This window comes from Cohnella xylanilytica (genome assembly GCF_014212175.1).
Lineage (GTDB): Bacteria > Bacillota > Bacilli > Paenibacillales > Paenibacillaceae > Cohnella > Cohnella xylanilytica.
The window spans coordinates 1-48,969 of sequence record NZ_JACJVR010000096.1; the positions used below are offsets into that span (position 1 = coordinate 1).

General features: G+C 62.9%; 47 protein-coding genes and 1 riboswitch. Of the genes, 14 read left to right on the top strand and 33 right to left on the bottom strand.

The genetic code is table 11. The features are described 5' to 3' along the window. The first annotated feature begins 429 nt into the window (after positions 1 to 429). A complete protein-coding gene (locus H7B90_RS24075) occupies positions 430 to 1,161 on the top strand; it encodes a ZIP family metal transporter (RefSeq protein ID WP_185138443.1) in 732 nt (243 codons plus the stop codon). A 180-nt stretch (positions 1,162 to 1,341) separates the two neighbouring features. Here the strand turns inward: H7B90_RS24075 and H7B90_RS24080 are convergent, their stop codons facing one another. Beyond that, complete coding sequence (locus tag H7B90_RS24080) at positions 1,342 to 2,349, bottom strand: TIGR03943 family putative permease subunit (RefSeq protein WP_185138444.1); 1,008 nt, start codon at positions 2,347 to 2,349, stop codon at positions 1,342 to 1,344. Further along, entirely contained in the window at positions 2,346 to 3,245 is a 900-nt protein-coding gene (locus tag H7B90_RS24085) for a permease (protein ID WP_185138484.1), read from the bottom strand. The genes H7B90_RS24080 and H7B90_RS24085 overlap by 4 nt, the downstream gene beginning before the upstream one ends. Before the next feature lie 270 nt (positions 3,246 to 3,515). On the opposite strand from H7B90_RS24085, the gene H7B90_RS24090 reads away from it, so the two are divergent. From H7B90_RS24090 to H7B90_RS24105, 4 genes are all read left to right on the top strand, one after another. Next, the gene (locus tag H7B90_RS24090) at positions 3,516 to 4,481 is read left to right on the top strand and encodes a metal ABC transporter solute-binding protein, Zn/Mn family (protein ID WP_185138445.1); all 966 of its coding nucleotides are present in this window, start codon (positions 3,516 to 3,518) and stop codon (positions 4,479 to 4,481) included. Between the two features lie 40 nt (positions 4,482 to 4,521). Further along, complete coding sequence (locus H7B90_RS24095; protein ID WP_185138446.1) at positions 4,522 to 5,280, top strand: metal ABC transporter ATP-binding protein; 759 nt, start codon at positions 4,522 to 4,524, stop codon at positions 5,278 to 5,280. Between the two features lie 73 nt (positions 5,281 to 5,353). Next, entirely contained in the window at positions 5,354 to 6,235 is an 882-nt protein-coding gene (locus H7B90_RS24100) for a metal ABC transporter permease (RefSeq protein WP_221482147.1), read from the top strand. Further along, positions 6,232 to 7,116, top strand: coding sequence for a metal ABC transporter permease (locus tag H7B90_RS24105; RefSeq protein WP_185138448.1), 885 nt, complete (start codon positions 6,232 to 6,234; stop codon positions 7,114 to 7,116). Before H7B90_RS24100 ends, H7B90_RS24105 begins: the two co-directional genes overlap by 4 nt. A gap of 590 nt (positions 7,117 to 7,706) precedes the next feature. Here the strand turns inward: H7B90_RS24105 and H7B90_RS24110 are convergent. Both H7B90_RS24110 and H7B90_RS24115 read right to left on the bottom strand, forming a co-directional pair. After that, positions 7,707 to 8,468 carry an SDR family NAD(P)-dependent oxidoreductase gene (locus H7B90_RS24110; protein WP_185138449.1) on the bottom strand — a complete coding sequence of 254 codons (762 nt, stop codon included), beginning with the start codon at positions 8,466 to 8,468 and terminating at the stop codon, positions 7,707 to 7,709. Between the two features lie 24 nt (positions 8,469 to 8,492). After that, the gene (locus tag H7B90_RS24115; protein ID WP_260411183.1) at positions 8,493 to 8,798 is read right to left on the bottom strand and encodes a Dabb family protein; all 306 of its coding nucleotides are present in this window, start codon (positions 8,796 to 8,798) and stop codon (positions 8,493 to 8,495) included. 182 nt (positions 8,799 to 8,980) lie between these two features. On the opposite strand from H7B90_RS24115, the gene H7B90_RS24120 reads away from it, so the two are divergent. Beyond that, on the top strand, positions 8,981 to 10,063 hold the full coding sequence (locus H7B90_RS24120) for an LCP family protein (RefSeq protein ID WP_185138450.1): 1,083 nt from the start codon (positions 8,981 to 8,983) through the stop codon (positions 10,061 to 10,063). 75 nt (positions 10,064 to 10,138) lie between these two features. Then, positions 10,139 to 10,468: a chaperone CsaA gene (csaA, locus tag H7B90_RS24125; protein WP_185138451.1), complete on the top strand. Its 330-nt coding sequence runs from the start codon at positions 10,139 to 10,141 to the stop codon at positions 10,466 to 10,468. A 171-nt stretch (positions 10,469 to 10,639) separates the two neighbouring features. Here the strand turns inward: csaA and H7B90_RS24130 are convergent, their stop codons facing one another. Then, positions 10,640 to 10,912: a DUF1294 domain-containing protein gene (locus H7B90_RS24130; protein ID WP_185138452.1), complete on the bottom strand. Its 273-nt coding sequence runs from the start codon at positions 10,910 to 10,912 to the stop codon at positions 10,640 to 10,642. Then, positions 10,909 to 12,387 carry an aminotransferase-like domain-containing protein gene (locus H7B90_RS24135; protein WP_311772800.1) on the bottom strand — a complete coding sequence of 493 codons (1,479 nt, stop codon included), beginning with the start codon at positions 12,385 to 12,387 and terminating at the stop codon, positions 10,909 to 10,911. The genes H7B90_RS24130 and H7B90_RS24135 overlap by 4 nt, the downstream gene beginning before the upstream one ends. A 116-nt stretch (positions 12,388 to 12,503) precedes the next feature. On the opposite strand from H7B90_RS24135, the gene H7B90_RS24140 reads away from it, so the two are divergent. From H7B90_RS24140 to H7B90_RS24150, 3 genes are read left to right on the top strand one after another with little or no spacing between them, the layout of a single operon-like run. Further along, positions 12,504 to 13,421: a DMT family transporter gene (locus tag H7B90_RS24140; RefSeq protein ID WP_185138454.1), complete on the top strand. Its 918-nt coding sequence runs from the start codon at positions 12,504 to 12,506 to the stop codon at positions 13,419 to 13,421. A 57-nt stretch (positions 13,422 to 13,478) separates the two neighbouring features. After that, on the top strand, positions 13,479 to 14,096 hold the full coding sequence (locus tag H7B90_RS24145; protein WP_185138455.1) for an SCO family protein: 618 nt from the start codon (positions 13,479 to 13,481) through the stop codon (positions 14,094 to 14,096). A 25-nt stretch (positions 14,097 to 14,121) separates the two neighbouring features. Next, the gene (locus H7B90_RS24150; protein WP_185138456.1) at positions 14,122 to 14,490 is read left to right on the top strand and encodes a c-type cytochrome; all 369 of its coding nucleotides are present in this window, start codon (positions 14,122 to 14,124) and stop codon (positions 14,488 to 14,490) included. 99 nt (positions 14,491 to 14,589) lie between these two features. Here the strand turns inward: H7B90_RS24150 and H7B90_RS24155 are convergent, their stop codons facing one another. From H7B90_RS24155 to H7B90_RS24240, 19 genes are all read right to left on the bottom strand, one after another. After that, positions 14,590 to 14,997, bottom strand: coding sequence for a hypothetical protein (locus tag H7B90_RS24155; RefSeq protein WP_185138457.1), 408 nt, complete (start codon positions 14,995 to 14,997; stop codon positions 14,590 to 14,592). A 32-nt stretch (positions 14,998 to 15,029) separates the two neighbouring features. After that, positions 15,030 to 15,749: an ABC transporter ATP-binding protein gene (locus H7B90_RS24160; RefSeq protein WP_185138458.1), complete on the bottom strand. Its 720-nt coding sequence runs from the start codon at positions 15,747 to 15,749 to the stop codon at positions 15,030 to 15,032. Further along, complete coding sequence (locus tag H7B90_RS24165; protein WP_185138459.1) at positions 15,742 to 16,563, bottom strand: ABC transporter permease; 822 nt, start codon at positions 16,561 to 16,563, stop codon at positions 15,742 to 15,744. Before H7B90_RS24165 ends, H7B90_RS24160 begins: the two co-directional genes overlap by 8 nt. A gap of 13 nt (positions 16,564 to 16,576) precedes the next feature. Beyond that, entirely contained in the window at positions 16,577 to 17,158 is a 582-nt protein-coding gene (locus tag H7B90_RS24170) for a nitrous oxide reductase accessory protein NosL (protein WP_185138460.1), read from the bottom strand. After that, a complete protein-coding gene (locus tag H7B90_RS24175) occupies positions 17,151 to 18,482 on the bottom strand; it encodes a right-handed parallel beta-helix repeat-containing protein (protein ID WP_185138461.1) in 1,332 nt (443 codons plus the stop codon). The genes H7B90_RS24170 and H7B90_RS24175 overlap by 8 nt, the downstream gene beginning before the upstream one ends. Before the next feature lie 165 nt (positions 18,483 to 18,647). Next, positions 18,648 to 19,292: a response regulator gene (locus H7B90_RS24180; RefSeq protein ID WP_185138462.1), complete on the bottom strand. Its 645-nt coding sequence runs from the start codon at positions 19,290 to 19,292 to the stop codon at positions 18,648 to 18,650. 309 nt (positions 19,293 to 19,601) lie between these two features. After that, positions 19,602 to 22,949, bottom strand: coding sequence for an Ig-like domain-containing protein (locus H7B90_RS24185; protein ID WP_185138463.1), 3,348 nt, complete (start codon positions 22,947 to 22,949; stop codon positions 19,602 to 19,604). Positions 22,950 to 23,218: 269 nt separating this feature from the next. Further along, positions 23,219 to 23,773: a cob(I)yrinic acid a,c-diamide adenosyltransferase gene (locus H7B90_RS24190; RefSeq protein ID WP_185138464.1), complete on the bottom strand. Its 555-nt coding sequence runs from the start codon at positions 23,771 to 23,773 to the stop codon at positions 23,219 to 23,221. Positions 23,774 to 23,778: 5 nt separating this feature from the next. Then, positions 23,779 to 25,464, bottom strand: a complete 1,686-nt coding sequence (locus H7B90_RS24195) for a cobyric acid synthase (RefSeq protein ID WP_185138465.1) — start codon at positions 25,462 to 25,464, stop codon at positions 23,779 to 23,781. After that, positions 25,457 to 26,575, bottom strand: a complete 1,119-nt coding sequence (gene cobD / locus H7B90_RS24200; protein ID WP_185138466.1) for a threonine-phosphate decarboxylase CobD — start codon at positions 26,573 to 26,575, stop codon at positions 25,457 to 25,459. The genes H7B90_RS24195 and cobD overlap by 8 nt, the downstream gene beginning before the upstream one ends. Before the next feature lie 433 nt (positions 26,576 to 27,008). Then, positions 27,009 to 27,842: an adenosylcobinamide-GDP ribazoletransferase gene (cobS, locus tag H7B90_RS24205; protein ID WP_311772801.1), complete on the bottom strand. Its 834-nt coding sequence runs from the start codon at positions 27,840 to 27,842 to the stop codon at positions 27,009 to 27,011. Next, positions 27,806 to 28,867: an adenosylcobinamide-phosphate synthase CbiB gene (cbiB, locus tag H7B90_RS24210; protein ID WP_185138467.1), complete on the bottom strand. Its 1,062-nt coding sequence runs from the start codon at positions 28,865 to 28,867 to the stop codon at positions 27,806 to 27,808. Before cbiB ends, cobS begins: the two co-directional genes overlap by 37 nt. Beyond that, positions 28,864 to 29,430, bottom strand: coding sequence for a bifunctional adenosylcobinamide kinase/adenosylcobinamide-phosphate guanylyltransferase (gene cobU, locus H7B90_RS24215; RefSeq protein WP_185138468.1), 567 nt, complete (start codon positions 29,428 to 29,430; stop codon positions 28,864 to 28,866). Before cobU ends, cbiB begins: the two co-directional genes overlap by 4 nt. A gap of 57 nt (positions 29,431 to 29,487) precedes the next feature. Continuing rightward, positions 29,488 to 30,579, bottom strand: a complete 1,092-nt coding sequence (cobT, locus tag H7B90_RS24220) for a nicotinate-nucleotide--dimethylbenzimidazole phosphoribosyltransferase (protein WP_376701757.1) — start codon at positions 30,577 to 30,579, stop codon at positions 29,488 to 29,490. 87 nt (positions 30,580 to 30,666) lie between these two features. Continuing rightward, positions 30,667 to 31,506: a heme ABC transporter ATP-binding protein gene (locus tag H7B90_RS24225; protein WP_185138469.1), complete on the bottom strand. Its 840-nt coding sequence runs from the start codon at positions 31,504 to 31,506 to the stop codon at positions 30,667 to 30,669. Continuing rightward, positions 31,503 to 31,631, bottom strand: a complete 129-nt coding sequence (locus tag H7B90_RS33145) for a hypothetical protein (protein ID WP_260411186.1) — start codon at positions 31,629 to 31,631, stop codon at positions 31,503 to 31,505. The genes H7B90_RS24225 and H7B90_RS33145 overlap by 4 nt, the downstream gene beginning before the upstream one ends. A 7-nt stretch (positions 31,632 to 31,638) precedes the next feature. Next, the gene (locus H7B90_RS24230; RefSeq protein WP_185138470.1) at positions 31,639 to 32,676 is read right to left on the bottom strand and encodes a FecCD family ABC transporter permease; all 1,038 of its coding nucleotides are present in this window, start codon (positions 32,674 to 32,676) and stop codon (positions 31,639 to 31,641) included. After that, positions 32,677 to 33,717, bottom strand: coding sequence for an ABC transporter substrate-binding protein (locus H7B90_RS24235; RefSeq protein WP_185138471.1), 1,041 nt, complete (start codon positions 33,715 to 33,717; stop codon positions 32,677 to 32,679). 239 nt (positions 33,718 to 33,956) lie between these two features. Continuing rightward, positions 33,957 to 34,159: riboswitch (cobalamin riboswitch) on the bottom strand. A gap of 85 nt (positions 34,160 to 34,244) precedes the next feature. Then, on the bottom strand, positions 34,245 to 34,742 hold the full coding sequence (locus H7B90_RS24240) for a DUF1904 family protein (RefSeq protein ID WP_185138472.1): 498 nt from the start codon (positions 34,740 to 34,742) through the stop codon (positions 34,245 to 34,247). A 191-nt stretch (positions 34,743 to 34,933) separates the two neighbouring features. Here H7B90_RS24240 and H7B90_RS24245 point away from each other — a divergent pair, with 191 nt between their 5' ends. After that, positions 34,934 to 36,208, top strand: coding sequence for a VTT domain-containing protein (locus tag H7B90_RS24245; protein ID WP_185138473.1), 1,275 nt, complete (start codon positions 34,934 to 34,936; stop codon positions 36,206 to 36,208). 50 nt (positions 36,209 to 36,258) lie between these two features. Here H7B90_RS24245 and H7B90_RS24250 read toward each other — a convergent pair whose 3' ends face one another. After that, positions 36,259 to 37,569, bottom strand: coding sequence for an AAA family ATPase (locus tag H7B90_RS24250; protein WP_185138474.1), 1,311 nt, complete (start codon positions 37,567 to 37,569; stop codon positions 36,259 to 36,261). Positions 37,570 to 37,578: 9 nt separating this feature from the next. Then, on the bottom strand, positions 37,579 to 39,015 hold the full coding sequence (locus tag H7B90_RS24255; RefSeq protein WP_185138475.1) for an RtcB family protein: 1,437 nt from the start codon (positions 39,013 to 39,015) through the stop codon (positions 37,579 to 37,581). A 390-nt stretch (positions 39,016 to 39,405) separates the two neighbouring features. Here H7B90_RS24255 and brfA point away from each other — a divergent pair, with 390 nt between their 5' ends. Then, on the top strand, positions 39,406 to 39,639 hold the full coding sequence (brfA, locus tag H7B90_RS33845) for a ribosome rescue factor BrfA (RefSeq protein ID WP_512699119.1): 234 nt from the start codon (positions 39,406 to 39,408) through the stop codon (positions 39,637 to 39,639). Here brfA and H7B90_RS24260 read toward each other — a convergent pair. The 6 genes from H7B90_RS24260 to H7B90_RS24285 all read right to left on the bottom strand — a co-directional run bounded on the left by H7B90_RS24260 (position 39,601) and on the right by H7B90_RS24285 (position 47,799). Then, positions 39,601 to 40,176, bottom strand: coding sequence for a DUF4190 domain-containing protein (locus tag H7B90_RS24260; RefSeq protein ID WP_185138476.1), 576 nt, complete (start codon positions 40,174 to 40,176; stop codon positions 39,601 to 39,603). The genes brfA and H7B90_RS24260 overlap by 39 nt on opposite strands. Positions 40,177 to 40,194: 18 nt before the next feature. Continuing rightward, a complete protein-coding gene (locus H7B90_RS24265) occupies positions 40,195 to 40,833 on the bottom strand; it encodes a DUF975 family protein (protein WP_185138477.1) in 639 nt (212 codons plus the stop codon). A gap of 293 nt (positions 40,834 to 41,126) precedes the next feature. Continuing rightward, positions 41,127 to 42,533: an NAD-dependent malic enzyme gene (locus tag H7B90_RS24270; protein WP_185138478.1), complete on the bottom strand. Its 1,407-nt coding sequence runs from the start codon at positions 42,531 to 42,533 to the stop codon at positions 41,127 to 41,129. Positions 42,534 to 43,004: 471 nt separating this feature from the next. After that, positions 43,005 to 43,640, bottom strand: a complete 636-nt coding sequence (locus H7B90_RS24275) for a response regulator transcription factor (protein WP_185138479.1) — start codon at positions 43,638 to 43,640, stop codon at positions 43,005 to 43,007. After that, positions 43,633 to 45,582 carry a sensor histidine kinase gene (locus H7B90_RS24280; protein WP_185138480.1) on the bottom strand — a complete coding sequence of 650 codons (1,950 nt, stop codon included), beginning with the start codon at positions 45,580 to 45,582 and terminating at the stop codon, positions 43,633 to 43,635. The genes H7B90_RS24275 and H7B90_RS24280 overlap by 8 nt, the downstream gene beginning before the upstream one ends. 102 nt (positions 45,583 to 45,684) lie before the next feature. Continuing rightward, positions 45,685 to 47,799: a serine hydrolase domain-containing protein gene (locus H7B90_RS24285; protein ID WP_185138481.1), complete on the bottom strand. Its 2,115-nt coding sequence runs from the start codon at positions 47,797 to 47,799 to the stop codon at positions 45,685 to 45,687. Between the two features lie 238 nt (positions 47,800 to 48,037). Between H7B90_RS24285 and H7B90_RS24290 the strand changes: the two genes are divergently transcribed. Both H7B90_RS24290 and H7B90_RS24295 read left to right on the top strand, forming a co-directional pair. Continuing rightward, positions 48,038 to 48,370, top strand: coding sequence for a PadR family transcriptional regulator (locus H7B90_RS24290; RefSeq protein ID WP_185138482.1), 333 nt, complete (start codon positions 48,038 to 48,040; stop codon positions 48,368 to 48,370). Next, the coding region (locus H7B90_RS24295; RefSeq protein ID WP_185138483.1) for an FtsW/RodA/SpoVE family cell cycle protein at positions 48,370 to 48,969 on the top strand (600 nt) is incomplete at its 3' end. The genes H7B90_RS24290 and H7B90_RS24295, both read left to right, overlap by 1 nt.

Sequence of the window (48,969 nt, forward strand, 5' to 3'; positions counted from 1 at the left end):
TCAAATACCGAAGGCCGCCCCGCTTAAAAATCGCCATTTCTACCAAGGGATAAGTCTGCCCTTTTTTAGACCTCCAGTAGGTGAGACTTCTTTTCACGCTAAAACTCATCTACACGGCTTATTTCGACGATGCTATTCGAAAAATCGCACAAGTTTAGTACGCCCGCCCACCTGCCCACCTGCCTGCCTGCCTGCCTGCCTGCCTGCCTGCCTACGACGGAACCCGCACCGACGGCGAGATTTTGCTGGCGGGCCCCGGTTATTCCCCAAGGAACTTCTTCCCGATGCGATCGCTGTCGCGATAGGAACCCAATGTGATTGGCCAATGGAAGTTTCTTGCCTATCGTGCCGCTCTTCCTTCCGGATTGCCCTTCTGCGAGGCGGGGGTTGTACATATACGTGGAATAACGAAACCGACGGAGGTTGTTCATGAACGAGATGATGTGGGGAGGGCTGCTGTCGGCGGCTTCCACCGGGGCGGGGGCGGTGCCGGTTCTGCTGTTCCGCAGGCTGTCGCATCGCCTGATGGACATCCTGCTGGCGCTGACGGCGGGAATCATGGTCGCCGCTTCGGTCTACGGGCTGATGCCCTACGCCCTCAAGCTGTCCAATCTGTTCGTCTTGTGCGCGGGAGTCCTGCTCGGGGCGCTAACCCTCAGCGTGCTGGAAGGCGTTCTTCCGCACGCCGACGTCCGGTTCCTCGAAGGAGCGGGCGGACTGGATCCCAAATCGCTCCTGCTGATCGCGGCGATGTCCCTTCACAACCTGCCGGAAGGGCTGTCCATCGGCATCGGCTACGCGAGCCGGATCGACGACCTGGGCAACGTCGTCGCGCTCTCGATCGGCCTGCAGAACGCGCCCGAGGGATTGCTCATCGCGCTGTTCCTCGCCAACCAGGGCGTGCGCCCCGGCATCGCCATCGCCGTGTCTCTGACGACCGGCGCCATCGAGTGGCTGGCCACGCTTCTCGGTTATCGCCTCACGAGCTCCATCGAGTCGGTTCTCCCCTACGGGCTCGCCTTCGCCGCCGGCGCCATGCTGTTTATCGTCTACAAGGAGCTCATTCCGGAGACGCACGGCCATGGGCATGAGAGAGCGGCCACGTTCTCCTTCATCGTCGGGCTCCTGATCATGGTCAGCTTGCTCGTCTGGTTCGGCTAATCGCCATGTTTGCCTCTAACGGACGCGCCGGATTCGCCGGATGCCATACGCCCCCTTCGCCGGAGTCGCCGGATGCCATAAGGACCCCTTCGCCGGAGCCGCCGGATGCCATACGGCCCCCCCTGACAAATTCGCCAGGCGCCGTCCAGACGCGCCGCGCGCCGTCCGGTCGGCGAGGGGTCAGAAGTTCCGGTACACGTACGGCTCCTTAGGGGCGTCGATGCGGGACCACGAGGACACCTGCAGCACCGGAATCGTCGCCTTAAGAGGCTGATAGTACTCCCAGGTTAGCTTCCCCTTGACGCTCACCCAATCGTCGTTCTTAAGCTCCGTGCCGTCCGGGAAGTCGGCGAGCATGCCGAACACGCCGGAATCCGCGACGCAGTGGATGAACCCGAAACGGAACACGAAGTAGTGGTCGCCGTCCACCTGCCGCCCTTTGTAGGCGAACCCTTCGAAGGAGATGGCCTTGCCCATGAAGGAGCTCGGATAATTGTAGAGGACTTCCATCCCCTTCATGAAGTTATCGTCGTTCAGGACGACCTCGGATTGGGCGGCGAACTCGTTTTTCTCTTTGCTTTTGACCGCGTCGTAGCCTTCCTTGCTGTAGAACACGCTCGTGTCCGGGCGGAGGAACTGGTGGAACCCCGGATTGTTCTTCACGTCCTGCTCCAGCGTGGGGAAGGAGAAGCCCTTGGCGGCGACGAAGCTGGAGTCGAGCGTCTTGACGGGAAGGAAGATGCCGGTGAATATCGGGAAAAGCAAGATGGCATAGCCCGCGTAACGCTTCCACTTGGAGGACGGCTCATGGGAGTGACCGAACGCGCCGTGGTCGTGATCGTGCGCGTGGCCGCGATGGCCGTGACCGGTAACGACATCCTCTTGATGGTCGTGTTGATGTTCGTGGACGGAATCATGGCCGCAATCGAGATGACTATCCTTTTCTCCGCCGCCCGTTAGCCCCGCCTCCCTCTCCTTCCTCATCTTCTCCTCGGCCGCCCGCTTCTCCTCCGCGAGGTCCTGCCGATATCCGCGCACGAAGTCGTAGAGGCTGAGGAACGCCAGAAGCACGATAGCGCTGATCGACAGATAGGAATATTTCATGTTGATGTACTTGTTAATGTCTCCGGTATAGTGCAGCAGGAAAAACATAAAAGCGAATCCGAGCAAAATAGCGAACCGGATCATCCGAACAACCTCCCCACGACCAAGGATCCGAGCAGCGTGAACGCGGCGACCAGCCCGATCAGAATCGCCACGAACCGGCCGCGGTACGTCCCGAGCAGCATCAGCGTATTCTTGATGTCGATCATCGGGCCGAACACGAGGAACGCCGACAGAGCCCCCGCGTTGAAGGTGCTCCGGAACGACGCCGCGATGAAGGCGTCCGCCTCCGAGCACAGCGAGATGACGAACGCCAGCGCGATCATGACGAGCGAAGCGGTGACGGGATTGCTGCCAAGCTGAAGCAGCGTCGAGGTCGGCACGTACGTCTGCAACGCGGCCGCTACGAATGCTCCAACGACCAGGTATTTGCCGACGGAGAAAAACTCGTCGATCGCGTGGACGATCGTCTCGTTGATTCTCGCCGCGACGGTCGGACGCGCGGGGGCGGGAGCCGGATCCGCGAGCCCCGGCTCGACGGCGGCCGCGACCGGGGCGTACGTCTGCCGGAACGGCGCCTTCGGGTACAAGTACGAGATGGCGATGGAGACGCAGAAGGCGACCGCGATCGCCATCCCTCCGCGTATGGCGACCATCCTCCAATCGTCCCCGAACGCGATATAGGTGGCGAACAGCACGATCGGGTTGATGATCGGGCCGGTCAGCATGAACGCGATGCCCGCATGGAGCGGCATGCCCTTCAGAATAAGCCGCCGCGTGATCGGGACGATGCCGCATTCGCACGACGGGAACAGGACGCCGATGCCGCAGCCGAACGCGGACGATAAGTAGCGGTTGGACGGCACGATCCGGGAGATCCACCGCTCCGTCACGAACGTCTGAATAAGCCCCGAGATCAGAACGCCTACCAGCACGAACGGAATGGCCTCCATGACCATGCTGATGAAGATCGTGTTCATCTGATAAAATGTGTTCACTTCATCCGCTCCCCGGCAAGAAGAGTTAAGCCTGCTAGTCTTTCGATCCTGATTATAGGCCGCGCTTATGCAAAAAGAAAGTTCGAGTTTTGCCCCAGGTAAAATAATTGTTGTACACGCAATATTTTTGGTATAGGATAATATTGTGGGTAACAGAAAAGTTTTAGCCCTTCTTTTTTTACTCCGAATGTTGCCTGCGGGAAACATAGTTTTGTCAGGGAAACAATAGATCCGTAGAAGGAGAGTGGAAGGATGTTCATTCGTGCTTCGCAAAGACGGAGGCGTGCCGTACGGGGCGCCGCCCTCGTCCTGATCGCCGGCTGCCTCGCCGCCGCATTGACGGCTTGCGGCGAACGGTCGTCCTCTTCGTCGGGCGACGCCGGGAAGCTCAAGGCGACGGCGACGATCGGGATGATCGCGGACGTCGCGGGCGAGGTCGGCGGGGAACACGTGCAAGTGACGGGCCTCATGAAGGCGGGCGTCGACCCCCATCTGTTCAAGGCTTCCGAAGGAGACATCGCCAAGCTGGACGGTGCCGATATCATTTTCTACAACGGGCTTCATCTGGAAGGCAAGATGGTCGACATCCTCGAGAACATGGGCAAGAAGAAGCGCGTCGTCGCGGTCTCCGACCCGATCGACCGAAGCAAGCTTCGTTCCGGCTCGCAGATGCAGACCGAATACGATCCCCACATCTGGTTCGACGTCCGCCATTGGATGACGGCGACCGAAGCGATCCGGGATGCGCTGTCGGAGCTCGATCCGGAGCATGCGGCCGATTACCGGGCCAACGCGGAAGCGTATCTCGGGAAGCTGCGCGATCTCCATGAAGAAGTCGCCGAGAAGATCGGGACCCTTCCGGAGGAGAGCCGCGTGCTCGTGACCGCGCACGACGCCTTCGGATACTTCGGCGACGCTTACGGCGTCAAGGTCATGGGCCTGCAAGGCATCAGCACGGCTTCGGAAGCCGGCACGAAGGACGTGACCGACCTGCGGGACTACCTCGTGGAGAACAAGATCAAGGCGGTGTTCATCGAGTCGAGCGTCCCGCGCAAGGCGATCGACGCCGTCATCCAGGGTGCCAAGGAGAAGGGCCACGACCTGAAGATCGGCGGGGAGCTGTTCTCGGACGCCATGGGAGAAGAAGGGACGCCGGAGGGCACTTATATCGGCATGGTTCGCCATAACGTGGACACGATCGTCGCGGCGCTCAAGTAGCCGCGCGGGCGCGTCCCGGCACACAAGGAGGAATGGCGTTATGAAGCCCAGCCCGTTAACGATACGCAATCTATCGGTCGCTTACCGGAAGAAGCCCGTGCTGCGGGATATCGAGTTCGAGGCTCCCGAAGGCAAGCTGATCGGCATCGTCGGCCCGAACGGGGCCGGCAAGTCTACCCTGATCAAGGCGACCCTCGGCCTCATCCCCCGTCTCTGCGGAGAAGTGTCCATCTACGGCGAGCCCTACGCCCGGCAGCGGAGAAGGGTCGGCTACGTGCCGCAGAGGGAGTCGGTGGATTGGGACTTCCCGACGAACGCCTTGGACGTCGTCATGATGGGGCGGTACGGACACCTCGGCTGGTTCCGCCGCCCCGGCCGCAAGGAGCGGGCGATCGCGATGGAATGCCTGGACAAAGTCGGCATGTCGGCTTACGCCGACCGGCAGATCAGCCAGCTGTCGGGAGGCCAGCAGCAGCGGATCTTCCTCGCCCGGGCGCTCGCCCAGGACGCCGACCTCTACTTCATGGACGAACCGTTCGTCGGCGTCGACGCCGCCACGGAGAAGGCGATCGTCGCGCTGCTCGGCGAGTTGAAGGAGCAAGGCAAGACGGTTCTGGTCGTCCATCACGATCTGGCGACGGTAGAGGAGTACTTCGATTGGCTGATGCTCCTGAACGAGACGATCGTCGCCTTCGGTCCGGTGGAGCGGACGTTCACGCCGGAGCATCTCCAGACGGCGTACGGGGGCAAGCTGACCTTGCTCGGCCGCGACGAACGCTCCGCTCTTATTCTCGGTTAGAGGAGGTTTTCCCGTGTTCGACTGGCTGCAACTGCTATCCGATCCGAACGCCCGGTGGATTCTGCTCGGCAGCATGCTGCTGGGCATCGGCGGCGGAGTCATCGGCAGCTTCGCCTATCTGCGCAAGCAGGCGCTGATGGGTGACGCCCTGTCCCACGCCGCGCTGCCCGGCGTGTGCATCGCGTTCATGCTGAGCGGGTCGAAGTCGATCGGCCTGTTCCTGATCGGCGCCGCGGTCGCGGGCGTCGCGGCGACATACGGAATCGGCTTCATGACCCGCCACAGCCGAATCAAGCCGGACGCCGCCCTCGCCATCGTGCTGTCCGTGTTCTTCGGGCTCGGCATCGTGCTCTTGACGCGAATTCAGCACAGCGGCAGCGGCAACCAGAGCGGGCTCGACAAGTTCCTGTTCGGGCAGGCCGCGTCCATGGTCCGGTCCGACGTCATTACGATGGCCGTCATCTCGGCCGTCCTGATCGGCGCTTGCGCCCTGCTGTTCAAAGAGTTCAAGCTGCTCAGCTTCGACCCCGGCTTCGCCCGGGGCGTCGGCTATCCGACCGTCCTGCTCGACCAGCTCGTCATGCTGCTTCTCGTCGTCGCGGTCGTCGCCGGCATTCAAGCCGTCGGCGTCGTGCTCATGGCCGCCCTCCTCATCACGCCGGCCGTCTCGGCCCGATATTGGACGGAGAAGCTGGGCGTCATGGTCGTCCTCTCGGGCTTGTTCGGCGCGCTGAGCGGAATCGCCGGCACCTGGATTAGCGCGAGCGGCAACAACCTGCCGACGGGACCGCTGACCGTTCTGGCTTGCACCGCCATCTTCGGAATCTCCGTCGTCGCGGCGCCGAAGCGGGGAATCGTCGCCAAGCGGGTCATCCGGGCGATGGCCCGCAGCCGGCTCGCCCGGGAGAGCGAGACGGAACGCCTGCGGACGGAACGGGGGGAGCAAGCATTATGAGCACGTTCTGGATTATTCTGACCGGGGCGCTCGTCGCCGCGAGCTGCGGCATCGTCGGCTGCTTCCTCGTGCTGAGGAAGATGGCGATGATCGGCGACGCGATCAGCCATTCGGTGCTGCCCGGCATCGTCATCGCATTCCTTCTGAGCGGCTCCCGCGATTCCCTGTTCATGCTGCTCGGAGCCGCGGCCCTCGGCCTCGTCACCGTCTTCCTCATTCAATGGCTGCATCGGAGCGGCGTGCAGTCGGACGCCTCGATCGGCGTCGTATTCACCGCCCTCTTCGCGGTCGGGGTCATTCTGGTCAGCCTGTACACGAGGGACATCGACCTGGATCTGGACTGCGTCCTGTACGGGGAGATCGCCTACGTTCCCTGGAATACGATCGAGATCGGCGGGACGGACATCGGTCCGAAGGCCGTCTGGGGCATCGGACTCGCCCTGCTGCTGATCGTCTTGATCGTTGGCGCGTTCTTCAAGCAATTCAAGCTGTGCGCCTTCGACCCGGCGCTGGCGGCCGCGGTCGGCATTCCCGTCGCGTTGTTCCATTACCTGCTCATGGGCCTCGTCTCCGTGAGCACGGTGGCCTCCTTCGAGAGCGTAGGCGCCATTCTCGTCGTCGGGATGCTCGTCGTACCGCCCGCGACGGCGTATCTGCTGACCGACTCGCTCAGCCGGATGATCGGCTACAGCGCGCTCGTCGGGTGCGGCAGCGCGGTCGCTGGCTACTACGTGGCGCGAGTCCTTGACGCTTCCATCTCGGGAAGCATGGTGTGCGTCGCGGGGGCGATGTTCCTGCTGGCGCTGCTGCTCAGCCCGAAGCACGGCGTGCTCGTCCGCCAATGGAAGCAGAGACGGTTCGCTCGCGAGCGCTCCGCTTAGAAGCAACCCCCCCGCCTCGCGAGGCGGGGGGTTCTCGGTTTTTTTGTAGAAACGGAGATGGGACAGGGACAAATGCGATTGCGATTGCGACTGCGAATACGAATGCGATCTTGCGATTGCGGTTACGGCTGCAGCCCTTCTCGAACTCTCCGAACCAATTCCCCCAGCCATACCTGGCGCCTTCGATTCCTTGGGTATTACGGACGACACGGCGCTTATTATCGGCAGACGTTATCAAAACGGGAATCGACGACTGCCCCATCCGCCATCCGCATACAAAGGCACTCCCGGTCATCGCAATCTCCTCCTGGCAAGCCGCCATCCTAACGGACGGCACGGCCGCTAATTCGCGAAATACGGCCATTTTGAAAATGGAACGGACACCACAACCCTTAATGGCTCGGCAGACGGTCAAAATAGTCGTTTTCTGAGAAATAAGCGCATCTGTGTCCGTTACAAAACGAAAAAGGCGAATTCGGCGTCTTTAACGGCCGTGGTGTCCGTTACGTTTTATTGACCTTAGTGAACGGAGCAGTCGAAAGAAAATAAAAACCCCGGCGCATAAGGCCGAGGCTTGGCTAAAAATAAAATCAGATCGACGGCATGACGTTGCCGCCGCTGACGGGAATGTACGCGCCCGTAATGAAGCTCGAGAGGCCGGACGCGAGGAACGCGACGACGTTCGCGATCTCCTGGTCGGTGCCGCGCCGCTTCAGGGGCACGGCGCTCTCGTACGCTTCGCTCCGCTCGGTCCCGTTCTCCCGGTCCCGCTCGCTGATCGTCCATCCCGGAGCGACCTGGTTGACGGTAATCTGATGCTCTCCGACTTCCTTCGCGAGCACCCGGTACACGCCGTCCATTCCCCGCTTGCCGGCCACGTAGGCGGATTGGGTCGGGAAGTTCTGCATGGAGCATTCGGTGTTGATGCCGATGAACCGGCCGTGCTTCTTCGCGATCATGTCCGGAATGAACGCCTTCGCCAGATAGACGCTCTGCATGACGCACGACTCGAATTGGCTCGCGTAGTCCTCGGGCGCCTGCTCCAGCACGGACGTCCACTGGTACTGCACGACCGCGTTGGCGACGACGATGTCGACGGCGCCGAGCCGGTCCGCGATCTCCTTCTTCATCCCAAGCACCGAGTCCTGCTTCGTGACGTCGGCTTGCACCGCGACGGCGCGGCGCCCGAGCGCTTCGACGGCCGCCGTTAGCTCCGCCGCCTTCGACTCGTTGCTCCGGTAATGCAGCGCCAGGTCGGCGCCGCAGCCCGCCAGCGTCAGAGCCATGACCCGGCCGAGCTCCCCGGTCGCGCCGGTGACGAGCGCCGTGCGCCCCGTCAGATCGATCTTCATCGCTGGTCCTCTCCCCTTCTCTCCTTATTCCTTCTCTTCGAAGTCGATCTCCAGGAACCGCTCCACTTCCGTCTTCCAGCGCTCCTCCACGAACCCGACGTGAGCCGGATGCGCGTTGTACGCGTCGTAGTCGGCCTGGCTCGCGAAGTCCATCGAGAAGCCGTAATCGTAGTCGTTCTTCGCGCTTGTCTGGTCGAACACGCCGAAATTCCTCACCGTCGGGATCGACGTCAGAATCCGCTTGCCGTCGCTGAGGAACCGCTCCGCTTCGGGAGATCCCTTCGGATGCTTCAAATTGAAAATGACCATATGACGAATCGAGCCGCTCATTGTCCTCTCTCCTTCGTTAGCCCATGTTAGGTACATAGCGCTAGTTTATCATAACAATTTCCTTCTACCTAGTTTTTGCAACCGGAATCCGAGGTTTTCCGTCTAATTCTGTGGAAATTTTTTCTTTAATCGCTTGACGGATTTGAATAAAATAGAAGAAGACTTCGGATCGGAGGATGCCCATGAACCCGTTACGCCAGAACAAGAAGCTGCGCAGAGCTCTTCTCGTCGCCTGCGCCGCCTTCAGCGCGATCGTTCTCGCCGCCGGATGCTACGCCGGCTACCTATATTTCAAAGCGGATAACGCCCTTCACAAGATCGCCGCTCCCGAACAGCCGTCGCCGTCCGTCTCGGCTTCTCCCTCGCCTTCCGCGAGCGGCAGCCCGGAGGTGAGCGCCTCCGGCGACGGCTCGAGACGGCCGCTGACGTTCCTCTTGGCCGGCATCGACAACCGGGAAGGAAGCGGAGGCACGCTGAACACCGACGTGCTCATGCTCGCCGCCCTGAATCCGGCCACGCAGTCGGCCAGCCTGCTGTCGCTGCCGCGGGACCTTCAATTGAAGCCGAAGGACATGAACTCCCACAAGGCGAACTACTTCTACGCCTACTTCTATACGAAGGACAAGGATACGGCGATCGCGAATACGAAGCAGTTCTACAGCGAGCTGTTCCAGTTCCCGATCGACCATATGGTGATCATCAACTTCGACGGCCTGCGCAAGCTGGTGGACGCGATCGGAGGGCTCACGATCGACGTCGACATAGACATGAAGTACCGCGACACCGCGGACGGCACCGACATCGATCTGAAGAAGGGATTGCAGGATCTCGACGGCAAGAAGACGCTCGACTTCGTCAGGTACCGCAAGTCCAACCAAGGCACGCAGCAGTCGTCGGACATCGAACGCAACGCCCGGCAGCAGCAGGTGCTGTCCAAGCTCGTGGACAAATTGGCCTCGTTCCAAGGAATGACCCAGTGGGGGGATGTGCTCGACATCGTCGGGGACAACGTGAGGACCGACATTCCGGAGGACGACTTGCGCTCGTGGATCCTGAACTTCCGGGAGATGAAGCCGAACCGGACGCAGATGATTCCGCTCGAGACGCGTTGGGAGAGCCCCTATATTCTCGCGAACGAGAGCGACCTGCGGCAAGCGCTGGACGCGCTGCGCTCGGAAGCCGGCCTTCCGTCGAACCCGGACCTGCAGCTGGCCGACGTCGTCGGAGTCGATCCGTCCTCCGAGTCCGACGACTCCCTGCAATAAGAAGACATCCGTCGGCGATTCGATCGACCTGGCATCTAGCACCTAGCACTTAGCAAAGGAAGGTTTATTCTCCTCATGGCAACCATAGAAGATTTCGCAAACCTCGACATTCGAATCGGCACCGTCGTTCGGGCCGAGCCGTTCCCGGAAGCCCGCAAGCCCGCCATCAAGCTCGAGATCGACTTCGGCGATCTCGGTATCAAGCGGTCTTCCGCCCAGATCACGCGGCGATACTCGCCCGAAGGCCTCATCGGCCGCCAGGTCGCGGCCGTCGTCAATCTGCCTCCGAGGCGAATCGCCGGCTACGTCTCCGAGGTGCTCGTCATCGGCGGAACGCCCAAGGAAGGGGACGTCGTGCTGCTGAGGCCGGACGAGCCGGTCCCGAACGGCACGCCGGTCGCTTAGTCCGGCCCCTTAGTCGTCGCATAGTCCTATCTCTTGTACCTATCGCATAGTCCTATCTCTTGTACCTATCGTATAGTCCTGGCTCTTATACCTGTCGCATAGCCCTATCGCTTGACCCCAACGCTTAGCCTAATCGCCTTGCCGCCGCATCGCCTGCCCTCCTCTTCCCGCTTAGTCGAACCGGTACAGGCCGAGAATGAAGCCGACGCACAGCGCGTTGAGAACCAGAAGAGCGGGGATGCCGATCGTGAACGAGGCGTGCTTCGTCTTATGGCGGAACGCCTTCATTCCGATCCACGCCCCGAGCGCGCCCCCTATCGCGGCGACAAGGAACAGGTTTTTCTCCGGAACGCGCCGGCTCTTCGCCTGGGCGCGTCTCTTGTCGTTGCCCATAAGTCCGAAGGCGACGAGGTTCACGATAATGAGATAGAGTACGAGAATCATGGCATTAGCCTCCCTAATGAACTCCCCAGTGAATTCCGCTCCGCCAATCGGCGCGCCAGCTCCGTCAGCCGGCGGGTCCCTTCCTTCAGGACCGCTTCGCCGACGAAGGAGTAGCTGATTCGAAGATGCGTATCCGTCTCCCGCAGCGGGTCGCAGATCAAGCCCGGCACGAAGGAGACGGATTGCCGCAGGCTCTCCTCCAGCAATTCGGACGAGGACAATCCATCCGGAAGCCGAACCCACAGGTTCAACCCTCCCTTGGGGCTGTCCCATGTCCAGCCTCCCCCGGCCAGCTCCTTCTCCGCCGTCTCCTTGCGAATCCGCATCGCGATCCGCAGCTTCTCCAGATGGCGGCCGAACCTCTCCGACTCGAAGTAGCGCAGGAAGAGCTTCTGGCCGACGAGCGGCGTCCCGTTGTCGGCGAGCGACTTGGCCGTGACGAGAGAGCGGATGACGCCCGGCCGCCCGGCGACGGCGCACACCCGGAGCCCCGGCGCGACGTACTTGCTGAAGCTGCGCAGATGGACGACCCATCCCGCCGTGTCGTAAGCGAACAGCGGCCTCGGGGGAGGCTCCCCGAAGTACATCTCGTGAAAGGAGTCGTCTTCGATCAGCAGGCAGCGGTATCTCTCCGCCAGCTCGACGAGCCGCTTCCGCTGCCCGGCCGGAACCGTATAGCCCGTCGGGTTGTGGTAGGTCGGATTCAGATAGAACGCCTTCGGCCTGTGCAGCTTCATGAGCGCCTCCACCCGCTCCAGGTCGTACCCCGCCGGGGTAATATCGACCGGAAGGAACCGCGCCCCCTGCTGGCGGAAAATATCGATCGCCGAGCTGTACGTCGGCCGCTCCACGAGCATCGCGTCCCCTCGGCCCACGTACAGGCGGGTAAGCAGGTCGATCGCCTGCTGGCCTCCCGTCGTAATGACGAGATCGTCCGCCGCGAGCGGAACCCTCGTATCCTTCGTCAAATAGCGCGCGACCGATTCCCGCAGCTCCTCGTCCCCTTGCGGGTTGGAATACGTCCCCATCAGCTTCGGATACAGATCGAACACGCCCTTGACGTATTCGGACAGGAACAGGTTCGGCAGCAGGCCCGGATCGACGATCCCCTGCGAGAGCTGATAGTCGACCGGAAGGCTCTGAATCTCGGACATCGGATTGCCTGGACGCGGCCCGGAGGGCGACGGCTCAACCTCATCCATCCCGGAATCCGAAGCGTTCGCGCCGGTGAGCGGAACCGGCGGGCTCGCGTAGAAGCCCGACTTCTCCCTGGCGTACACCCGGTTCTCTTCCGCCAGCATCCGATAAGCCCGCAGCGCCGTAAGCCGGTTCACGCCGAAGCGAGCGGCCAGCTGCCGAACGGAGGGGAGCTTGTCGTGAGGGCTCCATTCGCCCGACTCGAGCCGTCTCCGCAAGGAATCGTATACCCGTCTGTACAGCAACCGATCCTCTTCTTCCTCCCAAGCCCGGTTCACGCCCATCCCCTCCTTTTCCGTCTATTGTACCAGATTCGCCCCCCAACTGTTCTAGCGATTCCGATCTGGTCTACTGCTCCTCCTGTATCATACCGAATATCAAGGGAGGAATCATCATGATCATCGTCGGTTATTCGCTAATGTGCCTGATCTTCGGAACGACGTTCCTCGCGATCAAGATCGGAATGGACGCTTCCGCGCCCCCGTTCTTCTCGGCCGGGATCCGCTTCTTCGCCGCGGGGCTTATTCTGTTCGTCTGGATGGCGGGGAGAAAAAAAGCCGGTCTCTCGCTCCTGCTGCGCAAGGAGACGCTCGCGACCGGCTTCTGCTTGACGTTCGGCACCTTCGCCGCGCTGTACTGGGCCGAACAGTACGTCTCGTCCGGGATCGCCGCCGTCCTGTCCGCTTCCGGACCGCTGTTCATCCTGCTGATGCAGGCGGCTTTCCTCCGCCAGCGGACGACCGCGCTCGCGCTGGCCGGCTGCCTCGTCGGCTTCCTCGGCGTCGTCCTGCTCGTGCTGCCCAGCCTCGCGGCATCAGGCGGCGCCCGCTGGATCGCGGGCTGCCTCGCCGTTCTCGCCGGGGAGCTGGTCTACTCCGCCGGAGCGCTCTACTCCAAGACCGTCGTGCGGCGCTTCCCGGACGCCTCTCCGATCGCCCTGAACGCCGCGCAGATGATGGCCGGGGGCGTGCTGCTTCTGCTGCTGTCGCTGTGCACGGAGACGGTCCGCCCGGGCGATCTGCTGTCGGCCGGCTCCGTCGGCTCCTGGCTGTACTTGACCGTCGCCGGCTCGATGGTCGGCCACTCGCTCTTCTACTGGCTCGTAGCAAAGACGAATCCGGTCTTCCCTTCGACGTGGCTGTACGTCTCGCCGCTCATCGCCCTCGCGATCGGCGTCGCCTTCTACCGGGAGCCGCTCGAGTGGTACATGGCGCTCGGCGGAGCCGCGATCGTCGCCGGCATCGCGCTCGCGAACGCGCCGGTTCTGAAGACGCTGCTCCGCCGCGGCGAAAATGACTCGGTCGAGGCATAGGCTCCTCGCCTCCGGAATGATAGAATCAGAACGATTTTACCGGCAGGAGGCGAAGCTATGTCCGTTAAAAAGAGGCGAAGTCTTTTTCCTTATCTATTGCTAGCTCTGGTTCTTGCGCTCGCCGCCTATTTGGTTTACGACCAATCGAAGTCCGGCAAGGGTCTTGGCATCGTAGGCGCCGCGCCCGAATTCACTCTCGAGGACGTCGACGGACGGACGTTCGACTCGCAGGCTCTGGCCGGATCGGTGCGGCTGATGGAGTTTATTTTCACGAACTGCCCCGATATCTGCCCGGCGACGTCGTACAACATGGTGCTGATCCAGGACGAGCTCAAGAAGCTGGGTCTGTTCGGGGACAAGGTGAAGATGGTGGCGGTCACCTTCGATCCCGAGCGCGATACTCCGCAGGTGCTTCGGCGGTACGCGGAGCGGATGAAGATGGACCTCTCCGGCTGGGTTCTGCTTCGGGGCGAGGAATCGCAGACTCATGACGTGGCCAAGCGGTACGGAGTGACCGTCCAGAACCTGGGCGACGGCCAATTCGTCCACACCGTCACGTCCTTGATCCTGGTCGATTCCAAGCAGAGAATCCGGAAGGTGTACGAGATGGGATCGGAGATGGACAACGCCCGGATCGTGAAGGACATTCGGTCTCTTGTCGAGGAGAATCGCTAACCCGTTCCGCCAAGGAGGAATTCGCGTGTACAAATGGATCATGAGCGGAATCGTCACGGTCGCCTGCCTGTTCGCGGTCGGTCTGCTGATTTACGCCCTGCCCGAGAAGGAGCCTTCGGAATCGGCCGAGCCTTCGTCTTCCTTCGTCGTGCCGGATGCTCCCGTTCAGGCCGAAGCGGCCGAGCGAATCTACAAGAGCAGCTGCCTCTCCTGCCACGGCGACCAGCTCGAGGGCCGGCTGGGCCCGAAGCTGAGCCAGGTCGGCGCGACCCTGACCAAGGAGCAGATCTACAAGCAGATCGCGAAGGGCGGCGGCGGCATGCCGAAGTTCGAAGGCAAGCTGTCGGAGGAAGAGCTGGTCACGATCACGAACTGGCTGGCGGAGAAGAAGTAGCGAGGCTTGGTTTGCCCGAAGAGCGTCGCGAAAAAAAGGAGCCGGAGGGAAGAATCCTAGCGGATTCCGGGCCCTCGGCTCCTTTTCCGATTCCCTCGGCTATTCGCCGACTTGAAGCGGCTTGGCGAAGGAGTAATGCTCGTCTTCGTAGTACATATGAATCGTGATGGTGTAGTCGGCCGCCGCCGGGAACGAGTAGGCCGCCTCGTAGTTGTCTCCCGTCTTGGTCATGTCGATCAAGCTGGGCAGAGTGCTCTTCGAATTGATCTGGAGCTGCACCTCGGCTTCCTGCTTGGCATAACTCGCGTTGTCGACCTTCACGATCAGCTTCGCTTCCTGATTAACCTTCGGAGCGGCCGGTTCGCTCGCCAGCGAGACCTCCGAGAACTTCAAGGGCTGGCTGCGCCCCGACGAGGCGCAGCCGGACAGCAGAAGCAGAATCGAGAGAACGGCGAGAACCCCCGCCGTCCCCTTCCGCTTCCTCGTCCGTATCGTTCGGTACAGCATTTGCGATTCCCCTTTTCCTCATTTAAACGTTCCTAGTCCTTCACCAGCGCATGGAAGGCGCCGTACAGACCGCCCTCGCCGCGATATTGATCCTTAAGCGTCTCGACGTCCCCGGAATACCTCACATGGCCGGAAGCCATGAACAGGGCTTGGTCCGCGTACGATTCCGCGATGTTCAACTGGTGCGTCGAGAACACGACCGCCTGCCCGTCGCTCGCCGCCTGGCGGATCAACCGGCCGAACTCCTCCATCCAATGCGGATCGAGCCCGTTGGTCGGTTCGTCGAGCAGCAGCAGCGCCGGCTTGGCCAGCATCGCTTGCGCGAACAACAGCCTCTGGCGCATCCCCTTGGAGAAGGCGGATACCTTGCGGCCGCGCGCTTCCAGAAGCCCGACCTCGTCCAGCAATTCGAGCACGCGGTCGCGTCCGACCCGGCGCAGGGACGCATAGAAGCTCAGCGTCTCGTATGCCGTCAGCGCGGAGCCGAACTGGAATTCGTCCGGCATGTAGCCGATCCGGTCGGCATAACCGATTCGATCCTGCGACCAAGACAAGCCGTCCAGCCGAATGGAGCCTTGCGTCGGCCGGGAGATGCCCGCGATCATGCGGATCAGCGTGCTCTTGCCGGCGCCGTTGCCGCCGCACAGGGCGACGATCTCCCCGCGGCCGACGGATAACGAGCAGGAGTGAAGCAGCGTGGAACGGCCGATCGATTTCGATACCTTCTCGACAAGCAGCACTCGATCACTCACGTCTTCTCCCCCGTTCCCACAGCCAAGCGGCCGATTCCACGTACGCGACGATCCACGCCAGGCATACGATCGCGAAGATAAGACTCCCCGCCGGCCGTTCGATCCATTCCACCCATCGATAATACTCGGGGCCCAGGACGGAGCCGCCCCCCATCTTCACGACGAAGAACAATCGGTTCAGCTCCGCGGGATTCACGAAGATCAGCGCGACGAGGGCGGGCTTGATCCAGACGTAGGGCAGGAAGCCGAGCCCCGCGATGAGAATCGTCGGCCAGCCGAGAATGAGGAAGAACCAGACTCCCACTCCATACGTAAGGGCCTGCCATCGGTTGCGGCAGATGGAGCCCATCAGGACGGACAAGCCGAGGAACAACAAGACGATCAAGGCGGAGAAAAGAAGGAGCCGCCCATAGCCGGCCAGCGCGAACCCTTGGCCGAAGAAGACTCCCGCGATTCCGGACAGGCCGAATCCGAAGGCGACGATGACAAGCAGCACGGCGGCGAGCCCGAAGTACTTGCCCCAGATGTAAGAGTGGGTTCGGAGCGAGAACGACGATAGCAGCCGCCACCCGCCTTCCTCCTTCTCCGAGGTCAACGCGAACGAGCCGAGAAGCATCGTCATGAGAGGCAGCAGGTAGAGAATCAGGTTCATCATCGTCCCCGTCGTACTCGTGTATCCGTCCAGGCCGGCCTGGGATTGAATGAGCAGGAGCGCCAGGCTGAAGAGAGCGAACAATGCCATAAACGAATAAGCCCACGGATTCCGGAAGCCGAGCTTGATCTCCCTGGAAGCGATAGCGGCAAGGTGGCGCACGGTCTACCGCCCCCTATTCGCCGGATTCGGCGCCCGTGCCCATGCTCATGCCGCCTTCATGGGCATCGTCTCCGCCGTCCATCATCCCCTTCATGGCGTCGGCATGCTCGCTCATCATCGCCTTCATCATCTCTTCGTTGGGCTCCCACTTGTGGCTCTCCAGCTCCTTGGCGGTCAGGATTTGTCCCTTGCCCAGCTCGGCGACGAACGCTTCCGCGTCCTTTTTCTCCTTGAAGGAGATGACGTTGAACGCCATCGGAGTCCGAATCGACCGATCGAACACATAGGTCGCTTCGCTCAGCTTCACCCATTCCTTCGTGTGGTAATCGCGGACGAACTGTTCGCCGATGTCGTCCGTGCCGTTCTGCTCGCGCCAGACGTGCAGGTCGCCGAGATCGTCGAATTTGAGCGCCTTCTTGTTCTTCAGAATAATCTCGGTCGCGAATTGATCGTCGGCGACGGCCATGTTGCAGACCGGGCATTTGTCCACGTTCTCGTCGATGGCGACCGGCTCGTATTTCGTTTGGCCGCATCCGGACAGCGCCAGCGACAAGGCGATAACGAATAGGATAAGAAACGAAGTCTTTTTACTCATGATTTTGGCGATACCCCCATCGGTATATGATTATTAGACACGCCGCGAAAAGCAGGAGTCCCGCAAGCAGCGTCGGCCATCGGCCGCCGAAGCCCGCTTCCGCCGATTCCCGGAACGGCGGCTCCATCAGCGGACGGGCATCCTTCAGCCAACGGGCCGTATCGGCATGGAACATCTGCTCGAGGAACGGTAATCCGGGCGATTGGAAGAAAATTTGGAAAGGCTCGAAATCCTTCGTCAGCTGAAGGAAAAAAGGATCGATCTCGTAGCTCAGATCGCTGTAGCCGTCGCCGTTCGCGTCCAGGCCCGCGAAGTCGTCCCAGTAGTTGCCTTCGAACCGATTATCCTCGCTGTCCGTCGATTGGGCCTGGATGACGTTGCCGGCGAACTCGCTATGGCGGAAGAGGTTGCCCGTCGATCGGATCATCTGCAGCCCGACGAAGTTGCGGATCGTCTCGTTGTCCGTCAAGGAGTTCTCCGTCGAGTTCTCGATGTAGAAGCCGACCCGGTTGCCTTCGACGCGGTTGCGGCTGATCTCCGAGCGGTGAACGTCGTAGAGCAGAATCCCTTGCGAGTTGACGTTCTCCGACTGCTTGACGAACCGGTTGCCCCGGACGATCGCCCCTTCGACGCTCATGACCATGCCGCCGGTCACGTTCCTCTCGCCCGCGTTGCCCAGCAGCTGCGGCTTGCCCGAGAACATGATGTGATAGCCGTAGCGCGAATCGGCCGCGAAGTTGTTCGTCACGAGGGTCTCGTTGCTGCTCTCGAGATAGACCCCGTCGTGCACGCGGACAAGCTCGTTGCCTTCGATGACGTTGCGGGCCGAAGCGAGCAGATCGATGCCGTTGCCGCGCTTCGAGTAGGCGATCTTCCGGCCTCCGGCGCTCGCTCCTTCGATCCGGTTGTTCCGGATCTCGTTGTCGTCGGCGTTCCGCAGGTAGATGCCCCCCGCCCGCGTCTCGATCCGCACCCCCTCGATCCGGTTGCGATCCGAGAGCACGAGAACGGCCGGCTGCTTCGGGTCCTTCTGCAGGTCCCGGATGCGAAGATCCTTCAGAACGACCCCGTCCGCTTCCAGCGTAATCGCGGGAAGGGCGCCTCCGTTCTCGACGATCGCTTCGCCGTCCGAACGGATCGCGATCGCTCGGCGGACGACGGCGGGCCCCGCGTAGGTCCAGCCGCTCTCGAGAACGAGCGTCTCCCCGGCCACGGTCCGGTCGATCAAGGGCTGCAGCGGGACCGCTTCCTTCGCGCTCGCGAACGGCTGCGGCAGGCTGGCGGCCATGACGATGGCGATCGCCAAGGCGGCTTTAACCGCCAAGCTTCTCCTGACGGTAGTCCGGCGTTTTATCGTTCTCCCCTCCTCTCTCTCATCCGATCGCTCATCCCGGCACGGCTCATTGCATCCAATCCGCAGAAGGAGCAGAGTGACTCGGAAGAGCCATTCCCGCGGCGAGTCGCGGCGAATGGGCTGCGATTGCCTCCCCTATAAAATCCGGTTCTCGATGGCATATCGCGCGAGTTGGACCCGATTGTCCAGGTGCAGCTTGTGCAGGATGTTTTTCAAATGGTTCTTGACGGTATGCTCCGAGATGAACAGCCGCTCGGCGATCTCGCGGTTCGAGGCTCCCTTAGCGATCCAGGAGAGAATCTCCTTCTCTCTGGCCGTGACGGGCGCATAAGAGGAGGACGACCTCTCTTGCTGCTGAACGAACTCCTGCAGCATGCGCTGAGCGATCTCCCGGGACAGCGGAACCTCGTCCAGCGCCACCGCCTTCAAATAATCGAGCCAGGAGGAAGGGTTCAGGTTTTTGATCAGATACCCCGAAGCCCCCTTCTTGAGAGAGTCGAACAAGTGAACGGCGTCGTCGGAGATGGTGACGATGACGATCTTGACGGAAGGATGCCTGGCCTTGATCGCCTTCGTCGCTTCCAGGCCGTCCATTCCCTTCATGTTGATGTCCATCAGGATCATCTCAGGCTGCCGCTCGTCGGCGAGCCGAAGCGCCTCCTCCCCGCTGCAGCCTTCGCCGACGCATTGGAACAACGGATCCTGGTCAAGCAAGATTCGCATGGCTTCCCTGGCATGCTTATGGTCGTCCACCACGAGCACCCGGCAGGGCTGGATCATCGGAATGCCCCCTCGTCCCTCGGATATAGCCTCATCATAAACATAAAGCCCCCGGAGCCGAATGACTCCAAAGGGCTAACCTGCCGCCTGCCGTACCTTCATATTGGTACGATTTGTTGACGATGGCTTGGGGGGCGCGTTCGAGAAGGGGGCACCGGTCGCGAAGGGGCCGGGTGAGTCGGGGCGAGTTGGGGGGGAGTCGGGAAAGTCGGGTAATTCGGGGTAAGTGGTGAGTTGGGCGATCGGGGCAATAACGACAAAACCTCTTGGCGCCGGGCCAAGAGGTTTTGCGTTAGGCGAATCGCCGGCTTACTGGACTCCGAACGAGACCTCGTCGGTTGCCGGCGCTTGCTGGTTAAGGTCCCGGATGACCTTCTCCCCTTCGGAATTGACGCGCAGCTTGCCGATCTGTCCCGAGGTCAGCGCGGGCACCTTGAGAGCGATGGCGTTCGGCCCTTGGAGCGAGCCCGAAGACGGCTTGACGGATTGGCCGCCGACTTCGATGTCGAACAGGTTCGTCTGGTTCGTATAACCTCTGATCGCTTCCCCGAACGTGACCAGTATAAGCGTGCCTCTCGCCTCCACCTTCGCGACGGAAGGCCTTGCGTTCTCCGTTCCCGAAGAAGCGAACGTCGCTTCGATCGGATCGGAGGAGCCGCGCAGCGGTTCGCCCTGATCGTCCGTGATGTCGCCATGACGGGAGTCGAACTCGAGCCGGTACCTCTTGCCCGACTGCAGCCGCTGATCCTTGGTCGAATTCAGGTACACCGTCAGCGACGTGCGGTCGGCGGACGGCACGTAGAGGGCGTAGCCGTCCTCGCCGATGTCGATCTCTTCGCGGTTCGTCTCGTTGTAGAGCGAGAAGCCCTTCGTATCCCCGATCCGCACCGGCTCCGTGAATTGAATGACGAACGTGTAGCGGTCGGGCGACGTCACCTTGTCGATGCGCGGAGCGGCGTTGCCCGAGGAAGTGCCGGCGAACGGAACCTCGTACGGCTTCGAATCTTCCGTCGTCCGAATCGCGTTCCAGCCGGCCGCGTCGGTGACGCTGTCGCGGAACTGCATCTTGTACGTCCTTCCGGAGCGGAGCGCGTCGTCCAGGTACAGCGTCGCTTCGGAGACGACGCGGTTCGGATCGCCCACGTTGTCGGACAGAATTTTCAAGGGCTCTCCTTCATGGTCTAAAATGCGGAAGCCGTCCTTGCTCACGCCCTTGACCGGCTCGCTGAAGGTGACCTTGACGGCCCGGTCGTTCACGGCGGCGACCTTGGAGGCGTACGGCGCCGGGTTCTCCTTCTCGGTTCCGGCGAACGGCTTCCGGTTCGCGCCGTCGTCGGTCCGCAGGCCGTCGACGCCCGTCACTTCGCCGACATAGGCGTGCCCCGGCTGGAACAGCGACGGGTTGGCGTTCTTCTCGGTGCGGAATTGAACGAGAACGACGTTGTCCGTATCCGGCTTGCGCGAGACGTACGATTGCCAGCCTTCGTTGGACATATCGCCGCCGTTGTCCTTGACGACGGCGAGCTTCAGCCCGGCCACGTTCGCGTCGTACAGCGCCCGGCTGAACGTAATCTGCACCGTATTCTTGTCGACGACGGAGATCGATTGAACCGCGATCGAAGCTCCCGTGCCCGAATCGACGCCGACGAACTGCAGACGGGTGTCCGCCTTGATCGTCAATCCGCTGAGATCCTTCACCTGGTTAATCGTCACCGTGTAGACGGCGCCCGGCGTCTGCGCCGCGGTCTCGAGCGTCACCGTGCGCTTGGCGTCATCGTACTTGGCGCTCTTCGGGGTGCCAAGTCCTCCGTCCAGCTTGTAGTTGGACGCGCGGGTCGCCGAAGCGCTGTCCAGCCTCTCGCTGAACGTCAGCACGACCTGCTTCGTTCCGGCCTTGATGCTGGTCACCTCGGGAGGCGTATTGTCGACGAGCCCGCCGAAGTACAGATCCGTCTGCTTCTCCATGACATTGCCGGCGAGGTCGGAGATTCCCTTCACGGTCAGGTTGTAGAGCACTCCGTCCTTCTGCTTCGAGGTCGTCAGAATGACGGCGTCCCCGTCATTGTTCAGGACGGCGTTCAGCACGGACAACCCGTTGTCGATGGAATAATTGCTCTTGGTCGTCGCTTGGGACTCGTTCACCTTCTCGCTGAACTGCACCTTGACGGTGGAGTTCGCGAGCACCGTGACGGAACGGACGGTCGGCTTGTCGTGATCGTTGAGCCCCTTGAACTCGAAGGTCTTCGTATCCATGACGTTGCCGGACAGGTCGGCGATATCCCGGATCGTCAGCCTGTAGGTCTGGCCGTTCTTCTGCTCGTTCGTGTACAAGGTTACGGTGAGCCCATCGCCCGCAAGCGTCGCCTTCGTCACGTACAGATCGTTGTCGAGACGGTAATTGTCGGTGTCGCGGGCGTCGCCCGAATCGATTTTCTCGCTGAACACGACCTTGATCGAATTGTTGCCGTTGTTCGTCACCGACTTGACCGTCGGTCTCGATTCGTCGTCGTTGCCCGTGAACGTCAGATCGGTTCTCGACGTCATGACGTTGCCGGACAAGTCGCGGACGCCCCGGACGGTCAGCCGGTACGTGTAGCCGTCCTCCTGGTCGGACGTCGAGATCCACACCGTCCTGCGGTCGTCGTCCAGCTCGAACGACCTCAGGTCCAGATCGCCGCGCGTGATCTCGTAATTGTCCGGATCGGTCGCGGACGAGCGGGTGACCGACTCGGAGAACACGATCTTGAGCGTCCGGTCGCCGGTGGCGGTGACGGACGCGACTCTCGGCCGGGTGTTATCCCCGTTGTCGGAGCCTCCGCCGCTCGAAGAATCCTGCAGGGAGGTGTAGCGCCAGCCTTCGCCGTCGATATACAGCGTGTGGATGATATACGGGCTCTGCGGGCCGGTGTAGACGGTGACGGTCTTGCCGTCCGACGACAGGTCCGTGCGGAGAACGGCGATGGAGCCTCCTTGCTCGTTGACGAGCGAGAAGCGGGACACCTCGGCTCTCTCGACCGCCTGGTTCAGCTTCACCTGAATCGTGCTGTTGGAGAGCGGCTGTACGGAGTCGACCGACAGCTTCTTGACGTTCGTTCCCTGTTCGGCCGCGTAGGCCGCTTCGACGAGCAGCGCCCGCGTCGCGTTGGCCGTGTAGTCGCTTCTCTCGGGAATGAAGCCGTGGTCGAGCGCGATGCTGACCGCTCCTCTCGCCCACAGCGAGGCCTTGCCGCGCACCGGGGTGGCGCCCGGGCCCTCGTAGCCGTAAGCGCGGACGAATACGGCGGCGAGCTGCTCGACCGTCACTTGCGCCAGCGGGGCGAACTTGCCATTGCCGATGCCTTGCATAAGCCCTGCCTTGCTGACCGCCTCGATGCTCGAGTACGACCAGCGGGTCTTCAATACGTCCGCGAACGTCGGCCGGGTCGGCTTCTCTTCCTCGAGCCCCCATAGGCGGGACAGCACGGCCGCGAATTGCTCGCGCGTCATCGGGTCGTTCAGCCGCGAGCTGCCGTCGCCGACGCCGGTGAAGATGCCTTTCTCCTTGAGAGCCTGGAACTTCTCCTCGGTCGTGAGCGTCTGCGCCCCGGCCGCCGTCCATACCGGAACGACTAGGGCGATCAGCAGGAGCGACAGGAGAGCCTTGCGCATGAAGTTCATGCATATCCTCCTTTTATCCGTAAGCTTGGGAGCGTACGGTTGGAATTGATGAACATAAAACGCAAGAACGATACAGAAGGTTTCGCTAATGGACGGGCGAAGGAAGAGGAGGAAAAGCCTATTTTTTCGCGGAATAGGTGGACAAAACGACAAAAACCTCCTTGCCGCAAGGAGGTTGAGAGGACGATTTCGATAGAGATGATAGAGACATTACGTAACATTTTGTTGAGGAATGAGAGGAAAAAAATTTTTGATCGGCTTGGAATTCCCTACATTTCAATCCCCATGACCGCAGGCACGCCTTCGTCGTAATAATGCTTCACCGGCTGCATCTCCGTGACCAGGTCGGCGGCCCGAATGACGTCGGGGTGCGCGCTTCGTCCCGTCAACACGATGTGCATGCCGCGCGGGCGATTAAGGATCGTCTCGAGCACATCGGCGAGCGGCAGCACGTCGTCTACCGGGAACCGATCGATGGCGAGCGCGTTGTTGATCTCATCGAGAATGATCAGGTCCGCCGCTCCGGCTTCGATTCGCTCCTTGGCGAAGCTCCATCCCTCGCGCAAGGCGGCCCGGTGCTCCTCCGGCGTCTTCGTCCACGTGAACCCGACTCCCGTCTGCACCATCTCGATCCCCAGCTTGCTCAGCGCGATCTGCTCGCCGTACGAGCGCTGGGGCGACTTGATGAACTGGATGATGAGCGCCCGCTTCCCGCGTCCCGCCGCCCGCACCGCCAACCCGACCGCGGCCGTCGTCTTGCCTTTGCCGTCGCCGGTGTAGACGAGCACAAGCCCCCGTTCCTTGCTCGGCTTGTTCGACTCCATCTCTCTCAACCTCCTTCTAGAATTCGATAGATTGCCGGGACGTCGAGATGCCGCCGGACGTGGTCCGCGAGCCGGTCGAACGCCGCCTCCCGGCCGTCCCGGTACGCCGTCTCCGCCCCCAGCGGGTCCAGCCCCTTGTCCCGGCGAATCCCGTTCAGCCAAGCTCTCCGGAACCCGTCATTGTCGAAAATGCCGTGCACGTACGTCCCCCAAATCCGGCCGTCCTGCGTCGCTGCACCCTCGAGCCGGGTTTCACGGTCGATATGCAAGTCTGCCGCTCCGTTCGGGTTATTCGAACCAATCGGGTGATCCGCGTCATCCGCGACACTCGCGCCGATCGAGCGACCCGGTTCGTTCCGCCCCGCCGCGTCATTCGCATTTTGAGCGTCCTTGACGTCCGCTTCCAACCGAATCCAGCCGCGAACGCCGGAGCCGATGTCGGTGTCGACGCTCGAGGTAACGCCCATATGTATCTCGTAGCCCTCCACCGGCTGTCCGATCGCGTCGGCCTCGCCGGCGACGACCGTGCCCCGAACTCGCACCGTCCGCTTCTCCTTCGCGAACGCCGTCTCCAGCGGCAGCAAACCCAACCCTTCCGTTCGCGTTCGGTCGGTCTCGACGCCGAGCGGGTCGAGCAGCCTGAGGCCCATCATCTGGTACCCTCCGCAGATGCCCGCCACCCGACCTCCCCGCTCCGCGTAGGAGAGAAGCTTCGCTTCCAAGCCGGACTCGCGGAGCGAGAGCAGGTCTTCGGCCGTGTTCTTGCTGCCGGGCAGAATGACCGCGTCCGGCTCGCCCCATTCCCGGACGTCGGTGACGTACCGGAGCCGGACGTCCGGCTCGGAGGCGAGGGCGTCGACGTCGGTGAAGTTCGAGATGCGCGGGTATCGGACGACCGCGATGTCGATGGGCCGATCGGCTTGGGCCGCCGCGCCGTAGGCGCTCCGATTCCGCTTGCCGTCGAGGGAAGCCGAATCCTCGTCCTCCAGGCCGATGTCCGGGAGGAAGGGAACGACGCCCAGCACCGGCTTGCCGATCTTGCGTTCGAGCCACTCCACTCCGGGCCGCAGAAGGGAGACGTCCCCACGGAACTTGTTGATGACGATGCCGCGGACGCGGTCCCTCTCGTGAGGTTCCAGCAGCTCCAGCGTGCCGACGATGGACGCGAACACGCCGCCGCGGTCGATGTCGGCGACCAGGATTACGGGAGCGTCCGCCCAGCCGGCGAGGCGCATGTTGACGATATCCCGATCCTTCAGGTTGATCTCGGCGGGGCTTCCCGCTCCCTCGATGACGACGAGATCGAAGCTTGCGCGAAGCCGGGCGAGCGACTCCTTGACGATCGCTTCGGCCTGCGGCAAATACCGCTCGCGGTACGACCGGGCGTCGAGATCGCGGTACGGCTTCCCATGGACGACGACCTGCGACACCATCTCCTTCGTCGGCTTGAGCAGAATCGGGTTCATGTCGGTCGTCGCCTCGATGCCGCAGGCGTCGGCCTGCAGCCCTTGGGCGCGCCCGATCTCCTTGCCGTCCGGCGTCACGTAGGAATTGTTCGACATGTTCTGCGACTTGAACGGGGCGACGCGGCAGCCGTCCTGCTTGAAAATGCGGCACAGGGCGGCGGTCAGGATGCTTTTGCCCACGTCGGACGCGGTACCCTGGAGCATGAGCGTGCGGGCTTCAGACATGGGCGGGCGCTCCTCTCGAGAGCGCCTGCTCCAGCTCTTGAAGCAGGCGCTCGTTCTCGCCGCGCAGGCGGACGGCGATGCGGAAGTGGCGCTCGCTCAGCCCTTGGAACAGGGAGGCGTCGCGGATCAGGATGCCGCGGCCGGCCAGATGGTCCTGCAGCGTCCGCGCCGTCCAGCCGGACGCGGCCGGCAGTTCGCCGAGCAAGTAGTTGACGTCGCTCGGGCAAGCTTCTATGCCGAGGGACCGCAGGCGGCCGGTCAGCCAGGGACGTTCCTCCCGCAGCCAGGCGCGGGTCCGTGCGGCGTACTCTCGCTCGTCCAGCACGGCTTCGCCGATGCGCTGGGCGAGGAAGTTGACGCTCCACGGCGGCTGAAGCGCCCGGAGCTCCGCGATCCGCTTCGGGTGAGCGACCATGAAGCCGAGCCGGATGCCGGGGATCGCGTAGAACTTCGTCATCGAGCGGAACACGATCAGCCGTTCCGATTCCGCGGCTTCGCGGATGAGGGAGACGTCCTTTTCCTCCGGCACGAAGTCCATGAACGCCTCGTCCAGCAGCAGAAGGGACGCGTTCCGTCGCAGCCGGTCGATCGTCTCGCGCGGGACGAGGCGGCCCGTCGGGTTGTTCGGATGGCCGAGGAAGACGCAATCGGGCCTGTCGACGCCGGGAGCGCCAGGGACGCTGATCGCCGAGTCGAGCTCCGCATCCGTCAGCAGATAGTCCCGCTCCTTCGCAAGCCGGGTCGTCCGGACAGCTACGCCCGCCTTCTTCAAGGCGTCTTCGTATTCCTTGAAGGAGGGCTGCGCCAGCAGCGCGCTTGCCGGACCGATGCCGCGTACGGCCAGGTCGATCAGCTCGGCCGCCCCGTTGCCGACGAGGATGGCGTCCGGCGGGATGCCGTACTCCCGCGCCAGCTTGGCGCGCAGCCCCCGCACGGCCGGGTCCGGATAGCGGGCGATCTCGCGCCAATGATCGCGGAAGATCGCCCCGACCGCTTCCGGCGGCCCCGCCGGGTTCATGTTCGCGCTGAAGTCGAGCCACCCCGTCTCCGGCCGGCCGTAGCGCTCCTCGGCGGTGACCCAGTCTCCCCCGTGTCCGTATCTCTCGAGCATCGCGCTCCCTCCTTCATTTCGCTACCGTTTACCACTTATGCCACTGCACACGCGCCGAATGGGCGTGACCAGTCAACTCTCTTTCGCGACACTTCGGCCAATTCGCCTCATGTGCGTCATCCAGTTACTCTCTTTCGCGACAATTCAGCCATTGCGCCTCATGTGAGTCGTCCGGTTACTCTCTTTTGCGAGACTTCGGCCAATGTGCCTCATGTGAGTCATCCAGTTACTCTCTTTCGTGAGACTTCGGCCAATTCGCCTCATGTGAGTAATCTGGTTACTCTCTTTCGCGACACTTCGACCAATTCGCCTCATGTGAGTCATCCAGTTACTCTCTTCATGCTTCCTCCGCAAACTGCGGACGATAAGGGCGCCCGCCTATCTCTTCGGCGAACTGCTCCCGGCAAGCTCCGCAAGACGATCTCCGGACAGCTCAAGCATTGTACACGTACGCGACGGCGGCGAGCAGGAGCGCGAGCTCGATGCACTCGTTCAGCGCGCCGTAGACGTCGCCGGTCAAGCCGCCGAGCTTGCGTGAGACGGCGAAGGCTACAAGCCAGCCGACTCCGTAGGCGACGGCGGCCATGACGAGCAGCGCGAGCGCGGCTTCGCCCGGCGGCCAGATGCCGAAGGCGGCGAGCGCGGCCGCGGTGATCGCGCCCGCCAGAATGGCGGCCGCCAGCGCGTGCTTCGCCCCGGCGCCGCGGAACAGGCCGCCGAGGCCGCCGCCGCTTCCGGCCCGCGCATAGGGCCAGCCCGCGATCGCGGTCGCGAGGAACGCGCGGCTCCAGACCGGGATCGTCGCCAAAGCGAAGGCGACGAGCGCCCCCCGCGCCGGGAGCAGCGACGCGAGCAGCGCGACGCGCAGCAGCACCGAGAGCACGCCGGCGACGACGCCCATCGCGCCGACCCGGCTGTCCTTCATGATCTCCAGCATCCGCTCCCGGGTCCGGTGGCTGAGCAGCCCGTCGGCCGTGTCCATCAGGCCGTCCAAGTGCAGCGCCCCGGACAGGCCGATCCATATTGTCGCTACCAGAACCGCGGCGACCCATGGAGGCAGCGCCAAGCCGAGCAGCCAACCGGCCAGCGCGAGCAGCAAGCCGATGACGAGCCCGGCCGCCGGGTAACACGCCACACTGCGGCGGAAGTCCACCTCCTCGCCGACGGCCCCCGCCAGCTTGGCCGGCACCGGCAGCCGCGTCAGAAATTGCAGCGCGGCCAGCCAAGCCTTCAACCCGTTCCGAACGCCAACGAGCACCAGACGCACAGCAATCCCCCCGCGATGATATAGCTCACTCCGTACAGCAGCCGAACCGCCCGAACGATGTCCCCGGCCTCGAGCGGGCGCAGAGGCCAGCCCATCCTCGCCCGCTCGCTGACCACGTCCCCGTAGCGGTTCGTGCCGCCGAGCTCGATGCCGAGAGCCCCCGCTACGGCGGACTCCGGAATGCCGCTGTTCGGGCTCGGATGCAGCCGGGCGAACTTCCGGACGGCGCGCCTCGCGCCCGCCGACGCCCGCAACCCTGCCCAGCCCGCCCGGCCCGACCAGCTCGCCAGTCCCGCTCGGCCCATTCCGCTCGCTCGGCCCGCTCCGCTCGCCCCGGCCGCCGCCGCAAGAGCGAGCAGCCAGCCGGTCGCCCGCGCCGGCAGCCAATTAAGAACGTCGTCCAGCCGAGCCGACGCCCAGCCGAAAAACCGATACTTCTCGTTCCGATACCCGACCATCGAATCGAGCGTGTTCGCCGCCCGGTACAGCATCGCCAGCGGCGCCGCCCCGAGCAGCGCGAACGCGAGCGGCGAGACGAAGGCGTCCACCGTGTTCTCGGCCACCGTCTCCACCGCCGCCCGCGACACTTCCTTCTCGTCCAGCGAATGCGTGTCCCGGCCGACGATCCAGCCGACCTTCTCCCGCGCTTCCTTCAAGTCGCCCCGGACGAGAGGCTCGTACACCCGCATCGCCGCCTGCTTCAGCCCCTTCACCGCGAACGTCGTCGAGACGAACCAGACGTTCGCCGCGAAGCCGAGCCAAGGATGAACCCATGTCGCAAGCGCCGCGATCCCCCACATCGCCCCGAACGAGATGAGCGTGACGGCCAGCGCCAGAACGACGCCCGCGAGCCTCTTCCTCCGGGCACCGTCGCCCGGACGGAGCAAAACGCGTTCGAGCCGGGAGATCAGCTTGCCGATCCATACGACCGGATGCGGAATCCGCGCGGGATCGCCGACGAGCCAGTCGACGACGACCGCGAGCAGAACCATCAGGACCGTATCCTTAACCGAGTAGAAAATCATGAACGATCTTCCGGCCAGCGGTAAGTGATCCGGCGAAGCTCGACGGGAATGCCGGCCGTCACAAGGAACACTTCGTCGCTGACCGAGGCGATCCGCTGGTTCAGAATGCCGGCTAAATCCCGGTACAGCCGGCCGAGCGGATATTCGGGCACGATGCCGTCCCCGACCTCGTTCGTGACGAGAATCGCCCGGCCGGGATACGCCTCCAGCGTCTTCCGCAGCTCCTCGATTCGCGGCATCACCCGCCGCTCGGCCTCTTCTCCCTCGTCCTCCTTCTCGAGGAGGACGTTCGTCAGCCAGAGAGTGAGGCAATCGACGAGCACGACGGGAGCCGACGACGCGCGGCGAAGGGCCCCGACCAAATCGAGCGGTTCCTCGATCGTCTCCCAGCGGAAGCCCGTTCTCTCCCTCTGGCTGCGATGATGGGCGATTCGATCCCGCATTCCGGCGTCGAGCGCCTGAGCCGTTGCGATATAAATGCCTCTCTCCGCTTGATGAGCGGCGTATTTCTCGGCGAAGGAGCTCTTGCCGCTGCGAGCTCCGCCCGTTACCAGAACGACCATCTTCTCCGTCTCCTCCTCCGGGATGTCCCGATCATCCCGATCATCCGATCGTCCCGATCAGCCTTCCGAGATGCCCGCGCTGTCGAAAGTCGCCATCTGGCTCAGCACGTTGCAGGCCGCGTCGATCACGGGAAACGCGAGCGCCGCTCCCGTCCCTTCGCCCAGCCTCATCTCCAGGTTCAGCATCGGCTCGAGGCCGAGCTCCCGAAGCGCCAGGCGATGCCCCCGCTCCTCCGACAGATGCGAGGGAATCAGGTACTCCCGCGCGATCGGAGCGAAGCGCACGGCGGCGATCGCCGCCACGGTCGAGATGAAGCCGTCGATCACGACCGGCACGCCTCTCGCCGCCGCTCCCAGAATCAAACCCGCCAAGCCAGCGATCTCGAGCCCCCCGACCTTGGCGATAACGTCCAGAACGTCGTCCCGGTTCGGCCGGTTCGTCTCGATCGCCCGCTTCACGGTCTCGTACTTGCGACGCAGCCCTTCGTCGTCCAAGCCGGTTCCGCGCCCGACGGCCTCCGCCGGGTCGAGCTCCCCGAACACGGCGAGCATCGCCGCGCTGGGCGTCGTATTGCCGATGCCCATCTCTCCGGTCGCCAGCAGCCCGATGCCGCGCGCGGCCAGCTCTTCCGCCAGCCCGATGCCGACCTCGACCGCCCGGGCCGCTTCGTCCCGCGTCATCGCCGCTCCGCGCGCCAGATTGGCCGTTCCCGCCCGAACCTTGCGAACGAGCAAGCTCTCATGCGCTACCTCGCTCTTCACCCCGATGTCGACGCAGACCACTTCCGCTCCCGCTTGGCGGGCCAGCACGTTGATCGCCGCTCCTCCGGCCAGGAAGTTGAGCACCATCTGCCCGGTGACCTCCTGCGGGAACGCGCTGACCCCTTCCTCGCACACGCCGTGGTCGGCCGCCATGACGACGACCGCCTTCCGCGGCGGCCGATCGACGGTCGCGCCCGCGATCCCCGCCAGCTGCACCGCCAGCGACTCGAGCCGCCCGAGGCTCCCGGGCGGCTTCGTCAGACGGCCGAGCCTGCGCTCCGTCTCCTTCATGGCCGCCTCGTCGAGCGGCCTTATCGCTTCTATCGTTTGCCGAAGCTTGTCCATATCCAGTCCCTCCACCGTATGAATTCCGAACACGTCCGTCATCCCTGCCGCACCGCCGTCGGCCCGTTAATCATCCCGGCAGTTCCGTCAGTTCTGGCAGTTCCGACAGTCCCAGCAGTTCCGTATCGCTTATCCTCTTCGGCTAACGTCGACCCGACCGTTATCCCGGTCTTCCCCCGCGAGCCGCTTCTCCCAACCGCCCGGCTGCAGCATCACCTGCGGCACGCCGCGGATGGGATGCTCCGTCACGATCGGGGCAATCCCGTACACGTCCGCCAGCTTCTCCGGAGTCAGAATGTCGCGGGGCTCCCCAATTCCGACAACCCGCCCGCGATGCAGCAGCAGCAGCCGGTCGCAGTAGAGCGCCGCCAGATTCAGGTCGTGTAGCACGGCGATTACGGTCAAGCCCGCTTCCCGCCGCCACTCCTGGATCCGATCCATCAGTTGAATCTGCCGCCCGATGTCCAGGTACGTCGTCGGCTCGTCAAGCATAAGCAGCTCCGGCTCCTGCGCCATCACCTTGGCGAGCGCGACCCGCTGCTTCTCGCCGCCGCTCAGATGCTCCAGCGTCCGTTCGGCGAGCCCGGTCAAGTCGAGCTTATCGAGAATGGCGTCCAGAAGCCCGCCCGGCTCGCCTTCCTCGTCCCCGAGCCAGTTCTGGTACGGGTAACGGCCCATCTCGACGACCTCGCGAACCGTGAACCCGACCGCGGGCAGCGCCTCCTGCTCCAGCATCGCCATGCGGCGGGCCAGCTCCTTGCGCGCGTAATCCCGGACCGGCTTGCCTCCGAACCGGACCTCCCCGCCTTCCGGATCGTCCACGCCGGAGAGCAGCTTCAGCAGCGTCGACTTCCCGCTTCCGTTCGGCCCGATAATGCCGAAGCACTCGCCGCCGCGCACGGAGAAGCCGACGTCGTCCAGCACGCGCCTTCCCGAGAACGACATGCGCACCTTATCCGCATCGATCATCCGCTCGCCTCCTTCGTCACGCCGTCCTCTTCCATTCGCCGCTCCGCCACCTTCGCTCCGCCCACCTTCAGCGCCGGCCACTTTCCCGGAGCGACCGGCGATCCAAGCTTCCTTTTTTCCAACACCGCGCCATTAAGCCCTCGCCTTCTTCCTCCGCAGCAGGTACGCGAAGAACGGCGCCCCGATGAACGCCGTGACGACGCCGATCGGAACCTCCGTCGGACTCAGCACCGTGCGCGCCAGCGTGTCCGCCCATACCATGTACGTGCCGCCGAGCACCGCCGACAGCGGAATGAGCAGCCGGTAGTCCGGCCCCGCCATGAGCCGCACCAGATGCGGAACGACGAGCCCGACGAACCCGATCGTCCCGGCGATCGACACCGCGCCGGCTGTCATCAGCGTGCTGACGACGAGAACGACGATCTTCGTCCGTTCGACGCGGACGCCCAGGTGGGCGGCCTGCCTCTCGCCGAGCGCGAACAGGTTTAGCGAGCGGGCATAGAACATCAGCACGACGAAGCCCACGATCAAGTACGGCAGCAGCGCCCCGACGAACGGCCAGCCGCGGAGGGCGAGGCTGCCCAGCATCCAGAAGACGATCTGGTTGACGACCTTATCCGAGATCGACACCATGAACGACACCATCGATCCTAGAAAAGCCTGCAAAACGACCCCGGAGAGCAGAAGCGTCTCCATCCGGATTTTGCCGTTCTCGCTCGCGAGCCGGAGCACGACGAACAAGCTGACCAGTCCGGTGCCGAACGCGACGACGGGAATCGTCCACTGGCCGAGTCCCGCGAATTGCATGCCCGTCAGCATAAGGAAGGCGGCGCCCACCGCCGATCCCGAAGCGACGCCCAGCGTGTACGGGTCGGCGAGCGGATTGCGCAGAACACCCTGAAAACCCGCCCCCGCCAACGACAAGCAAGCGCCGACGAGAATGTCCAGCGCGACGCGGGGCAAGCGGATTTTCAGAATGATCTGCTCCGAGGATACCGGCCAGACGGCCTCCGTCCAGGAGGACAGCCCCGGCACCTGGTGCAGCAGAATGCCCCAGACGTCGGACAAAGGGACGCGCGGACGCGCCGCTCCGATCGAGAGGCTGACGACGGCGGAGAAGAGAAGGAGCAGCGCTCCCGCTCCTCCCCATAGCCACAGTCTGCGATTCATTTACTTCACCAGATCCGGATAGATCGCCTTGGCCACGTCCAGCAGGCCTTGGGTGATTCTCGGGCCCGGACGGGACAGGATGTCCTGGTCCACGCCGACGACGCGGCCGTTCTTGATCGCCGCGATCTGATCCCAGCCGCTTCTTCCGCGGATGATCTCTTCGAGCGTCTTGCCGGACTTGTCGTCCGTGACGCCGAGCGTGAACAGGATGACGTCGGGGTTGCTCTGCACGATTTTCTCTTCGCTGATCTCGTTCCAGCCCGTCGTGTCGCCCGCGATGTTGACGCCGCCCGCGATCGTGATCAGCTCGTCCATGAACTCGCCCTTGCCGACCGTCCAGCCCGGAGCGAACTCGACATACACCTTCTTCTTCTCTTCCGGCTTGACGGAGGCGACCGCGTCCTGCACCTTCTTCACGTCTTCCTTCATGGAAGCGACGAGAGCTTCGGCTTCCGTCTGGCGGTCGGTGACGACGCCCAGGTCGAGAATGTCCTGCATGATGTCGTCCAGCGTCTTCGGCTCGGTCTTGTACAGGTTCAGCTTCAGCCCGCGCAGCTTCTGCACGACTTCGTCCGGCATCGAGATGCCCGTCACGACAAGATCCGGCGTCAGGCCGACGATCGCTTCCTCGTTCGGCTTCGTGATGCCGCCGACCTTCTGCTTATCCTTCGTCTCCTCCGGATAGTTGTCGTAGTCGGAGACGCCGACGATCTTGTCGCCGAGTCCGAGCGCGAACAGAATCTCCGTCTCGGCCGGGGACGTCGACACGATGCGCTCCGGCGCCTTGTCGAACGTGAACGTCTGGCCGGTCGCGTCCTGAACGGTGAGCGGGTATTCCGTCTTCTTGGCGCCTTCGCTGGCCGGCGCGGAAGCGGACGGGCTGGCCGAAGCAGACTCCGTCGCCGCCGGAGCGGAGGCCGAAGCGGAAGGCGAACCGGAGGCTCCGGCGTTCGTCTCGTCGTTCTTCGAGCCGCAGCCCGCGACGAGCGCGAGCAGCAGCGCGGCCGTCAGGATCAATCCCCAATTGCGTAAAATCTTCATCTGAATCTCTTCCCCTTCTCCTGGCATGAATGATGGCGAGAAGCGCTTGAACCCCGGGCCGAGTCGCGCCGGAAGAAGCCCGTACAAAAGAAGGCCCCCTGCTTCCGTCGTGGAAACAGGGGGCCAGCCAATCAGGTAAAAGGGAACTCGCGGGCGCTGGACGGCCGCGCCGGGGCGCGGACGATCGGCTCGCCGTTCCATGGAATTCCCGATATAGCCGGTCCTTTCCGCGAAGGGTTCCTTGGCTCAGCGGGCAGGCAGGTTTCCTGGCTGCCGGATCGCGGCGCTCCTCGCCTTCCCATTCCGCATAACGGGAACAGTGGCGTCGCTGAGGAGAGCCTCCGGTTTACAGTGGCGGGACCGCGCCGGATTCGCACCGGCTTCCCTTTTAACCTTGCCGCTCCGCGAAGGACGGCAAGGCACCTGCTCGCTATGAATATTCCGTGGATCAAGCATCGTCGCTTTACGAAATTATAGCCTATCCGACCGGCAAAAGGTAGCGTCTTTTTTATGACGCTGTCGGCCGCTTATTCCCGGAGCGCGTCCCTTAGCCGGGTCGACATGGCGCCGCCCGCGGCCGAAGAGGACAACGCCTTCCTCGCCTTCCGGAGCTCCTCCGCGAGCTTGCGGTTGGCCTGGCGCAGCGATTCCAGCTCCTCTTCCGGCGGCGGCGCGTCTTGCGCTTGATCGTCGCCGAAGCTCTCCCCGTTGGCGTAATAGTCCCTCTCGCGGTAGACGCGGAAGGCGATCTCCAGCTCGGGCAGGCCGAGCGCCTGGCGAACGTGGCGGTCGACCGCCCGGGCGAAGCGGTCCTGCGCTCCCAGGCCCCTGTCGAACCAAGCCACCTCGATAAAAGGATAGGAAGAGACGAGCTCGCCCTCGGGCGAGACGGCCGTCGCGTGAAGACATTCGAGCATGAAGTAGTCGGCCGGACATTCGCAGACGGCGGCGAGCTCCTCCGTCAGCGGCCCGGCGACGGTCCGGATTCGTTCGGGGGCGATGCCCCGGATCAGCAGATGCGGCATAATCGGTCAAGCTCCTGTTCTATTCGTCGATAAGGGTTATCCCCATCATAACGGACCGGCGACGCCAAGCCAACCATCCCTGCGGCCCGTTTGGTGATCGGGCCTTCGATCGTCTATTCTATAGGTATCGCTAGAGATACGAATCGAGACGGGTTCGCGGACCCGGCAACCTCTTCTCCGGGGGTGAGGACTTGGGACCTTTTCAAAATCTGATGGATCATTACGGCTACGGGATCTTGGCGCTCGGGCTTATGCTGGAAGTGCTCGCTCTCCCTCTGCCCGGCGAGTTCCTGATGAGCTACGCGGGCCTGCTCGTTTACCAGGGCACCCTGAACTGGCCGCTGAGCATACTGGCCGCGAGCCTCGGCAGCTGCCTGGGCGTCACGGGCGCCTATTGGATCGGCTACAAGGCGGGCCGGCCGTTCTTCGAGCGGTTCGGGCCGCGCATTCACCTCGGTCCCGACAAGCTGGACAAGGTGTCGGCCTGGTTCGACCGCTATGGGAACAAGGTGCTGCTGATCGCCTACTACATTCCCGGCGTCCGGCACTTCACCGGCTACTTCGCCGGGGTGACGCGGCTGCCGTTCCGCACGTTCGCCCTGTACGCGTACACCGGGGCGCTCGTCTGGACGGGGCTGTTCATCACGCTGGGCAAAATTCTCGGTCCGCAGTGGGAGCACTTCCACCAGGCTATCAAGAAATATTTGCTTCTCGCCGGCGTTCTCGCCGCCGTCGGTCTCGCGGTCTATTACGCGATCAAGCGAAGCAAGCTGCGCGTCAAGGACGCGGCCCTGCGCTGGATCGGGAAGGGGATGGCCTTCTTCCGTACCGTCCGGCGGCTCGAGTGGGCGATCGCGGCTTCGTTCGTCGCCTTCGTCGTCACCGTCACCTGGGCGCTGTCGGTGCTCGAGGACTTCCTCGGCCACGAATTCGCGGAGTTCGACGAGCTCGCTCCCCTCGTCGTCCATTCGGTCTTCGACCGGAGCTGGGCAGGCTTCATGGACGGCATGCTGACGCTCGCCCGCCCGGAGACGTTCTCCGCCCTCATCGTCGCGGCATTGATCGCGATCTGGGCACGTAAGCGGGACCGGGCGCTGGCCATTCCCTTCTACGCCGCCGGCCTGGCCGGAGGGGCCGCGGGCGAGACGGCGCTCCGCCATCTGTTCGGCAGCGCCGGGCCGGGCGGCGCCCTCTTCTCCTTCCCGAGCGAACCCGCGATTCTCGCGGTCATCGTTTTCGGCTTGTCGGCCTACTTCGCGGGACGGGCGTCCGCTCTCTGGTGGGCCCAAGCCGTGCTGACCGCCGCGACCTTGCTCGCGGTTGCGCTCGTCGGCGTCGCCGAAGTATACGCGGACGTCTCGTACGCGAGCGACGTCACGGCTGCCTTCGCCTTCGGCGGAGGCTGGATCAGCTCGGTCATCGTCCTCTTCGAGCTGTCGCTGCTGCTGCAGCGCGCAACCCGCTAACCCGACGATATCGGGTTACAGAGCCGCACTCGCTCCCGCACACGGCTGTACTACGCCAGGAACCCCATGCCGGAGGAGCCGCCGCCCGCCCCCTCGCTCATCCACTCGCCCTTGCGCCCCTTGGAGAGGTCGCCCTTCATGTCGGAGACGAGGCGGTCCAGGTCGACCGCGTCTTCGTAATGCTTCTGCAGGGCGGCGGAGACGTACAGCTCGCCGAGCTGCGCGAACGAGAACCCCTCCGTGCGCCGCGCCGCTTCGGCGGTCAGCTCGTCGCCAGCCAGCTGCGCGAGTCCCCGGCGCTTCAGGAACGCGAGACGCAGCGGTTCGTCCGGCAGCTTCACCTCGTGCGCCCGGTCGAACCTGCCCGCCCGGTTCATGAGGGCGGGATCGATCTTCTCCGGATAGTTCGTCGTTCCGATCAGGAAGACGCCCTCCTTCGACGTCGCTCCGTCCAGCGTGTTAAGGAAGTAGGAGCGGCAGGAGGCCGGCATCGAATCGATGTCCTCGATGACGAGCACCATCGGAGACAGCTTCGTCGCGGCGGCGAATACCTGCTGGATGGACTCGCTCGTCGTGTATTCGGTGATCTGCCAATACGCCACCGGCGCCTCGACGCTCCCCGAGATCGACTTGACCAGCGTCGTCTTTCCATTGCCGGGTTTGCCGTAGAGGAGAATCCCTCTTTTGTAGGGCACGTTGTACGTCTGGAAAAAAGCTTTGTCCTTCGAGAAAAACTCGTCGATATACCGGTAGATCTGCGTCTTGAGCGCTTCGTCCATGAAGACGTCGTCCCGCGTCACGCCGTGCCCGATCGGCTCGACCGAACGCTCCAGCCCGTCTCTCGTGTCCGTGAACACGGTGATCTTGCGCTCCCCGATCTGGCGGGCCTGCATGTCGGCGAGGAAGCGCGCCAGGCTCTCGTCGTCCGGCGCGAAGATGACGTCTTCGAAGCCGAGCCCGTGCATATTCAGCTTCGGAATGCGGGCGAAGGCGACCCGGTAAGCCGGATAGACGAACACGTTGTTGCGCACAGCCGGACGGATGCCGAACTTCTTCCCTTCCGGATCCGATTCGAACGAGAACTCCCGCGTCTCGACCAGATCGAACACGCCGGCCAGATGCTCCACCCCGGCGAAGTCCGAGCGAATGTCTTCCCGCAGGCCGTCCCAGGCGTCGTCGGAGTCCGACTCGTAATACAGCTTGAACCCGCAATCGTACTTCTCGCCGAGCAGCCGGACGATCCGGTTCACCGCCGAGGCGTAATCGAAGTAGCTGTCCGTCTCGAGCGGCCGTCCGGCTTCGCTCTCCCTCACGAACGGCAGCGAAGCCGCCGCCGTCAGATTCCATGTTTTTATCGTCATATAGGCTTCTTAAACTCCTTTGACCGTCGCCAGCGGCCGGCACTTGGCCACGACCGAGGCCAGCTCCGCTCCGACGACGCTGTCGATGATTTGATCTACGTTCTTGTAAGCTTGAGGAGATTCGTCCAGAATCGCTTCCAGCGCGCGGTGGTTGACGACGATCTCGTCTTCCGTCCCGACCCGCATCGCGGCTTCGAACTCCCGGACGGTCACAAGCTGCTTCGTCGCGTTGCGCGAGCGGATCCGCCCGGCGCCGTGGCAGATCGAGTAGCAGTTGCGCGCCCCTTCGGGCCGGCCGACCATCAGGTACGACGCCGTCCCCATCGAGCCGGGGATGAGCGCCGGGTGGCCCGTCTCCAGGTAGGGAGCCGGGTTGGCCGGATGCCCGGGAGGCAGGGCGCGCGTCGCGCCTTTGCGATGGACGAACAGCTTGCGGCCGTCGTGCTCTTCTTCCCATGCGTAATTGTGCATGAGGTCGTACAGCGTGCTCATCTTCACCTGCGGGCCGAGCTCGTCGCGCAGCGCTTCGCGAATCGCGTACGCGATCAGGTGGCGGTTCGCGGTCGCGTAGTTGAGCGCCGAGTACATCAGGTTGGCGTACGTCCGTCCCGCTTCGCTATCCAGAGGAGCGAACGCCAGCTTCGGGTCGGCCGTGCCGAGGCCGAGCCTGCGCATCGTCTTGGCTACTTCCGAGCCGCAGAACTGGTTCACCGCTCCGCCCCACGCCCGCGAACCCGAGTGGATCATGACGACGACCTGCCCGTCGAACAGCCCCCACTTCTCGGCCACGTCCCTGTTCTCCTCATGGATCTCGACCGCCTGAAGCTCGGCGAAGTGGTTGCCGTTCCCCAGCGTCCCGAGCTGCCGGTGGGCCCGATGCCACAGCGGCTCCGGAATTCGGTTCAGCGCCTCCTCGTCGAACGGGTACCGCCCGCACTCGACGTGGCTGAGCGAAGTCGCCTGCCGGGGCGTGTAGGCGTCGGGCACGTATTTGCCCGGCAAGCCGTGCAGCCCCTTGCGCAGAACGTGCTCGAGCCGCAGATCGGAGAAATGGCCGCGCTTGTGCTCCTCCACCGGCAGATAGGACGCGATCGCCTTCACCAGCTTGCGGCGCAGCTTGACCTCCTTCAGATCGTCCGCGCGCAGGTTGGTCAGGTGAACCCTCATGCCGCAGCCGATGTCGCTCCCGACGATGGAAGGCGACACGTAAGCCTCGTCCGCGTCCCAGACCGCCGTCGTCCCGATGCAGGTGCCGACCCCGACATGGACGTCCGGCGTGTAGCTCATGTAGCGGATATTCGGAATTTGCAGATTGTTGTTCGCCATCTCGAACACCTTCGAGCCCATGGCTTCGTACAGTTCGTCTCCGGTATAGACGTGAACGTCCCCCGCGGGAAGGCTCACCGGCCGGTAATAAGCGGATGGCCGCTCGTTTTTCATTAACATAAATTCGCTTTGCTCCCTTACATTCACATGAATTAAAAACGCAAAAAAACCGCAAGCCATCGCTCACGGTCGTTGGAAAGATCATGAAATAGACAGGACGAATCCGCATAGGATTATCCTGGCTCCACGCTTGCTTCCGTCCGTAGAGGCCAATGGGCCAGACGCGAATTATTCGGTTGCGGCGTAAGCGACGGACGGCGAATCATTGCGGTCATGGTCCACGGACCTCCTTCCATGTAAGATAATGCTAACTATAACGAGGGCGCTTCTTCGTTGTCAATAGGTATCATAAAAATATTTTATGACAGCGGTTAAATTCGTTTATTACCCTCTTCGGGCGTAGTATAATGAGTCGGCAACCCATTTTCACAATCCGGGAGGAATTCGAACATGAGCAAGTCGAGAACGAAGCAGGCCCGGCTCAAGGCCGAACGGTCCGGAGCCCTGAATCCGGAGGCGCTCCGGGGACGATGGACGCGCAAGCCGCAGACGCAAGCGCAGCCGAATAAGAAAGCGCAGCAGCGCCGTACGCAATGCCGCCTGAGAGGCAGCCGCGACGGCGCTGATTTTTTGCGGAACGGATGTTCAGACGCTGAATTGAATCTGGCTTCCCGAGTCGGTTAACGTCGGGTCGGCGTAAATAATGGCGATGATGTAGATGACGGCCAGCACCAGCGAATACAGCACGGTTCCGATAATGCCGCAGATCAGTCCCGCGAACGCCAAGCCCCGTCCCTGTCCGCCGAAGTACTTCAATTCCTTCAGCGCCAGCCCGGCGAAGACGATCGCCACGACCCCGATGATCATCCCCGCGAACGGAACGACGATGGCCAGAATGCCCAGCACCAGAGCCGCGATCGCTTTGTTGTTCGTCGACGGCGGGACCGGAACCGGCGCGTACGCGTAAGGCGGCCGAGGGCCGTAAGGCGCCTGCGGAGCGTATGGCGTTTGAGGCCCGTATGTTGCCTGCGGTCCGTGCGAGACCTGCGGTCCATGCGCCGCCTGCGGTCCATGCGCTGCCTGCGGAGCGAATGCTGCCTGCTGCCCATATCCCGCTTGGGGTCCGTTTGCCCCTTGGGTTTCTGGATTCGCGGCTTCAGCACTCGGTGTCTCGGAAGCCGGGCCCCTGCCGGTCGGAGGTACCCTCTCGAAGTCGGTCATATGATGTCCTTCGATCCCTTAGCCTGCATAGCCCGGATATCCCGGAGGCGGAGGAGGCGGCGTCGCCGCTTGGGTGCGGCTTCTCAGATCCTCGTAGAAATGAGCCATCGAGGTGAGAATGTACGGATACACCCACAACAGCCCGATACCGAACGGGATCGCTCCGAGAATGATCCAGCCGATGAAAGTGAGAATTAGGACGAACAGGCGGCCCTTGTGCCCCGCGGTCAACTCCTTGCTTCGGCGAATCGCTTCCAGCGGCCCGATCGAAGGATTGTCCCGCAGGATGAAGTAAGCCTGAGAATAACGCAGCGAGGCGATAATGCCCGGAATGATGAGAAGCAGCGACCAGAGGAACACGAAGATCGCCATCAATACGTGAAGCAGGAACGCATCGATAAACTGGGCGAACCCGGAGAACAAATGCCCGGAGTCGGTCCTGTTGGTTCTGACTAATTCCAGGAAGTAAGCGTACAACCCCATCGCGAGCGGACCGATCAGCAGCAGCTCCACGATCCATCCCAGGAACGGAATCAGGTTGATGGCAGCGAGAACCCATACGAGGACGTAGTATAGCAGCATCGTCAATACGGCTCCCGTCCATTTTCCTTGCAAACTTGCTCTTGCTCTTGCGCGAATCTCCGCACTTGTCGGCATTCGGATCGAACTCCACCTTTGCGTCAAATTTGGCCTAGCATACCAAGAACCCCTTCGGTTTCCTAGTATTTACAAACTCATTGTAGCCACATTTCGACATTTCGACAATATGTATTTTTTGTGACGGTTCGCGGTTCTTCCATTATGGCTATGAGAAGACCGGGACGTTTATGCCCTTCGGAGGGCATGCGGAAAAAGCCCGCAGCCGGGGCCGCGGACTCATGAACCGCCTGTAGATTAGCGAATTAGCGTACCAGAAGAACTTATGCGACGGCGGCTCCGATAGGCCGGCGTTACCGGAAGTCCGGAGGCGTCCGGCGGGCGACCCCGGTCAGGATCGCCGTCTCGACGACGGCATGCCGGACCTTGGCGACGACCTGCTCGTTGAAGATGCTCGGGATAATATAATGCGCGTTCAGCTCGTTCTCCGTGACGACGGATGCGATCGCCCTCGCCGCCGCCAGCTTCATCGGCTCGTTGATGCGGCGCGCCCGGCAATCGAGCGCTCCCCGGAACACCCCCGGGAACACGAGCACGTTGTTGATCTGGTTCGGGTAATCGCTGCGCCCGGTCGCGAACACCTTCACGATCGGCATCGCCGCCGCCGGGTCGATCTCCGGGTTCGGATTCGCCATCGCGAACACGATGCGGTTCTCCGCCATCGTCTCGACGTCCTCCGCGGAGAGCACGTTGCCCCTGGAGACGCCGATGAACACGTCCGCGCCGCGGATGACGTCCTTCAGGACGCCGGCCTCCGCTCCGACCTGCGGCTGCTCGGAGAGCCATTGCCACATCGCGTGCTGCGGATAGCGGCCGCCCCGCACGATCGCCCCGTCCCGGTCGACGGGCACCAGCTTGCTCACGCCGGCGGCCAGCAGCATCTTGCAGATCGACACGCCCGCCGCCCCGATTCCGTTCACGACGACCTTCACCTGGTCCATCCGCTTGCCCACGACCTTCAGCGCATTCAGGATGCCCGCGATGACGACGATCGCCGTCCCGTGCTGGTCGTCGTGGAACACCGGGATATCCAGCTCGCTCTCCAGCCTCTTCTCGATGTCGAAGCAGCGCGGGGAGGCGATGTCCTCGAGGTTGATGCCGCCGAAGACGGGAGAGATCGTCTTGATCGTCCGGATAATCTCCTCCGTGTCCTTCGTGTCGAGGCAGATGGGAAAAGCGTCCACCCCCGCGAGCTGCTTGAACAGCATCGCCTTCCCTTCCATGACCGGCGCCGCCGCGAACGGCCCGATGTCCCCGAGCCCGAGCACGGCCGTGCCGTCGGTGACGACCGCGACCGTGTTGCGCTTGATCGTCAGCGAATAGGCCTTGTCCGGGGCTTCGTGGATCGCCGTGCACACCCGCGCCACGCCCGGCGTATACACGCGGGACAAGTCGTCCCGGTTGCGGATCGCGAGGTTCGGCTGGACGGAAATTTTGCCGCCCAGGTGGGCGAGGAAGGTCCGGTCCGACACGTTGATGAGATGAAGGCCTTCGAGGAGCTTCAGCGCTTCGACGACCTTCGGCTCCCCGTCCTCCGTCACGTGGACCGTAATGTCTCGGACGGAGACGTCCTGCCCGGGACGGATGACGTCGATGGACGTAATGTCGCCTCCGGCTTGACCGATCGCGGCCGCCACGTCCCCGAAGTGAATCCGGGAATGGTTCAATTCCACCCGTACGATAATGCTGTTGTAGGCCATGTCGAATAGACGCTCCTTTGACGATGAAATTCCGGCGATTAACGGCAATTGTCAATGTCGGTTCACGTAATGGCGACGCTTCTCGCGGCGGCGGAGCTTGTCTTCGGATCGGCGGAAGACGGCTCTCTGCCCGCGCTCGGCCGGTCGGCGCATCCCCCGTTCTCCTAGTATCGTCGAATCCGTCCTCGGCAAGACCCCGGCTGTTCGGGCCGCAGGCTTCACCTCCGTATGGCGGCCCCCCGCCTCCGTGCCGCCTCCGTCCATCGTCCGAGCAAGCACCGCGCCCGCGACTAGCGCCGACGCCGGCCGCGATCAGGCCGGCGCCTCTATTCCGCACGGCCTCGGCATATCGCCGGATCGCTTCATGGCCCGCGCATTCTACAACTACGTCTAAATCCTTCGCCGGGAAGGCGCCGAAATCCTCCGTCCCCTCGGAAGTTATCGATATTCGTGTCCGCGCCGATCGGCTCCTCATTCCTCATTCGGATTCAGAGAGCCGAGCAGCCCCGTCTCGTAGCCTCTGGCGACCGCTCCGATCCGCGTTCGAACCCCCAGCTTCCGGTTGATCGCCGCCATATGGTGCTCGACGGTGCGCTGGCTCATCGCCAGCTCCTGCGCGATCTCCTTGTTCGTCTTCTCCTCGGCGATCCGCTTCAGAACTTCCCGCTCCGCGGAAGTCAGGAGGTCTCTCGACCGGGCGAGCACCTTCTCCGCCACGAGCGCATGCCCGAGCATGCTCTGACGGACGGCGTTCATGATCTGCGCGTAAGTACTCTGCTTCGATAGATACGCATGAACCCCGATCTCATACGCCTTGCTATAAAATTCGTCGTAGGCGTATCCGGACAGAAGGATGATTTTGAGAGAGTGCCCGAATCGCTCCTTCAGTCTCTTCCCCAATTCGAAGCCGTTCATATGCGGCATCGAGACGTCCATCACGAGGACGTCGGGGCGGCAGGAACCGGACTCGACGGCCCGCAGCAGCTCGCGGGGATCGACGAAGGTCCACGGCACCTCGATATCCGGCTCTTTGTCCAGACGATTCTTCAACCCCTCCAGCACGAGCGGGTGATCGTCGAGCAGCGCGACTCTGATCATCTCAGGCATGGGCTCGAACCTCCTCTCCTAGCGGCAGACGGATCGCGACCGTCGTTCCCTCTCCGGGGGACGATCGAATGTCCGTATCTCCTCCCAAGTGGCGAATCTGGCTAAAAGCCGACAGGAGACCGAAGCGCCTCTCTCCTTCCGGGGACGGCCGCAGGGCGGCCTCAACGTCGAACCCGTCTCCGTCGTCAACGATCGTGCAATGGATCGCCTGCCGGTCTCCCCACAGACGAATGCTCATCCCGGACGCGCCCGAATGCTTGAAGACGTTGTGGACGTATTCGCGGACGGCCCGGAACAGATTGATCTTGACCGACTCGTTCGCCGGTTCGCCCGGAGCCAGCTCGTACGCGAGCTCCATCCGGATCTCCCCCTTCTCCTTCATCGTGCGAAGGAGCCATTGCAGCGCCTCCTTCAGGTCCCCCTGGTCGATAATAGGCGGGTACAAATCGTCGCACAACGCGCGAATGTCGCGCTGCGAATCGTAGACGCACTTCAGCCAGACGGCGACCTGCTCCCGGTCCGCCGCCCCCGTGTCATGCAGTTCTTCCAGGTCCCGAGACAGGAAAATCATGTTCTGCAGCAGATGATCGTGCAGGTAGTAGGCGACGCGCATCCGCTCGGACTGCTGCGCTTCCAGCAGATTCCGGCCGAACGGCGCCATGTCGGGAAGCTCGCGGCGCGAATCGGTTCCGCCGTCCGCGCCGTTCTTCCCTCCCAGACGGACGGATAGCAGCCGCTTCTGCCGCTCCAGCCATTCCGCGCGACGTTCTTCGCGGCGGCGGAAACGCCTTAGGCTTTTCTGATAACCCCAGGTGAGCAGGGCGAATACGGCAAACAGCAGGCACGCCGAGAGCGTCGACATCCCCTTGGCCGCCAGCGAGAATAGCGCGAACGCCGCGCCCAGATAGAAGCTATGGACAAGCAGCCTTGGGATATAAAGCCGCATGTCCAGCATGCTTCGCGCGACGAGCAGGTACGTGATCGCGCACGAGAAGGGGACGAGACCCGCAAGCGTATATTCGATCGGGACGATCGATTCTCCCCGCGCAAGCTGGGGAATGGCATATAGGAACGTGTAGGGCAGCAAGCTGAGGAACAGCGCGGAGAAGAGGACGAGCAGCTGGTTCTGCTCCGTCCGGTCGAACGATCTCCAGAACGCCAAAGTGAGAACCGCAAGCAGCGCCAGAGTGCCGATTACGGCGCAATTCATCCAATCCTCCAGCCACTTAGGCACGTCGAGGCTCATCGCGATCAAGGAAGCGATATAGGCGGAGAATAGGACCGAGCAGGCTTGATAGGCGAGCCGCAGCTTCTTGAACCGGCTGTGAACGGTGCGGAACGCGAGCTGCAGATAGAAGGACAGAAGTAGATAAGGCAGCCAGACGGAGGCGTAGGAGCTGACGAGATCGGACACGCTTCTCTCGGCCGAGAAGGAAGCGAGAATGCACAGCGCCATCAGCCAGTTGAGCGCGTAGAACGACCGGATGACGCGGGACTCCGGCTGGGTCCGGACGGCATACAAGCCGATTCCGAGCATCGTCAGCTCCATGGCGATCGAGAACGCGGCCTGGGCGATGCCGTCCGTCCCCGTCCGGCTTCGGAATTCCAGCTTGCGGCCGTCCGGCTTCTCGACTTCGATCCGGCCCGCCCTGCTCAGGATGACGCCCGATTCGGCCGGGATCAGCCTGGGCTTCGGACTTCCGTCCATCCGCGCGATGCGGTCGCCCGGACCGATCTCCCAGCCGCTCGCCAGCCCCTCTTCCTCGACGGCCGAGACCGTCCACCCGCTCCCGGCCGCGGGCCTTAGCTCAAGGCCGATATAAGGAGCGCGCAGGGATACGTAATGGATATAAGCGGCCAGAAGAACGTAGCCGACTAGAGTCGCGGCTAGCAGCAGGCGGGTTTTGAGCTTCGAAAAGGATAAGTTCGTTCCGATCGTCATTAGGCATCACCGACTCCAGTATAGCATCGTTCGGCAGCGGGGAGAGCGCCGAACGCGCGAGCCGGCGCCGGGCTGGCCGCTCGCGCGCTCCGTCGCGTCCGTTCAGGGGAACCGGTAAAACATCGCCGCCGCTTCCTGGCGCAGCAGAGGCTGCTTCGAACGGTAATCGATCGCGCCGGACGCGTCCTTGACCGCTTCCGGACCGTAGTAGCCTCTCGCCACGGCCGTCTGCACCCCTTCCAGCGCCCAGGCGTCGGTGTCGCCCTTCAGCTTGGCCGGCAGCGGTTCGGCCCCGATGGAGCCGAACAGGAGCAGCAGCGCCCGCGACAGGACGACGGCCGCCTCCTGGCGGGTGATCGGCCGGTCCGGCTCGAACGCCCCGCGGGCCGTTCCGCTCACGAGCCCGAACTCCAGAGCCGTCTGAATCTCGGCGGCGTAGGGGCTGTTCGCGGCATCGCGGAATAGCACCGGCTCCTCCGATAGCGGCGTATCCGCGAGCCCCATGAGCTGTCCGACGAACTGCGCTCGGGTGATCGGCCTCTCCGGACGGTATGCCCGGGCGTCTTCCTTGTCGAGCAAGCCTTGCTGCCGAACGTAATAGATGTACTTGGCATAGGGATGATCGGCGGGGACGTCGTCGTAGAGCTTCGGCTCCGGCAGCTTCTCCGACCAGCTGTCCGCCTTGTTATAGGCGAAGTATGCGATGTTCCCTCGTCCGTTTTCCTTGAAGGCGGCTCGTCTTCCATCCTCGTCCTCGAACAGCAGCTCCTTGACTTGCTTCAGCCGGTGCTCCCCGTACGAATCGGTAACGATCAGCCCCCCATCCGTCGCGGAGACGTCGTAATGCCACATCGGCAACCGCAGGTCGCGATAAATGCCTTCCAGCCGAGCCAGCTGCTCCTTCGTCTGACTGACCGACGGTTCCGATTCGCCGGATGGCTTCGTTGTCGGATAATAATGGTCCATAAACGACTTGAACAGCTCACTCTGGATCGTGCGGGCGTTGCGGACGCCGTTCAGCGCGACGAACAGTCCCGTCCGGCGCTCGGGCAGCAGCCAGAGGTGGGATTGGAATCCGGTCGCCGCTCCCCCTTTGTCGACGACGTATTGCCCGTTGGCAAGGTTCGGGTACGTCGATTCGAAGCCGTACCCGACGCCGGGAATGTCCGGGTGGATCGACACGCTTAGCCGCTCCATCTCTCGTACCGACCGCTCGCTCAGGAAGGAGACAGCCCCCAGCTTGCCTCCGTTCAGCATCGCGATCATGAACCGGGCCATGTCCGACCCGGTCGAGATCAGCCCTCCGTCAGGCGAATCGTTCGGGAACGTGGCGTATTGCGGCAGCGGTTCTCCCGCGCCGTCGTGCGGGGTCGCGAGCCTCTTCCGAATGTCGGGCGTGAGGACGAAGCTGCTGTTCTTCATGCCGAGCGGCGCGAAGATCCGGTCGGCCTCGACCTTCTCGAACGGTTGTCCGGCGACGTTCTGCACGATATAGCCGAGCAGATTGTAGGCGTAATTGTCGTAGCGGAACGCTTCGCCCGGCCGTCGGACGACGGATGGCGCGTTGTCCTTGACGAAGTCGGCCAACGGGTACACTTCCTCCGGCTCCCCTTCGTCCGCCGCCGCTTCCGTGCGGTCGAACCCGCTCGTATGCGTCATCAGGTGCTTCAACGTCAACGGCGCTCCGGTGTCGTTCGGAATGCTCAACCCGTTCAAGTAACCGCCGACGTCGGCATCCAGATCGACCTTGCCTTGCTCGGCCAGCTGCATGACCGCTGCCGCGGTGAAGGTCTTGGAGATCGAGGCCAGGCGGAACAACGTGGCGTCGGGATCGACCGGCGCGCGGCTAATCGCGTCGGCATAGCCGTAGCCCTTGGTCAGCAGCGCGCGATCGTCTTGAACAACGGCGACGACCGCCCCCGCGAGGGATGGCCGGATGTCCGGCCGGTCGAAGAAGCCGTCGAGGAACGACTCGACTTCGCGGGGATCGGAAGGGCCGGGCGGCAGCGCGGACGGCGCAGGCGGCGCTGATGGCGACAATGTCGAGGATAGCGAAGACGTCTCGGATTGTGCGGATGGTACGGATTGTGCAGATGGTGAGGATGGCCCGGATTCGGCGGCATAAGCCGCGGACGGGAAGATCATAGCGGCCGACAAGACGGCGGCGAGCAGCTTGCGGCGCGGCGAATGAAGGCTGGCGTGGGTGAAAATGCGCATACGATATCTCCTTTTTCGAATTCAATGGATTAGAATGCACCCTAACCCTACCACACGCATCGAAGAGGCGAATCGGTAACGGCGGGCGTTATCCGCGGCCGTTCACGCATTTATTTTGCGCGATCACGCAACTCAGTCGGGTTGGTTGGACTTGCCAGAGGACGATCGTTAGCCTATACTAATACCTAGAATTACGATGTATCGTAAATCAAGGTATTCTAGGCGAAGGAGGCTCATCATGAAAATCAGCAAGGAACTGCTCAAGGGCAGCACCGTTATCCTCATTCTCACGCTGCTTGACCGCAAGGAGATGTACGGCTACGAGCTCGCCAAGGAGCTGGAGCTTCGTTCGGGGGGGATCTTCAGCCTCAAAGAAGGGACGCTGTACCCGATTCTTCACGCACTCGAGGCCGATTCCATGGTCGAGGCGTATTGGGACGAGCAAGGTCAGCGGCCGCGCAAATATTACCGAATTACCGACCGGGGACGATCGCAGTTGGAAGAGAAGAAGCGCGAGTGGAGCCTCTTCAGCGGTGCGGTCAACCGCGTGCTCGGGGGGGAGGGAGTCTGATGAACGATATTCGGAATCGCGAGGACGTTCGTCGCTATCTCGATGAGATTTGCGGCTTGGTGCGGGCTCGGGAGAAGCATGACGAGATTCGGCGGGAGCTGGCGAGCCATCTCGAGGACCTCGTCGCCGACAAGCTGGATTCGCTTGGCGAAGCGGTGGAAGACGGAACCGATCGGCGGGTTAGCAAGGACGAGGCGGTGCGGGAGGCGATCCGGCAGATGGGCGATGCCCGCCTGATCGGGAAGCGGCTGAACCGGGTGCACAAGCCGAAGACGGACTGGAGTCTTGTGGCGCTCTCGGCCGTTCTGATCGGAATCGGGTTATTTGCGATGTATACCGTCCAAGGCGCCTTTGAGCCGGGCGGCGTTTACGATTCGGTCCGCTTTTTGATGAACAAAATCGTATTCTCGGCGCTTGGCCTCGCGGCGATGGCCGCTCTTTATTTCTTAGATTATCGTAAACTTCGAAGTCTTGTTTGGCCGCTGTACATAACCGCTGCTCTTCTCATGCTGCTCACCCATTTCGAAACGTTCGGCGGTTCAGTCATCAACGGGGCGCATACTTGGATTCGAATTGCATGTCAACATCAGTTGAAAATT

What these genes read in the sequence shown, in the direction of transcription:
- H7B90_RS24155 (WP_185138457.1), bottom strand. Translation starts at nt 14,997, where the DNA reads ATGCTGTACCGAACGATACGGACGAGGAAGCGGAAGGGGACGGCGGGG.
- cbiB (WP_185138467.1), bottom strand. Translation starts at nt 28,867, where the DNA reads ATGATTTTCTACTCGGTTAAGGATACGGTCCTGATGGTTCTGCTCGCG.
- H7B90_RS24195 (WP_185138465.1), bottom strand. Translation starts at nt 25,464, where the DNA reads ATGTCTGAAGCCCGCACGCTCATGCTCCAGGGTACCGCGTCCGACGTG.
- H7B90_RS24130 (WP_185138452.1), bottom strand. Translation starts at nt 10,912, where the DNA reads ATGATTCTCGTACTCTATCTCATTATCGTGAACCTCGTCGCCTTCGGA.
- H7B90_RS24140 (WP_185138454.1), top strand. Translation starts at nt 12,504, where the DNA reads ATGATCATCGTCGGTTATTCGCTAATGTGCCTGATCTTCGGAACGACG.
- H7B90_RS24185 (WP_185138463.1), bottom strand. Translation starts at nt 22,949, where the DNA reads ATGAACTTCATGCGCAAGGCTCTCCTGTCGCTCCTGCTGATCGCCCTA.
- H7B90_RS24270 (WP_185138478.1), bottom strand. Translation starts at nt 42,533, where the DNA reads ATGGCCTACAACAGCATTATCGTACGGGTGGAATTGAACCATTCCCGG.
- H7B90_RS24110 (WP_185138449.1), bottom strand. Translation starts at nt 8,468, where the DNA reads ATGAAGATCGATCTGACGGGGCGCACGGCGCTCGTCACCGGCGCGACC.
- H7B90_RS24255 (WP_185138475.1), bottom strand. Translation starts at nt 39,015, where the DNA reads ATGTTAATGAAAAACGAGCGGCCATCCGCTTATTACCGGCCGGTGAGC.
- H7B90_RS24085 (WP_185138484.1), bottom strand. Translation starts at nt 3,245, where the DNA reads ATGAACACGATCTTCATCAGCATGGTCATGGAGGCCATTCCGTTCGTG.
- brfA (WP_512699119.1), top strand. Translation starts at nt 39,406, where the DNA reads ATGAGCAAGTCGAGAACGAAGCAGGCCCGGCTCAAGGCCGAACGGTCC.
- H7B90_RS24080 (WP_185138444.1), bottom strand. Translation starts at nt 2,349, where the DNA reads ATGATCCGGTTCGCTATTTTGCTCGGATTCGCTTTTATGTTTTTCCTG.
- H7B90_RS24105 (WP_185138448.1), top strand. Translation starts at nt 6,232, where the DNA reads ATGAGCACGTTCTGGATTATTCTGACCGGGGCGCTCGTCGCCGCGAGC.
- csaA (WP_185138451.1), top strand. Translation starts at nt 10,139, where the DNA reads ATGGCAACCATAGAAGATTTCGCAAACCTCGACATTCGAATCGGCACC.
- H7B90_RS24180 (WP_185138462.1), bottom strand. Translation starts at nt 19,292, where the DNA reads ATGATCCAGCCCTGCCGGGTGCTCGTGGTGGACGACCATAAGCATGCC.
- H7B90_RS24095 (WP_185138446.1), top strand. Translation starts at nt 4,522, where the DNA reads ATGAAGCCCAGCCCGTTAACGATACGCAATCTATCGGTCGCTTACCGG.
- H7B90_RS24090 (WP_185138445.1), top strand. Translation starts at nt 3,516, where the DNA reads ATGTTCATTCGTGCTTCGCAAAGACGGAGGCGTGCCGTACGGGGCGCC.
- H7B90_RS24075 (WP_185138443.1), top strand. Translation starts at nt 430, where the DNA reads ATGAACGAGATGATGTGGGGAGGGCTGCTGTCGGCGGCTTCCACCGGG.
- cobT (WP_376701757.1), bottom strand. Translation starts at nt 30,579, where the DNA reads ATGACGGACGTGTTCGGAATTCATACGGTGGAGGGACTGGATATGGAC.
- cobU (WP_185138468.1), bottom strand. Translation starts at nt 29,430, where the DNA reads ATGGTCGTTCTGGTAACGGGCGGAGCTCGCAGCGGCAAGAGCTCCTTC.
- H7B90_RS24120 (WP_185138450.1), top strand. Translation starts at nt 8,981, where the DNA reads ATGAACCCGTTACGCCAGAACAAGAAGCTGCGCAGAGCTCTTCTCGTC.
- H7B90_RS24260 (WP_185138476.1), bottom strand. Translation starts at nt 40,176, where the DNA reads ATGACCGACTTCGAGAGGGTACCTCCGACCGGCAGGGGCCCGGCTTCC.
- H7B90_RS24100 (WP_221482147.1), top strand. Translation starts at nt 5,354, where the DNA reads ATGCTGCTGGGCATCGGCGGCGGAGTCATCGGCAGCTTCGCCTATCTG.
- H7B90_RS24290 (WP_185138482.1), top strand. Translation starts at nt 48,038, where the DNA reads ATGAAAATCAGCAAGGAACTGCTCAAGGGCAGCACCGTTATCCTCATT.
- H7B90_RS24240 (WP_185138472.1), bottom strand. Translation starts at nt 34,742, where the DNA reads ATGCCGCATCTGCTGATCCGGGGCATCGCCCCCGAACGAATCCGGACC.
- H7B90_RS24285 (WP_185138481.1), bottom strand. Translation starts at nt 47,799, where the DNA reads ATGCGCATTTTCACCCACGCCAGCCTTCATTCGCCGCGCCGCAAGCTG.
- H7B90_RS24250 (WP_185138474.1), bottom strand. Translation starts at nt 37,569, where the DNA reads ATGACGATAAAAACATGGAATCTGACGGCGGCGGCTTCGCTGCCGTTC.
- H7B90_RS24280 (WP_185138480.1), bottom strand. Translation starts at nt 45,582, where the DNA reads ATGACGATCGGAACGAACTTATCCTTTTCGAAGCTCAAAACCCGCCTG.
- H7B90_RS24190 (WP_185138464.1), bottom strand. Translation starts at nt 23,773, where the DNA reads ATGGAGTCGAACAAGCCGAGCAAGGAACGGGGGCTTGTGCTCGTCTAC.
- H7B90_RS24275 (WP_185138479.1), bottom strand. Translation starts at nt 43,640, where the DNA reads ATGCCTGAGATGATCAGAGTCGCGCTGCTCGACGATCACCCGCTCGTG.
- H7B90_RS24230 (WP_185138470.1), bottom strand. Translation starts at nt 32,676, where the DNA reads ATGAATCGCAGACTGTGGCTATGGGGAGGAGCGGGAGCGCTGCTCCTT.
- H7B90_RS24225 (WP_185138469.1), bottom strand. Translation starts at nt 31,506, where the DNA reads ATGATCGATGCGGATAAGGTGCGCATGTCGTTCTCGGGAAGGCGCGTG.
- H7B90_RS24145 (WP_185138455.1), top strand. Translation starts at nt 13,479, where the DNA reads ATGTCCGTTAAAAAGAGGCGAAGTCTTTTTCCTTATCTATTGCTAGCT.
- cobD (WP_185138466.1), bottom strand. Translation starts at nt 26,575, where the DNA reads ATGCTCGAGAGATACGGACACGGGGGAGACTGGGTCACCGCCGAGGAG.
- H7B90_RS24115 (WP_260411183.1), bottom strand. Translation starts at nt 8,798, where the DNA reads ATGAGCGGCTCGATTCGTCATATGGTCATTTTCAATTTGAAGCATCCG.
- H7B90_RS24265 (WP_185138477.1), bottom strand. Translation starts at nt 40,833, where the DNA reads ATGCCGACAAGTGCGGAGATTCGCGCAAGAGCAAGAGCAAGTTTGCAA.
- H7B90_RS24170 (WP_185138460.1), bottom strand. Translation starts at nt 17,158, where the DNA reads ATGAGTAAAAAGACTTCGTTTCTTATCCTATTCGTTATCGCCTTGTCG.
- H7B90_RS24235 (WP_185138471.1), bottom strand. Translation starts at nt 33,717, where the DNA reads ATGAAGATTTTACGCAATTGGGGATTGATCCTGACGGCCGCGCTGCTG.